This window comes from Streptomyces sp. CB09001, from assembly GCF_003369795.1.
In the GTDB taxonomy this organism is placed as follows: Bacteria; Actinomycetota; Actinomycetes; order Streptomycetales; family Streptomycetaceae; genus Streptomyces.
Genome location: NZ_CP026730.1, coordinates 6,393,244 through 6,450,914 on the forward strand (window position 1 = coordinate 6,393,244; position 57,671 = coordinate 6,450,914).

The window sequence follows — 57,671 nt, forward strand, 5'->3', positions numbered from 1 at the left end:
TGTGCCGGGAGAGGTCGACGTAGACGGAGGCCCAGGGCCCCTGGTGTTCGTAGAGGGGGTGCAGAAACGCGAGATCCATGTGGCTGCCCTCCCGGGTGCCGCTCGGGGGTGGTAGTGCTGCGGGGCGGGTACCCGGGACGCATGAACGAACACGACACGCGGGACGACACCATGACCGGAGTGGACCCGGGCCGCCTGGACGACCAGCAGCTGATGAAAGAGCTGGAGACCATCCACCGCACCCGCCACGACACCCTGCTGTACGGGTCGAACGACGCGCTGCGCGCCCACAACGACCGCATGGCCCGGCTGGAGGGCGAGTGGCTGCGCCGCAACCCGCGGCGCCCGGTGGCCCCGGGGCGCACCCGGGAGGGCGCCCGGGAACGCGGCTGCGGCCAGGCCGCCGCGCCCGGTGGCTGAGCCAGACGGACGGGCCACCGGCGGTCCCTCACCGGTGGCCCGTCCGCCCGTCGCTCCGGTTGCCCGCCTCAGCCGGCCGCCCTGGCGAACTCCGCGAGGTAGGTCTCGCAGAACGCCTCGAGGTCGTCCGGCTTGCGGCTGGTGATCAGGACGTTGTCGCCCGCGTCGCAGACCTTGACCCGTTCGTCGACCCAGGTGGCGCCCGCGTTGCGCAGATCCGTCCGCAGACTGGGCCACGAGGTCATGGTGCGGCCGCGCACCACGTCCGCCTCCACGAGCGTCCACGACGCGTGGCAGATGGCGGCCACCGGCCGGCCCTGCGTGAAGAAGTCCTTGACGAAGGCCACGGCCTTCTCGTCCATTCGCAGGAAGTCCGGGTTGGCCACCCCGCCGGGCAGGACGAGACCGCCGAACGCGTCGGCGGAGGTGTCGCCCACCACCTCGTCGACCGGGAACGTGTCCGCCTTGTCGAGGTGGTCGAAGCCCTGGATCTCGCCGGACTGCGTGGAGACGAGCACGGGCTCGTGCCCCGCGTCCTTCGCCGCCCGCCACGGCTCGGTCAGTTCCACCTGCTCCACGCCCTCGGGCGCGGTCAGAAATGCGATGCGCATGGAGTTTCGGTTTCCCTTCCGGCGCTACGCGCCCCGCGGACCGGACCGGCCGCTCTCGGTGAGGGCCACCGCCAGCTCCTGGACGTTGTCGTAGCGCGCCTTGTGCGGCAGTCGGTCCAGCCCCTCGACGAGGGCGTCCGGCGCGTTGCCGCGGCGCAGTGTGCGGGTCAGTTCCCGCGGTCCCGCGGGGAAGCTGCCCCGGGTCAGGTTCCGGGCCAGCTCGAGCCGCAGGGCCTCCAGGTACGTCGGTCCGCGGCCCGGCGTCACCGGTCCGTACATGACGTCCGGATCGTCCTCGGCGGCCGGCTCCGGGTCGTTCCACTCCTCGCTGCGGGTGGGGTGCCCGGACCTGAGCAGACCCTGCAGTTCATGCTTCATCTCGTCGTCGCGGTGGACGCTCATCCGGTCGCTGCCTCGCTGCATGTCTCCCTCCAGATCCTTAAGGGGTGCCGACCGCGTACCCGGACACCGCGGGCCGACACGGATTCATCCGGACGCGTCCGCTCCGATTTCCGCGGCCCGGGAGCGGATCAGTAATCGAGAAGCGCCCGGCGCCGCGCGCCCTCTAGCGTGTGACCACCGAGGCACTGAGGGCGTCACCTTCACCGAGCCCCCGACAGATGGAGACACGATGAGCAGCGCCAAGAGGCCGGGCACCCAGGGAGCCGGGTCGCACGTCGCCGACAGCCACGACCTGATCCGTGTGCACGGCGCGCGCGAGAACAACCTCAAGGACGTCAGCATCGACCTTCCCAAGCGCCGGCTGACCGTGTTCACCGGCGTCTCCGGCTCGGGCAAGAGCTCGCTGGTGTTCAACACGATCGCCGCCGAGTCGCAGCGGCTGATCAACGAGACCTACAGCGCGTTCGTCCAGGGCTTCATGCCCACGCTCGCCCGCCCCGAGGTGGACGTCCTGGACGGCCTCACCACGGCCATCATCGTGGACCAGCAGCGGATGGGTGCCGACCCCCGCTCGACCGTCGGCACCGCCACCGACGTCAACGCCATGCTGCGCATCCTCTTCAGCCGCCTCGGCGAGCCGCACATCGGCCCGCCCAGCGCGTACTCCTTCAACACCGCCTCGGTCCGGGCCAGCGGCGCGATCACCGTCGAACGGGGCAACAAGAAGGCGGTCAGGGCGACCTTCCAGCGCACCGGCGGCATGTGCACGAACTGCGAGGGGCGAGGCACCGTCTCCGACATCGACCTCACCCAGCTCTACGACGACTCCAAGTCGCTCGCCGAGGGCGCGTTCACCATCCCCGGCTGGAAGTCGGACAGCCAGTGGACCGTGCAGGTGTACGCGCAGTCCGGCTTCGTCGACCCGGACAAGCCGATCCGCGAGTACACCGACAAGGAGCTGCGGGACTTCCTGTACGGCGAGCCGGTCAAGGTGAAGGTCAACGGTGTCAACCTCACCTACGAAGGCCTGATCCCCAAGATCCAGAAGTCCTTCCTGTCCAAGGACAAGGAGGCCATGCAGCCGCACATCAGGGCCTTCGTGGAGCGGGCCGTCACCTTCACCACCTGTCCCGAGTGCGAGGGCACCCGGCTCAGCGAGGGCGCCCGCTCCTCGCGGATCGGGAAGATCAGCATCGCCGACGCCTGCGCGATGGAGATCCGGGACCTCGCCGAGTGGGTCCGTGACCTGGCCGAGCCCTCGGTGGCGCCGCTGCTCACCGCGCTGCGCGACACCCTGGACTCCTTCGTGGAGATCGGCCTCGGCTACCTCTCGCTCGACCGGCCGGCGGGCACCCTGTCCGGCGGCGAGGCACAGCGCGTCAAGATGATCCGCCACCTCGGCTCCTCGCTCACCGACACCACGTACGTCTTCGACGAGCCCACCGTCGGACTGCACCCGCACGACATCCAGCGGATGAACGACCTGCTGCTGCGCCTGCGGGACAAGGGCAACACGGTCCTCGTCGTCGAGCACAAGCCGGAGGCGATCGCGATCGCCGACCACGTGGTCGACCTCGGCCCCGGTGCCGGCTCCGCGGGCGGCACCGTCTGCTTCGAGGGCACCGTCGAGGAACTGCGGGCCGCCGACACCGTCACCGGCCGCCACCTCGGCGACCGGGCCGTCCTCAAGGAGTCGGTCCGCAAGCCCACCGGCGCCCTGGAGATCCGCGACGCGCGGACGCACAACCTCCAGGGCGTCGACGTCGACGTCCCGCTCGGCGTGCTCTGCGTGGTCACCGGCGTGGCGGGCTCCGGCAAGAGCTCGCTGATCCACGGTTCGGTCCCGGCCGGCGCCGACGTGGTGTCGGTCGACCAGAGCCCCATCAAGGGCTCGCGGCGCAGCAACCCCGCGACGTACACCGGACTGCTCGACCCGATCCGCAAGGCCTTCGCCAAGGCCAACGGCGTGAAGCCGGCCCTGTTCAGCGCCAACTCCGAGGGCGCCTGCCCCACCTGCAACGGCGCCGGTGTCATCTACACCGACCTGGCCATGATGGCCGGCGTCGCCACCCCCTGCGAGGACTGCGAGGGCAAGCGGTTCCAGCCCGCCGTGCTGGAGTACCGCTTCGGCGGCCGGGACATCAGCGAGGTGCTCGCGATGTCGGTGGACCGGGCCGAGGAGTTCTTCGGCGCCGGCGAGGCGCGCACCCCGGCCGCCCACAAGATCCTCCAGCGGCTCTCCGACGTCGGCCTCGGCTACCTCACCCTCGGCCAGCCGCTCACCACCCTCTCCGGCGGCGAACGGCAGCGCCTGAAGCTGGCCACCCACATGGGCGAGAAGGGCGGCGTGTACGTCCTCGACGAACCCACCACGGGCCTGCACCTCGCCGACGTCGAGCAGCTGCTCGGGCTGCTCGACCGCCTCGTCGACGCCGGCAAGTCGGTCATCGTCATCGAGCACCACCAGGCCGTCATGGCGCACGCCGACTGGATCATCGACCTCGGCCCCGGCGCCGGTCACGACGGCGGGCGGATCGTCTTCGAGGGCACTCCCGCCGACCTCGTCGCCGACCGCTCCACCCTCACCGGCGAGCACCTCGCCGCCTACGTCGGCGCCTGAGCGTGCCCGCTGCCCACGGCGCCGGAACCGCTACCGGCGGTGTCCGGCGCTGTGGGATCGTGGTCGGGTGACGACGCTGGAGGATCTGGCCCGGCTGCGCCGGGCCCGCGACCTGATGGACCGCGAGTACGCCGAGCCGCTCGACGTGCCGGCGCTGGCGCGCGTCGCCCTCATGTCGGCGGGCCACTTCTCCCGCAGCTTCCGCGCCGCCTACGGCGAGACGCCCTACAGCTACCTGATGACGCGCCGCATCGAGCGCGCGATGGCGCTGCTGCGGCGCGGCGACATGAGCGTCACCGAGGTCTGCTTCGCGGTCGGCTGTACCTCGCTGGGGTCGTTCAGCTCGCGGTTCACCGAACTGGTCGGAGAGAGCCCGAGCGCCTACCGGGACCGCGACCACGCCGACGGGGCCGCCCTCCCGGCCTGCGTCGCCAAGGTCTACACCCGGCCGGTCAGGAACGGCGAGCCGGTCAGGAGCGGGACGCCGGCCGGGAACAGCGAGTCGGTCAGGAACGGAGAAGCGGCGCCCGCGCCGCCGCCCGTAGCGTGACGCGCATGGACATCAGCCTCTCGCAGTGCTTCATAGCCGTCGACGACCACGACAGGGCGCTCGCCTTCTACCGGGACGTGCTCGGCCTGGAGGTCCGGGGCGACGTCGGGTACGAGGGAATGCGCTGGGTGACCCTCGGCTCCCCGGCGCAGCCCGACGTGGACATCGTTCTCGAACCCCCGCTCGCGGACCCCAACGCCTCGGCCGCCGACAGGCAGGCGATGGCCGACCTGCTGGCCAAGGGCCACCTGCGCGGCGTCATCCTCACCACCGACGACGTCGACGCCGCCTTCGAACACGTCCGCGCCGCAGGCGCCGAGGTCCTCCAGGAACCGGTCGACCAGCCCTACGGCGTCCGCGACTGCGCCTTCCGTGACCCGGCCGGCAACATGGTGCGCCTCCACCGCCCGCGCAAGGACTGAGAAAGCCGGGGGTTTGCCGCGGGAGACAGGGGGCATGCGCAAGGTCAGTGCTTCGGACAGGAGGCACGTCCGTGGGAGCGGCGCGACGCCGCCACGGATGCGTCCGTCCGGGCCGGACGCCCTCCCACGGTGACCGCCCGACCAAGGGCCCGTCGTCGTCACGGTCCGCCGCCACGCGAGCCGCAGGTTCCGAACCTCCGGCCGCAATCCGCGGGGCCGCACCGACCGGGCTGCCGCCCGGTGCGACGACGGGACCCCGCGCTCCGAGGGAGTTGCGACGCACCATGCCGATACACGCCAGTGTGAAGCACCCGCACGACGACGCCCCCGACACCGCCGACGCCTTCCGTCGGCTCGCCACCCTTCCCGACGGTCCCGAGCACGACGCGCTGCGCGACCGGATCGTCGAGGCCTGGCTGCCCATGGCCGAACGGCTGGCGGGACGATTCCGCAGCCGCGGCGAGAGCTACGAGGACCTGCGCCAGGTCGCGGCCCTCGGCCTGGTCAAGGCCGTCGACCGGTACGACCCCGAGCGCGGCAACGCCTTCGAGAGCTACGCCGTACCGACCATCACCGGCGAGATCAAGCGCCACTTCCGCGACCACATGTGGACCCTGCACGTGCCGCGCCGGGTCCAGGAACTGCGCAACCGCGTGCGCTTCGCCGGCCAGGACCTGTCCCAGACCATCCCGGGCCGCAGGCCCACCGTCGCCGAGATCGCCGAGCACGCCGACCTGAGCGAGGAGGACGTGCGGATCGGACTCGAGGCACTGGAGAGCTTCACCGCCCTGTCCCTGGACGCCGAACTCCCCGGCAGCGAGGACGGCTACTCGCTGGGCGACGCGCTCGGGGCCCCCGACCCGGCCCTCGACACGGTCGTCGACCGCGAGGCGGTCAAGGGCCGGCTGGCCGCACTGCCCCCGCGCGAGCGCGCCATCCTGTACATGCGCTTCTTCGACGACATGACCCAGAGCCGTATCGCCGAACAGCTCGGCATCTCCCAGATGCACGTCTCCCGCCTGATCACCCGCTGCTGCGACCGGGTGCGGGAGCAGGTCCTGCGGGACCCGGGTCCGCAGGTGTGAAACCTCGGGCTCACCCGCCCGGACGCCCCGTTCGCGCGAACGGAGCACGGTGACGGGCGTGGCGGTGCCGGGCGGGCTGTGATGGCCGAGGGGCGCGAGTGCAGTGCCCCGCAAGCCGTCGCTCGAAGGAGCCCGTCCCATGCGCCGCACCGCCCGCGCCCTGTCCGTCGCCGTGCTGGCCAGTGCCGCCCTCGGTCTCTCCGCGGGGGTCGTCGCAGCCGACCCCGGTGTTCCGCCGCCCCCCTCCGGCGCCGGGGAACCCGTCGTCCCGCCGCCCGCCGACGACGCGGCGGCCGTGCCCCCGCCGTCCGAGGAGGAGGCCCTGCCGCCGTCCGCGGGGCAAGCCGCCGCGCGGGTCAGCCCGGCGGACGCCGGCCCCGGTGACACCGTCACGGTCTCCGTCTCGTGCGGTCCGACCGGCGGGTCCGCGCCCGCGAGCCTCGACGCCACCTCGGCGGCCTTCGCGGAGGGCACCGTCGAGCTGCGCAAGGTGGCGGACGACGCGGGGACGACGTCCGGACCGGCCTACCGCGGCACGGCCCGCATGGCCGCCGCCGAGGACTTCGCGGCCGAACCGCCCGCAGCGGGCGCCGCGCCCCCGGAGGCCGCGACGGACCCGGGAGGCACCACGGACAGCGAGCCCTCGGCGGGGACCGAGGGCTGGTCCGAGACGGACGACACCGCTGAGACCGCCGACGACTGGACCGTCGACGGAGCCTGCCCGGACGCCTCGGGCGGCGAGGGCGGCGACCCCTGGAGCGCGACCATGAGCGTGCCGGAGGAGAGCGGTGCCGGTGCCGCTCAGCCGGCGTGCCGGGAATCCGCCGCCCCGCGCGCGGGGACCTCCGCGCACGGCACGCCCTGCGCGCCCACCAAGCCCCCGTGCCCCGAACCCACCGCACCGCGCGGTGGGGCGGCCACCCAGGGCACGTCCTGCGGCGGTGCGACGGCGGAGCACGGGGTGCGGGCCGGTGCCGGCGGGAGCCTCGGCGACTCGGTGCCCGCCCTCGCCGCCGGGGGCCTCCTGATCGCGGGCGCGTGCGGGGCGGCCGCACACCGGCTGCGCCTGCGCCTGCGCGGGGAGGGCGGGGAGCGCTGACCCGGCGCCGGTCCGGCTGTGACGCACGCGACCGGAGCCGGAGCCATGGCGGGGCGCCACGGTGGGTACTGGGATCAACGAGCGGCGAGTGAAGCACACGACCGTCGGGAACGGGACCCGAAGCGGGCACAGCCCGACGGAGACGAGGACCGACGGAGACGAGGACCGACGGAGACCAGGACCGACGGAGACGAGTCCGACGGAGACGAGGACCCGACAGCGCCCCGGGCTCGACGGAGCAAGGGACTCGACGGCGCCATGGACTCGACGGCGCCATGAGCCCGACGGGACCAGGGCACGACGGGACCAGGGCACGGTACGGACAGGCGGCACGGACCGCGCGGAGGTACGGCATGCGGCGCACGGACCCCGAGGACCTGGCCACGGAACCGGCGGGCCACGACCCCACACGCCACGACCTCACAGGCCACGACCCCACAAGCCGCCCCGGCGCGGGTCCCGGTGCCGTGGGCCACGGACCCGTGCGCTACGGCCCGCACTTCCCCGACGACGGGCTGCCGGTGCTGCCCGAGCTGTCCGCCGTGCTCGCCGCCGCCGCGGGCCGCGCGCGCGGTGAACCGGCGGGCGGCGCCCCCGCCCTCCTGGACGCCGCGAGCGGCTACTGGGACCGGCGCGGCCTGACCACCGACCCCGGGCACCTCGCCGCCGCCCCCGGCGCGGGCGCCCTGCTGCTCGCGCTGACCGCCGCGCTGGGCGGCGACGTCCTGGTGCCCCGCCCCTGCGCCGCCTGGTGGGCGCCGTACGCACGACTGCTGGGCCGACCCGTCTTCCACGTGCCGACGCCCGCCGAGTCCGGCGGCGTACCCGACCCGTACGCCCTGCTGGAGACCGTCCGCCGGGTCCGCGCGGAGGGCGGCGACCCCCGCCTGCTGGTGCTGTCCGTCGCCGACGACCCCACCGGCACCGTCGCGCCGCCCGAGTTGCTGCACGAGACCGTCGAGGCCGCCACCGGCGAGGGACTGCACCTGGTCAGCGACGAGACCTGGCGCGACACCCTGCACGACCCGCACGCCACCGTGCTCCTCAGCCCCGCCGAGATGCTGCCCGAGCGGGTCACCGTCGTCACCGACCTGGCCGGTGCGCTGCTCCCGCCGGCCTGGCCGGCCGCCGTGGCCCGCTTCCCCGCCTCCGCCGCCGGGAACGGCCTGCACGCGCGCGTGCTGGACGTACTCACCGCGCTGGGCGCCCGGGTCGCCGCCCCCGTCGCCGCCGCGGCCGGGTACGCGCTCGGCGAACCCGAGCCGGTCACCGCACGGCGGGCGGCCGCCGTACGCCTGCACGCGCGCGTGGCCGCCGCCGCGCACGCGGCCGTCGTCGCCTCGGGCGCCACCGCCCGCCCCCCGCAGGCAGGGCGCCACCTCTACGCCGACCTCGGCCCGCTGCGCGACGCGCTCGGCGCCGAGGGTGTCGGCGACGCGCAGGAACTGGAGGACTTCCTCACCGCCCGGCTCGGCATGCCCGCCCCCGGCGGCCACCGCTTCGGCGACGATCTGCCCGCCCTGCGCGTCCGGCTCGCCACCGGCCCCCTGCTGGACGCGGGCAGCGACGAGCGGCGGGCCGAATGCCTCCTGTCCCCGGACCCGTTGGAACTGCCGCACGTGCAACGCGCGTTGACCGCTCTGAAGTCGGTCTTCGACGGTCTCCGCGACGCTCAGCGATGGGAGCCCCCTCGATGACGCAGCAGCACCGGTCGACCACGAGCACCCCCGCCTCCGCCGAGGCCGCCGCCGAGGCCGCCGCACACCCGCCGCTCGCCGCACCCCGGCCGCCGGCCGAGCACCGGGTGTGGCCGCGGACCTTCCACGACCGGCTGACCGCACCGCTGCCCGGTCTGAAGGCCTTCGCCAGATTCGCCCGCGAGGGCGCGGTCAGACCCGGCCCGGCCGGACTCGCCGACATCCCCCGGCTGCCCTGCGCCCCCGGCCCGCTGCCCCGGGTGGACGCGCGCACCGTCGCCGTCACCTGGGCCGGACACGCCAGCTGGGTGGTGCGGATCGGCGGCCTCACCGTGCTCACGGACCCGGTCTGGTCCCGCCGGATCCTCGGCACCCCGCCCCGGGTCACCCCCGTCGGCGTCCCCTGGAGCGCCCTGCCGCGCGTCGACGCCGTCGTCATCAGCCACAACCACTACGACCACCTGGACGCCCCCACCCTGCGCCGGCTCCCGCGCGACACACCCGTGCTGGTGCCCGCCGGTCTGGGCCGCTGGTTCCACCGCCGCCGCTTCACCCGGGTCACCGAGCTGGACTGGTGGGAGGCGACCGAGCTGAACGGGGTCCGATTCGACTTCGTCCCGGCCCACCACTGGTCCAAGCGGACCCTCACCGACACCTGCCGCACCCTGTGGGGCGGCTGGGTGCTCACCGACCCCGACGGCCGGCGCGTCTACTTCGCCGGCGACACGGGATACGGCCACTGGTTCGGCCGCATCGGCCGCCGCTACCCCGGCATCGACCTCGCCCTGCTGCCCATCGGCGCCTACGACCCCCGCTGGTGGCTCAGCGACGTGCACTGCGACCCGGAGGAGGCGGTACGGGCCGCCCAGGACGTCGGCGCGCGCCACATGGCGCCGATGCACTGGGGCACGTTCGTCCTGTCCGCGGAACCGGTACTGGAACCCCTCACCCGCGTACGCACCGCCTGGCAGCGGGCGGGCCTGCCCAGGGACCATCTGTGGGACCTGCCGATCGGCGCCTCCCGCGTGCTGGAGTGACGCTCCCCCGACCCCCGACCCCCGACCCCCGCCCCTTCCCCGGTCCCGCCCTCTTCCCCGCCGACCGCCGGAGGCCTACGCCTTCGCCGGGCCCCGGAACCGTCGCCACACCCCCGGCGCCACGCTGACCAGCACGGTCAGTGCGATCGCCGTGGCCACGCCCTCCCACGGCTTGTTGAACAGGGCGCCGCTGAGGATCCCGATCAGCTGGTACGTCACCGCCCAGGCCAGGCAGGCCGGCAGGTTGCCCCGGGCGAAGCGGCGCAGCGGCCACTCGGCCAGGAGGCAGGCCAGCATCACCGGTATCCGGCCCGCCGGCACCAGCCGGGAGAGCACCAGCACCGCCACGTCGTGCTCGGCGAGCTTGTCCTGCGCCTGCTCCAGCCGGTCCTCCGGCGCCCGGGACCGGATCGCCTCCAGCCAGCGCGAGCCGTTCTTCGAGCCCACTCCGCGCCGGCCCAGCCAGTACAGCGCCAGGTCCCCGCAGAACGCGGCCAGCGACGCCGTCGCGAACACCATCAGCATGGCGAACGGCAGCGTCTGGTGCATCGCCACCACCGCCGCCGAACTCACCAGCGCCCCCGTCGGCACCACCGGCACCAGCGCCCCGATCAGGACCAGCAGGAACAGCGACGGGTAGCCGAGCGCCTGCTGGGTCGGCTCCGTCGGTATGTCCAGCGTCGCGGCCGCCAGCCAGCTCACCGCGCGACCTCCACCCGCACACTCTCGCCGTGCCCCAACCGGTGCACCGCCACGCCCGGCGCGCGCAGCGCCGACAGGCGCACGAACTCCTCGCCCGGCGTGTGGAACTCGTGGGGGCGCACGGCGTCCATCCCGATCGGCCAGTACGTGCCGTAGTGCACCGGCACCGCCGTGCGCGGCGCCAGCCGGGCCAGCGCCTCGGCCGCCCGCCCCGCGTCCAGGTGCTCCGCACCCAGGTAGGGGCCCCAGCCGCCCACCGGCAGCAGCGCCACGTCGACCGGACCGACCACCTCCTCCATGCCGTCGAACAGACCGGTGTCCCCGGCGAAGTACGTCCGGCCCTCGCCCTCGACGACGTACCCGAGCGCGGGGGCGCGGTGCCGTCCGACCGGCAGCCGCCGCCCGTCGTGACGCGCGGGGACCGCCCGTATGAGCAGGTCACCGACGGTCGTCTCGTCACCCGGCGCCACCTCGGTCAGCTCCAGGTGCCCGAGCCGGCGCAGCCCCGGCACCGCCCGTCGTGCGCCCCGGGGCACGAGCAGGCGCGTGCCCGGCGCGAGCCGCGCGAGCGACGGCACATGCAGGTGGTCGGCGTGCAGATGGGACACCAGCGCCACATCCGCGCGCCACGCTTCGGGCGGCGGCACCGCGCCCCGCCTGCGGCGCAGATGGGCCAGCCGGCGGACGAACAGGGGATCGGTGAGCACGCGGATGCCCGAATCCTCGACCGTGCAGGTGGCGTGACCCCACCACGTGAGCTCCACCGGCACCCCTTTGCCTCCTTCGCGCGACTCCCCGAAGCCTACGTCCAGGAGTAGGGTCGGCGGCGAAAACGGGAGGTGACGGGAGGTGAGGGGGGACACCATGGGGCCGGTGCGGGTGACGGCGATCGCGAGCCTGACGCCACTGGAGCAGCTGGACGACGACCCCTTCCTGGTCGACTCCCGCAGCCAGCACGCCATGTGCGCCCGCTGGGCCGCGGAGCACGGCTACGTCGTCGCCAGACAGCTGTTGGTGCGGGGTCTGCGGCCCGACCACGACGCCCTGTGGGACGGAGTGCGCCCCGGGCACGACCTGTTCGTGGCGCCCAGCCGCCGGGTGCTGGAGAGCGCGCTGTCCTCCGTCGACGACTTCAGCGCGGAGTGCGCGCGGCGCGGCGTCCGCGTCGAGACCGTCGGTCACGCGGAACCGTCCTACGACGCCCGGATGAAGGCGTGTGTGCACCGCCGGCTGTCGATGCCGACGGCCGGGTACGACGGCCGCTGACCGGCAGCGCGGGGTGTGAAGCGGACCCGGGGGGACAAACGGGCACTCCGGGGCGTTGTGGCAGGGTGGGGAAGGCCCGCACGGACGACGGGCCGGGGACGTGAGGTGTGCGGGACGTGAGTGGAGGCCGTTGGCGCCGGGTCGCCAGTCAGGTCGGGCGGAGTGTCACGGTGTGGGCCGTGTCCACGCTCACCATGCTCGTGCTCGCCGGGATCCTGCCGGACTTCCGGCTCCAGTCGCCCGACGGGGACAGCGCGACCGACATCGCCATGACCGCCGCGGTCGGCGCCGGTGCCTTCGGCCTGCTCTCCGCCCTGGTCTGGCCGCTCATGGTCCGCCTGCTGCTCCTGGTGCCGGCGCTCGTCCTCGGCCTGCTGGTCTTCTTCCTCAACGGCGGGCTACTGCTCCTCGCGATCGACGTGAACCCGGCCGGACGCGGCGGCGTCGCCCCCGAGACGGCGGTCGTGGTGGCCGCCGTCATGTCCGCCGTCGCCTCCGCCACCGGCGGCGCCCTGGCCGTGCGCGACGACGACGCCTACCGGCGCCGCCTCTACCGCCTCGCCGACCGCCGCCGCAGATCGGGACCGCCCTGCCCGGCCGGTCCCGGCACCGTCTTCCTGCAACTGGACGGCGTCGGCCACGACGTCCTGCTCGGTGCCGTCGACCGCGGCGCCATGCCCACCGTCGCCCGCTGGCTCGGCCGCGACGGCGCCTCGGCGACCCACCGGCTCGCCGAGTGGCGCACCGACTGGTCCAGCCAGACCGGCGCCAGCCAGCTCGGCATCCTGCACGGCAGCAACCACGACATCCCCGCGTTCCGCTGGTACGAGAAGGACAGCGGCGAGGTCATGGTCTGCAACCGCCCGACCAGCGCCGCCGAACTCCAGTACCGCGCCGTGCGGCGCACCGGCGACGGCGGACTGCTCAGCCTCGACGGCGCCAGCCGCGGCAACCTGTTCGGCGGCGGCGCCGACGAACAGGCCCTCGTGCTGTCCATAGCCACCCGCCGCCGCAGCCGCGAGACCCGCTCCAGATCCGGCTACTTCGCCTACTTCTCCGACCCGGCCAACGCCGTGCGCACCGCGATGTCCTTCGTCGCCGAGGTGTGCCGGGAGATCGGCCAGTCCACCCGCGCCCGCGTCCACAAGGTCCGCCCGCGCGTCTCCCGCGGCGGCCTCTACCCCTTCGTGCGCGCCTTCGCGACCGTCGTCGAACGTGACGTCGTCGTCGCCGCCGTGATGGGCGACATGCTCGCGGGCCGTACCGCCGTCTACGCCGACCTGGTGGCCTACGACGAGGTCGCCCACCACTCCGGGCCGGGCAGCCGGGACGCCGCCAAGGTCCTCGGCCGGCTGGACCGGGCCCTCGCCCTGATCGAGAACGTCGCCGAGCACGCCCCGCGCCCCTACCGGATCGTGCTCCTGTCCGACCACGGCCAGAGCCCCGGCGAGACCTTCCGCGCCCGCTACGGCCTGACCCTCGCCGACCTGGTGCGGGCCGGCTGCGGGCTGCCCGTGCCGCGCAGCGCCCGGCGCACCCGCAGCGGCGCCGAGGCACGCAACACCGTACGGGCGGCCCTGCACCGCCCCGTCGAGGAGGGCGCCGAGCAGCAGCGGCCCGCCGACACCCCCACCGGGCGCCGCTCCGAGCCGATCGTGCTGGCCTCCGGCAACCTCGGCCTGGTCTCCTTCCCGGATGTGCCGCACCGGATGACCCGCGAGGAGATCGACGCCCGCCACCCCGCCCTGCTGCCGACCCTCGCCAACCACCCCGGCATCGGCTTCCTGCTGGTGCGCAGCGAGGAACACGGCGGTGTCGTGCTCGGCGCGCGCGGCGCCGAGGTGTCCCTGGACCGGCTCGACCAGGACCCCGGGCCGCTCGCCCCCTTCGGTCCCGGCGCCGCCGACGCCGTCCGCCGCACGCACTCCTTCCCGCACACCGCCGACATCATGGTCAACTCCTTCCACGAGCCGGCCGACGGCGAGGTCCTCGCCTTCGAGGAGCAGATCGGCTCGCACGGCGGACTGGGCGGCGCCCAGTCGCGCGCCTTCCTGCTGTCGCCGGTCGTCCTGTCCGCACCGGTCGCCGAGGACGCGGAGATCGTCGGCGCCGAACACGTCCACCGGGTACTGCGCCGCTGGCTGCGCGAGTCGAACGGTCCGCAGGTGCCCGTGGACTCGGTGGACGATTCACGGCCGGACATCGCGGGCGGCGCACCTTTTCCCGTCGCAGAGGGGTTCGTACGGGACAAAAGCGCCTGATTTGGAACGAGGCGGGACCGTGTCCGACCATGGGCGCGTCCGGCGATCCCGGGCCCCGTTCCACGAGAGGCGCACCACCCCATGCACGTCACCGGGACCGTTCCCCCACCGGCTCCGGAACCGCGGGAGACCCCCGCGGCCCCCGACCACACCGCTCCCGCCGACCCCACCCCCGGCAACGGCAGGCACGCCCGCCGCTTCGGGCTGCCCGTCGCCACCGCCCTGGTCATGGGCAACATCATCGGCGGCGGCATCTTCCTGCTCCCGGCCTCCGTCGCCCCCTTCGGCACCATCAGCCTGCTGGCCTTCGGCGTCCTGACCGTCGGCGCCATCGCGCTCGCGCTGGTCTTCGGCCGCCTCGCCGCCCGCGACCCGCGCACCGGCGGCCCCTACGTCTACGCCCGTGAGGCCTTCGGCGACTTCGCCGGGTTCCTCGCCGCCTGGGCGTACTGGATCACCACCTGGGTGTCCAACGCGGCGCTCGCCGTCGCCGCCGTCGGCTACCTCGACGTCCTGATCCCGGTGAACGACCACCGCTGGACCGCGTGCCTGGCCGCCCTCGTCATCCAGTGGCTGCCCGCGCTCGCCAACTTCGCCGGCGCCCGCTGGGTGGGTGCCGTCCAGCTGGTCTCCACCGTGCTGAAGTTCGCGCCGCTGCTGCTCGTCGCCGTCGGCGGACTGTTCTTCTTCGACCCGGACAACCTCGGCCCGTTCAACGCGAGCGGCTCCAGCGGTATCGGCGCGGTCTCCGCCGCCGCCGCGATCCTGCTCTTCTCCTACCTCGGCGTGGAGTCCGCCGCCGTCAGCGCCGGCGAGGTCGAGGACCCCCGCCGCACGGTCGGCCGGGCCACCGTCATCGGCACCGCGGGCGCCGCCCTGGTCTACCTCCTCGGCACCCTCTCGGTCTTCGGCACCGTCGCCCACGACCGCCTGGTCACCTCGGACGCCCCTTTCTCGGACGCCGTGAACGCCATGTTCGGCGGCGCCTGGGGCGGGTGGGCCGTCGCGCTGGCCGCCCTGGTCTCGATGACCGGCTGCCTCAACGGCTGGACCCTGCTCAGCGCCCAGACCCCGTACGCGGCGGCCAGGGACGGACTCTTCCCGGCCGCGTTCGCGCGCAGGCGGCGCGGGGTGCCCACCGTGGGCGTCGGCGTCACCGTCGTCCTCGCCTCCCTGCTCACCGTCTACAACTACACGTCCGGCTCGGCGAAGGTCTTCGAGGTCCTGGTGCTCGTCACCACCTTCACCGCCACCGTGCCCTACCTGCTGGCCACCGCCGCCCAGCTCTTCCACCTGGTCTCCGGACAGGGCGAGAAGGTCGACCGGGTGCGACTGGTGCGGGACGGCGTGGTCGCGTCGGTCGCGGCGGCCTTCTCCCTGTGGCTGGTCGCGGGCGCCGGCTACGCGGCGGTCTACCAGGGCGTGCTGTTCCTCTTCGCGGGCGTGCTCGTGTACGCGGTGCTGGCGGCCCGCAGGCGGCGTGCGGAGGGCCCCGCCGCACCGTAATTCGGCTGCGCGGGGGCACAGGGGGCAAGCACACTGGGCCGGTCACCTCCCGACCCGACCCGACCCTCCCCGAGGAGCCCCTGCGTGCAGGCAGCCGTCACCGTCACTCCCGCCCGCCTCCCGGAACTGCTGCTCGGCCTCGCCACCGTGCGGCCGGTCTTCCTGTGGGGCGCACCCGGCATCGGCAAGTCCTCCCTGGTGAGGAACTTCGCCGACTCGCTGGGCCTGGAGTGCGTGAGCCTGCTCGGCACCCAGCTCGCGCCGGAGGACCTGATCGGCGTCCCGCAGATCCGGGACGGCCGCTCGGTGTTCTGCCCGCCGGAGTCCATCGCCCGCGACGAGCCGTACTGCCTCTTCCTGGACGAGCTGAACGCGGCCACCCCGGACGTGCAGAAGGCGTTCTACTCCCTGATCCTCGACCGCCGCATCGGGAACTACGAACTCCCCAAGGGCTCCATCGTCATCGGCGCCGGAAACCGCGCCACCGACAACGCGCTGGCCCGCCCCATCGCCTCCGCGCTGGTCAACCGCCTCGCCCACGTCCACCTGGACGCCTCCGCCAAGGACTGGCTCGTCTGGGCCGGTGAGAACGGCATCCACCCGTGGATCACCGACCACCTCACCGACCGCCCCGACCACCTGTGGTCCAAGCCGCCCAAGACCGAGGAGCCGTTCTCCACCCCGCGGTCCTGGCACATGCTCTCCGACGCCCTGCACTCCTTCGGCCAGGACCTCGACGAGGAGACCCTGAAGGTCCTCGCGCACGGCACCCTCACCCCGGCCCACGCGACCGCCTTCTGCGGCTACGTCAAGATCGTCCGCAGCCGCTTCGGCATCGAGGCGATCCTCAAGGGCGAGGCCCGCTGGCCCAGCGGCCTCCAGGACCGCGACCTGCTCTACTACCTCGCCGAGTCCTTCCGCGGCCGCCTGGTCAAGGAACTGCCCGCGAGCAAGGAGCACATGTCGGCGAACGGCCGCCAGACCGCCTACCGGGCCAAGTCGCTGCTCGTGCAGCTCGCCGAGATCTCCGTCGAGGTCGCCCAGAGCGTCATCGCCTCCGACGCCGACGGCAACCCGCTGCTGCCCGCCTGGTTCCTGGTCGAGGCCGCCCGCGACATGCCCCGGCTGGTCGAGGCCCGCCGATGAGCCGCACCCGCAGGCAGAAGCAGCAGCAGAAGAAGGACCCGGCCGCCGAGGACTGCGCCAAGGGCGTCCAGCTGGTGCGGGCCAATCCGGCGCTCGCGGCCATGGACGTCAAGCTCTGCCGGGAGGAGGAGTGCCGGGTCGCGCCCCGCCAGGGTCTGGCCCGTGTCGACTCCGACGGCAGGGTCCACCTGAACCCCACCCGCCACGCCGAGCCCGCCGACTGGGCCTGGGCCCTCGCCCACGCCCTGATCCACCTCGGCTTCGGCCACGTCCCCGCGGCCCATGGCGAGCGCGTCCAGCCCGACCGGTACGACCTCGCCGCCCGCTGCACCGTCGTCAACCGCTTCCTGGGGACCTTCCCGGTCGGCCGCACCCCGGACCACCTGCCGCCGTCCTACCCCGACGGCGACGAGGAGCGCATCGCCGCCGCCTGGCGCCGCGAGGGCGGCATCCCCGCCGCGTACGAGCACTGCGGCACCGCGGGCGGCGACCCCGACCAGCTGCTCGTCCCCTGGGACGCCTGGAACCCGCAGGTCCCCGACTGGCAACTGGCCTTCGCCCACGCCCTCACCCGTACCATGTCCACCGCCCTCGACCTCGCGGGCGGCCGTCGGGACGCCATGCTCGGCGGCCCCACCCGCCTGCACCCCTGGCAGCGGGCCCTCAGCTGGTTCGTCTCCTCCTACCCCCTCCTCGGCGGCATCGCCTCCGGCATCACCCTCGTCGCCGACGCCGAACTGGCCCGCGCCCACGGCATCTCCGTCGCCGCCGTCGACGCCGAGGCGGGCGAGATCTACGTCAACCCCCTGCGCCGCTACGACGACGAGGAGTGGCGCTTCATCCTCGCCCACGAGATGCTGCACGCCGCCCTGCGCCACGGCGACCGCTGCGGCACCCGCGACCCGTTCCTGTTCAACGTCGCCTGCGACTACGTCATCAACGGCTGGCTCGTCGAGATGCAGGTCGGCACCATGCCCGAGGGCCTGCTGCACGACCCGGAGCTGGCCGGGCTCTCCGCGGAGGAGGTCTACGACCGCATCGCCGGCGACCTGCGCCGCATGCGCCGCCTGTCCACCCCGCGCGGCAAGGGCGTCGGCGACGTCCTCGGCGGCCCGCTGGGCCCACCCCGCGACCACGTCGACCTCGACGGCTTCTACCGCCGTGGCCTGACCCAGGGACTCGACCTGCACCAGCAGCGGGAACGCGGCTTCCTGCCCGCCGGCCTGGTGCAGGAGATCCGCGTCCTCGGCCACCCGCCGCTGCCCTGGGACGCCCGCCTCGCCCGCTGGTTCGACGAGTTCGTGCCCCGCCCCGAGCCCGTACGGTCCTACGCCCGCCCCTCGCGGCGCCAGGCGGCCACCCCCGACATCCCGCGCGCCGGACGGTACTTCCCCCCGGAGGAGATCGCCCGCTGCACCTTCGGCGTCGTCCTGGACACCTCCGGCTCCATGGACCGCACGCTGCTCGGCAAGGCGCTCGGAGCGATCGCCTCCTACGCCGAGGCCCGCGACGTGCCCGCCGCCCGGGTCGTGTTCTGCGACGCCGCACCGCACGACGCCGGGTACCTCCCGGTGACGGACATCGCCGGGCGGGTGCGGGTGCACGGCCGGGGCGGCACCGTGCTCCAGCCCGGCATCGACCTGCTGCTGCGCGCCGAGGACTTCCCGCCCACCGCGCCGGTCCTGGTCGTGACCGACGGCTGGTGCGACGTCCTGCGGGTGCGGCGCGAGCACGCCTACCTGATCCCGCAGGGCGCGCGGCTGCCGTTCACGGCCCGAGGGCCGGTCTTCCGGGTGAGCTGAGCCGGAGTGTGATCGGATGGGGGGTGGGAGCCCGGCCGCCGGTCTCCCACCGCCCAGCTACAGCAAGAGAATTCGAGAGGAACCGCCGTGGCAACCACGCGCTCCGCACACACCGTCTGGGAAGGCAACCTGCTCGAGGGCAACGGTGTCGTCACCTTCGACTCGTCCGGCATCGGCGAGCAGCCGGTGTCGTGGCCGTCGCGCGCCGAGAAGGCCAACGGGAAGACCAGCCCCGAAGAGCTGATCGCCGCCGCCCACTCCAGCTGCTTCTCCATGGCGCTGTCGAACGGCCTGGCCGGCGCCGGCACCCCGCCCACCAAGCTCACCACCTCCGCCGACGTCACCTTCCAGCCCGGCGAGGGCATCACCGGTATCCACCTCACCGTGGAGGGCACCGTCCCCGGCCTCGACAACGACGCGTTCGTCGCCGCCGCCGAGGACGCCAAGAAGAACTGCCCGGTCAGCCAGGCCCTGACCGGCACGACCATCACCCTGTCGGCCAAGCTGGCCTGACCTCGACACCCCGCGCCCTCCAGCACGTTCACGTCCCGTGCCGGAGGGCGCGGGCGGCCCGGTGCGGCCGGGAGTCAGCGCCCGCCGGTCAGCAGCAACGGGCTGGGAAGGCCCGTCGCTCCCTCCTCGTAGCCGACGGCGGTGACGCCCCGCGGGGTCCAGGCCACGGAGGTCAGGTACCGGCTGCCGTCCGTACCGCCCGGCGGCACGGACGGCTGTGACCACCGGCCGTGGCGCAGCCGCATCACGTACGGTGTGCCGTCCGGCTGCTCCCCGGCGACCGCCACACCGGCGGGCGCGAGGGTCAGGTCGTTCACGCGACCGGCGTCGGCGGGCGTCGGCACCTGCTTCCAGGAGCGGCCGTCCCAGTGCGCGAGCAGCGCGTGCCCCGGGTCCTCGTCGTCGGCCAGCTTCCGGCCCGCCGCCCAGACGTCGTTCGGCCCGCGGGCCTCCAGGTCGATCAGTTCGCCGTTGACCCCGTCGTAGGGGACCGGTACGCGGGACCAGGAAGTGCCGTCGTAGTGCAGCATCGCGGGCCGGTCGTCGGAGGTGTGGCCGGAGACCCACACGTCGTCGTCGGCGAGGGCGGTGACGGAGTACGTCCACAGCGAGGTGGCGTCCGGCACGGGCACGAGGTGCCACGCCTCGCCGTCCCAGTGCTGGAGCATCGCCTCCGCGTGCGTCTCCTGGATCGTCCCTCCGGGCTTGTCCGGGTCGGGCACCTCGCTGTCGACGACGATGAGCCAGCCGGCCGCCCACACGTCGTCAAAGGCCCGTGCCGACACGTCCAGCAGTCCCGCACCGGCGAGCCGGATCCCCTCCGGCGCCGGCGCGTCGACCACCCGCCACCCGGTGCCGTCCCAGTGCTGGGTGAGGAAGGCCCCGCGCGACTCCTCGTACAGGCCGACCGCCCAGGCGTCCTCCTGGGACACGGCGTCGATCGCGCTGATCTGGTTGGAGCGGTCGGCGAACGCCGGCATCGGGATCTCCCGCCAGGACCTCTCGTCGTCGTCGCGGGCCAGCAGCAGCGGCGTCCTGGGCTGGACCTTGCCCTCCTGGCGGACCTTGACCCCGTAGGCCCAGGTGGTGTCGCCGTCCACCCTGGTGACGCCGGTCAGCGCCGCGTGGCCCACGCCCGTCAGGTCCGCGGCGGACCATCGGGCACCGGCGTGCGCCGTGGCGGCCGGTACGGTGACCGCGGCCAGGGCCAGGACCGCGACGGCGGTTCTCGTTCGTACGCGTATTCCGCTCATGGTGGGATCTCCCGCTGTGTTCTCGTGTCGGACGTCCGTACTCCCTCTCAATGCGGTGGCCGGAGCGGGACGTTGCGGCGTCCGCCGCCTTTTCCGCCCCGGATTCGGCCGGCCGAGCCGCAACCGGAGGGGCGGGCCACCGCACTTGAACGGTGAGACCGTCCGCGGGGGCGGCTGGGGAAAGGGGAGTGGGGTGGATCACGGTGAGGACGCGCTGCACGCCTTCGTCCGGGACAGACGCCTGGCGCTCTTCAGGAGCGCCTACCTGATGTGCGGCAACCGCCACGAGGCGGAGGACCTGGTGCAGACCACCTTGGTCAAGGTGGTGCTCGGCCGGCGGCGCCTGCAGAAGCTGGACAACATCGAGGCGTACGCCCGCAAGACGCTGTTCAACACCTTCATCGAGGGCAGACGCCGGTTCTGGCGGCGCGAGCACGCGTACGGGGAGGTGCCCGAACGGGCCGCTCCCGAGTCCGACTCGGAGACCGGGATGGTGGTCCGGGAGGCGCTGGCCCGCATCACACCGCGGCAGCGGGCCGTGCTGGTGCTGCGCTACTGGGAGGACCAGAGCGTCGAGGCGACCGCCGCGGTGCTCGGAATGCGGGAGAACACGGTGAAGAGCCACACGGCCCGCGGGCTGGCGGCTCTCCGGGCCGAGATGGGGAAGGAACTCGTATGAGCGACGCCATGGACGACGACGTGCGCGACCTGCTCGCCCGCGCCGTGGAGGGGGCCGGCGGTCCCTCGTTCGGCACGGCGGCGGTGTTCGCAGCGGCGGCCGGAGTGCGCCGCAGGCGCCGCGCGGCGGTCGCCGGCGGGGCGCTGGCCGTCCTGGCCGGCGCGCTGTTCACCGTGTCCGCCGTCCCCTCGGGCGGGGCGGACCGGGCGTCCGCCACCGGCGCCCCTTCCACCGCAGCTCCGGCGCACACCGAGCTGACCGGTGGCTCCGGGCGGGAGCGGCGGCTCGCGGGGCTGCTGCCGGCCGGTGCCGGAGAGGCCGAGGAGATCTCCCTGGCCGTGCTGCTGAAGGACGCGGATCTGGACGCCGCCACCAGCGGGGAGTCCCACGGCGCTCTGGACGGCTGGTACGCCGTCCGCCGGGGAGACGGCGTCGGCTACCTCGGGGTCGCCCTGCACGACCGGAAGTACCTGGAGGCCAAGTTCCCCGACGGATTGGACCCCGCCCACGACCTCTGTGCGCCGAGCGGGACCGAGCCCCCGCGCACCGACTGCGTGCGCGAGGAACTGACCGGCGGCCGGGTGCTGACCATCTGGCGGCAGCCGCGGGAGCGGAACGAGGACGGCCCGGAGTGGGGCGAGGAACTCACCGGCCGGCTCGTCCTCCCCGACGGCCGGGCCCTGTTCGTCCGCGACAGCGCCGGATACCGCGGCCACGGACGGCTCGGCCCCCTGCTGCGGACCCCGCCCCTGACCCGTGAGCAGCTCCGCGCGCTGATGCTGCGCCCGGAACTCACGACGGGGAGGTAGCCGCGCGGGTCAGGAGCCCGCGCGCTCCCAGCCCCGCCGGTCCGGGCGCGGCCCCAGCTGCCTGGGGTCGCGCGACCGGTAGACCACGTACGGGCGGGTCAGGTACTGCAGGGGCGCGCTGAACATGTGCACCAGGCGGGTGTAGGGCACCAGGGCGATCAGCACCATCCCGACCACCGCGTGCACGTGGTACAGCACCGGGACGCCGGCCATCAGCTCCGTCTTCGGGTTCAGCGTGAACAGGCTGCGCGACCAGGGCGCGATGGTGCTCCGGTAGTCGTAGCCGTTGCCCGAGGTGTCGGACAGCTTGGCGATCATGCCCAGGAGCAGGGCGCCGAGCAGGAAGACGTACATGAGCTTGTCGTTGGCCGTGGTGGCCCGGAAGACGGGGGCGTTGGTGCGGCGCCGGTAGATCAGGATGCCGATCCCGGCGACCGCGAGAACGCCGGAGAACGTGCCGCCGTAGAGCGAGAACAGGTGGTACGCGTGCTCGCTGATGCCGATCGACTGCGTCCAGGACGCCGGGATGAACAGGCCGATCAGATGGCCGGCGAGCACGAACAGGATGCCGTAGTGGAAGACCGGCGAGGCGATGTTCAGCAGCTTCGACTCGTAGACCTGCGAGGAGCGGGTCGTCCAGCCGAAGCGGTCGTAGCGGTGCCGCCAGACGAGGCCCGCGATCAGCAGCGCGAAGGCGGCGTAGGGCAGCACGCCCCACAGGAAGACGTTCATCGGCGGGCTCCGGAGGGTGCGGGCGGCAGGGTGGCGCACACGGCGTCCAGGACGCACGCGTAGGGCGTGCCGAAGGCGGTGAGCCGGGCGCGCAGCTGGTCCAGGGCGTCGCGGTGCTCGGTGAGCATCCCCATGTTCCCGGTGCGGGAGACGAACTCCAGGACCGCGGGCAGGAAGTCCGGCAGCTCCTCGCCGGTGAACTCCAGGCCGTGGGCGCGGTACAGCTCCTTGAAGCGGACCAGGGACATCCCTCGGTTGCGGGTGTCGCCGTCGGTCCACCAGCTCAGGTACAGGCTGTGCCGGTTCTTGAAGTCGAAGACCTCGACGTAGTGCGCCTGGAGTTCACTCTGCCCGGTCGCCGCCGCGTGGTCGGTGAAGCCGCGCAGTTGCGGCGCCGCCTCGCGCAGCAGCGGCAGCCGGGCGCGGAAGTCGTCGTCGGGATACGTCAGACAGAGCGCCGCCGCCTGGTACAGCACCTCGAAGCCGGGCATCGGTTCAGACCTCCCTCTCGTCGTCCGCGGTCTGCCGCCTGCGCAGGATGTGGAAGTTCTCCACAGGCACCAGCGGCAGCCGTTTGCGTCCCGAGTCCTGGCCGAACGGCCCGTCGCCGCCCATGCCGGGGCCGCCGTCGGTGTCCAGGCTGCACGTGTCCGGCAGGGCGGACGCCTCCAGCCGGTGCGCGTCCCCGACGGCCGCCGTCGGGATCACGTACCGCTCCTCGTACTTGGCGATCGCCAGCAGCCGGTACATCTCCTCGACCTCCTCGGGGCGCATGCCGACGCCCGCGCAGACGGCCGGGTCGGGGTCCTCGCCGAGGTTGACCGACCGCATGTGGGCCCGCATCGCGGCGAGCTTCTCCAGCGACGCCCGCACCGGCCCGGTGTCTCCCGCGGTGAACAGCTCGGCCAGGTACTCCAGCGGGATGCGCAGCGTGTCGATCGCGCCGAACAGGTTGTCAGCGTCCTCGCCGTCGTGCCCGGTCTCCGTCAGCGCGTCCACCACCGGCGACAGCGGCGGGATGTACCAGACCATCGGCATCGTGCGGTATTCGGGATGCAGGGGCAGCGCGACCCTGTACCTGCTGACCAGCGCGTGCACAGGGGAGCGGCGGGCCGCCTCGATCCAGTCGAACGGGATCCCCGCCTCCTCTGCGGCCCGCCGCACCTCCGGGTCCTCCGGGTCGAGGAAGACGCCCAACTGCGCCTCGTACAGGTCGTGTTCGTCCGGTGTCTCGGCGGCCTCGGTCACCTTGTCGGCGTCGTAGAGGACCACGCCCAGGTACCTGAGCCGGCCCACGCAGGTCTCCGAGCAGACCGTGGGCTGACCGGCCTCGATGCGCGGGTAGCAGAAGGTGCACTTCTCCGCCTTGCCGGTGCGGTGGTTGAAGTACACCTTCTTGTACGGGCATCCGGTCACGCACATCCGCCAGCCCCGGCAGCGGTCCTGGTCGACCAGGACGATGCCGTCCTCCGAGCGCTTGTACATCGCCCCCGACGGGCACGACGCCACACACGACGGGTTCAGGCAGTGCTCGCAGATGCGCGGCAGGTAGAACATGAAGGTCTCTTCGTACGCGAACCGCACCTTCTCCGATGCCTGTTGACGCGTGCGCTCCACCATCGGGTCCAGGTCGCCGTAGGCGGGGGCGCCGCCCAGGCTGTCGTCCCAGTTCGAGGACCAGCCGATCTTCATCGGCTTGCCGTCGAGCTGCGAGACCGGCCGCGCGACGGGGTAGTCGGTGCCGAGGGGGGCGTCGGTGAGGTTCTTGTAGTCGTACGTCCAGGGCTCGTAGTAGTCCTTGATCTCCGGGAGCCGCGGGTTGGAGAAGATCCCGGCGAGCTTCTTGAACCGGCCGCCCGCCTTCAGTCTCAGCGCGCCGCGCCGGTTCAGCTCCCAGCCGCCCCGCCACTTCTCCTGGTCCTCGTAGCGGCGCGGATAGCCCTGTCCCGGGCGGGTCTCGACGTTGTTGAACCAGACGTACTCCATGCCCCGCCGGTTGGTCCACGCCTGCTTGCAGGTCACCGAACAGGTGTGGCAGCCGATGCACTTGTCGAGGTTCATGACCATCGCGACCTGGGCCATCGGGCGCATCAGTACTCGACCTCCTGGGAGCGGCGCCGGATCACCGTCACCTCGTCGCGCTGGTTGCCCGTCGGGCCCAGGTAGTTGAACGCCCAGGACAACTGGGCGTAGCCGCCGATGAGATGGGTCGGCTTGAGGAGCAGACGGGTGAGCGAGTTGTGGACGCCGCCGCGTTTCCCGGTCGTCTCCGTGAGCGGGACGTTGACCGTGCGTTCCTGGGCGTGGTGCATGAAGACCGTGCCGGGCGGCATGCGGTGCGAGACGATCGCGCGGGCCACCACCACGCCGTTGCGGTTGACCGCCTCGATCCAGTCGTCGTCGGCGACCCCGATCGCCGCCGCGTCCTCGGCGGACATCCAGATGGTCTGACCGCCCCGGGACAGCGCCAGCATGAACAGGTTGTCCTGGTACTCGGAGTGGATGGACCACTTGTTGTGCGGGGTGAGGTAGCGGACCGTCACCTCGCGGTGCCCGTCCGGACCGAGTCGCGGCTCGCCGAACAGCCGGTGCATGTCCAGCGGCGGCCGGTACACGGGCAGCGCCTCGCCCAGCTCGTGCATCCAGTCGTGGTCGACGAAGAAGTGCTGCCGCCCGGTGAGGGTGTGCCACGGCTTGAGGTGCTCGGTGTTGAGCGTGAACGCCGTGTAGCGCCGCCCGCCCGCCTCGCTGCCCGACCACTCCGGAGAGGTGATCACCGGTACCGGTGCCGCCTGGGTGTCGGCGTAGGTGATCCGCTTGCCCTCGTGCTCGGCCGCCAGGTGGGCCATCTCCTGCCCGGTCTTCGCCTCCAGGGTGTGGAAACCCTGGGTGGCCAGGCGGCCGTTGGTGGTGCCGGACAGCGACAGGATGGTGTTGGCCGCCTTCACCGCCGTGTCCAGCGCCGGGCGCCCGTCGGCCGGGCCGCCGCGCACCGTGCCGTTCAGGTCCCGCAGCCGCGCCACCTCCTCGTCCGGCCGCAGCGTGATGCCCTTGGCGGGCAGCCCCTTGGCCTCCACCAGCGGACCCAGCGCCGCGAACTTCGCCCCCACCGCCGTGTAGTCGCGCTCCACGACGACGAGGCTCGGCATCGTCTTCCCGGGCTCCGGCTCGCACTCCCCGCGCCGCCAGTCCCGTACGACACCGCCCGGCTGGGCGATCTCCCCGGGGGTGTCGTGCTGGAGCGGCGCCGCCACCAGGTCCTTGCGGACCCCGAGGTGGCCCTCGGCCAGCTCGCTCAGCTTCTCCGCGAGGACCTTGAAGGTGTCGAAGTCGGTGCGCGCCTGCCACGGCGGGTTCACCGCCGGGGAGAAGGCGTGCACGTAGGGGTGCATGTCCGTGCTGGACAGGTCGTGCTTCTCGTACCAGGTCGCGGCGGGCAGCACCACGTCGGACAGCAGTGTGGACGAGGTGTGCCGGAAGTCCAGCGACAGCAGCAGGTCGAGCTTGCCCTCGGGCGCCTCCTCGTGCCAGACCACGTCCCGGGGCCGCTCGCCGGGCGCGGCCTCCTCGGCGCGCAGCGAGGACTGGGTGCCCAGCAGGTGCTTGGTGAAGTACTCGGCGCCCTTGCCGGACGAACCGAGCAGGTTGGCCCGCCACAGGGTCACGATCCGCGGCCAGTTCCCGGGTGCGTCCGGGTCCTCGCCCGCGAACTTGAGCGTTCCCGCCCGCAGTTCGGCCACCGCGTTCGCCACCGGGTCGCCGAAGCTCTCGCCCAGCTCCAGCGGGTTGCGGTCGAAGGTCGGGTACGAGGGCATCCAGCCCGTGCGCGCCGACAGGGCGAGACAGTCCGCGCCCGCCATCCCGGCCAGCCGGCCCTCGCCCAGCGGCGAGGCGAGGACGTCGGCGCGGAACCGGTCGTAGCGCCACTGGTCGGTGTGCAGGTACCAGTACCCGGTGCCGATCGCCTGGCGCGGCGGGCGCGACCAGTCCGACGCGGCGGCCAGCGACGCCCAGCCGGTCACCGGGCGGCACTTCTCCTGGCCCACGTAGTGCGCCCAGCCGCCCCCGTTGCGGCCCTGGCAGCCGGTGAGCTGGAGCAGGGCCAGGAAGCCCCGGTAGATCGTCTCGGAGTGGAACCAGTGGTTGGTGCCCGCGCCCATCAGGATCATGCAGCGCCCCTTGGAGCGTTCGGCGGTGCGCGCGAACTCCCGGGCGATGCGGACACAGGCCGCCGCCGGGACCGAGGTGTGCGTCTCCTGCCAGGCCGGGGTGGCGGGCGCTTCGGCGTCCTCGTACGACGCCGGCCAGTCGCCCGGCAGCTCCGGCCGGGCCACGCCGTACTGGGCGAGGAGCAGGTCGAAGACGGTCGTCACCAGCGGTCCCGTCGCCCCGCCGAGGCGCGTCGCCGGCACCCCGCGGCGCAGGACGTCGCCGCGTCCCTGCCCGTGTGTGCCGCCCTCGGTGTCGAAGCGAGGGAGGAGCACTTCCACGCCCGAGGCCATCTCGTGGCCGTGCAGGCTCAGCCGGGGGTGCACGTCGCCCAGGTCCAGGTTCCACTTCCCCCGGTCGGCGTCGTTCCAGCGGAAACCCAGCGAGCCGTTCGGGACCACCGCGCGGCCCGTCGCCTCGTCCAGCACGACCGTCTTCCAGCGGGCGTCGTCGCCGCCCTGCCCCAGGTCGGCGGCGCGCAGGAACTTGTCCGGCACGTACGCCCCGTCCCGCTCGGTCAGCGTCACCAGGAACGGCAGGTCGGTGAAGCGCCGCACGTAGTCGTCGAAGAACGGGGTGACGCGGTCGACGAAGAACTCCTTGAGCACCACGTGCCCCATCGCCATCGCCAGCGCGGCGTCCGTCCCGGGGTGCGGGTGCAGCCACTGGTCGGCGAACTTGGTGTTGTCCGCGTAGTCGGGCGAGACCACGACCACCTTCTGCCCCCGGTAGCGGGCCTCCGCCATCCAGTGCGCGTCCGGCGTGCGGGTCACCGGCACGTTCGTACCCCACATGATCAGGTACGCCGCGTCCCACCAGTCGCCCGACTCCGGCACGTCCGTCTGGTCGCCGAAGACCTGCGGGGACGCCACGGGCAGGTCGGCGTACCAGTCGTAGAACGACAGCATCGGGGCGCCGATCAGCGAGTGGAAGCGGGCGCCCGCGGCATGGGACACCATCGACATCGCGGGGATGGGGGAGAAGCCCGCGATGCGGTCGGGGCCGTGGGCGCGGATCGTGTGCACGTGCGCGGCGGCGATCATCTCGACCGCCTCGTCCCAGCTCGCCCGCACCAGGCCGCCCTTGCCGCGCGCCCGCTGGTAGCGGGCGCGGCGCTCCGGGTCGCCCTGGACGTCGGCCCACGCCAGTACCGGGTCCGCCAGCCGGGCCTTCGCCTCCCGGTACATCTCCAGGAGCACCCCGCGCACGTACGGGTAGCGCACCCGGGTGGGGGAGTAGGTGTACCAGGAGAACGCCGCGCCCCGGGGGCAGCCGCGGGGCTCGTACTCGGGGCGGTCGGGACCGACCGACGGATAGTCCGTGGCCTGGGTCTCCCAGGTGATGATGCCGTCCTTGACGTACACGTTCCACCGGCACGAACCCGTGCAGTTCACGCCGTGCGTCGACGTCACGACCTTGTCGTGGCTCCAGCGGTCCCGGTAGAAGGCGTCCGACTCCCGCCCGCCGACCAGCCCGATGCTGTGCAGGTCGGGTGCGGCGGTGCCCGGCCGGAAGAACCGTCCCGCGCGCAGCAGCGCCGCGCCCGGCTCGGTGGGCGGTGTCCGCGTGTCGGTCACGTGCGCTCCCTTGCTCTCCCGGTCCCGGGTGCTCGCCAGGCCCTGGTTCACGAACCTAGGGCCGGGCGCGGGAGCGCACCTGTTCGCGGCGCCCGTACGGGTCAGGGGGCGGGCCGCCGGACGGCCGTGGCGGGGTGTGCGCGCACCGTCGGGTCAGGGCTTGCGGGCCACCCCCGCGTACACCGGCACGATGCCCTCCGTCTGGGCCGCCACGTCCTCCGGGTCCGGCCGCCAGCCGGTGACCGGGATGATGCCGGGGCCCAGCAGCTCCAGACCGTCGAAGAAGCGCGCGAACTCGGGGAGGGAGCGCGGGTGGAAGGGCGTGCCGCCGCGGGCGAACAGCTCCGCGGCCCTCCCCACCGCCTCCGGGTTCAGATCGGGCGTGACCTGCGAGAGGACCAGGTGGCTGCCCGGTGCGAGCACGTCCTTGTACCGCTTGAGCAGGCCGTGCGCGTCGTCGCCGTCGGCCGCGTCGCCGAGGTAGTGGGTCAGGGCCACCAGCGACAGGGCGACGGGCCGGCCGAAGTCCAGGCACTCGCCCGCCAGCCGCAGGATCAGGTCCGGGTCCCGGACGTCCGCGTGGACGTACTCGGTGGCGCCCTCCGCCGAGCCGTGCAGCAGCGCCTCGGCGTGCCTGAGGACGATCGGGTCGTTGTCGGCGTAGACGACCCGCGACTCGGGGGCCACCGCCTGCGCCACCTGGTGCAGGTTCGGCTCGGTGGGGATGCCGGTGCCTATGTCAAGGAACTGGCGGATCCCGGCCTCGGCGAGGGTACGCACCGCCCGGTGCATGAACCGCCGGTTCGCGCGTGCCCCGCGCACCGCCGTGCTGTCCGCCGCGAGGATCCGGCGGGCCAGCTCCTCGTCCACCGGGTAGTTGTCCTTGCCGCCCAGCCACCAGTCGTAGACCCGGGCCGGGTGCGGCCTGCTGGTGTCGAGGGGCGCGGGCTCGGATCCGGTCATGCGGTGTCGTCTCCTCAGGGGCCGGGTGGCAGGTCGTCGCCGGTCAGAAGTTCTCGCGGTACTCGCGCAGGATCTTCTCGGTGCGCTGGGTCGAGGCGGCGCGCGCCGTCATGTGGTCCAGGACCTCCAGGTGCGCCGAGACCTCGGTGCGGGAGTCCAGGTACAGGGCGCCCGTCAGGTACTCGGTGAAGACCATGTCGGGCAGCTCCGGCTCCGCGAAGCGGAACAGGGTGAACGGCGCGTACGTCCCGGGGTGCGGCCCGTCCTCGAACTCGGCGACCTGGAGCGTCACCCGGTCCCGCGCGGCGAACTCCAGCAGCTTGTCCAGCTGCTCGCGCATCACCCGGCCGTGGATGCTCACCGGCCGCTTCAGCACCGTCTCGTCCATCACCACCCACAGGTGGGGCGGGTCCGGGCGGTCCAGGAGCCGCTGTCGCTCCATGCGCAGGGACACGTGCCGCTCCACCGCGTCCGCGCCCGCGTTGCCGATCGTCCCGGCCTCCAGGACCGAGCGCGCGTAGTCCTCGGTCTGCAGCAGCCCGGGCACGAAGTGCGGCTCGTAGGACCGGACGATCCGCGCGGCGCCCTCCAGGCTCACGTACAGGCTGAACCAGTCCGGCAGCACGTCGTGGTACCGCTGCCACCAGCCCGGCTGGTTCGCGTCCTCGGCGAGCGCGACGAAGGCCGCGACCTCGTCGGAGCCGACTCCGTACGCCGTCAGCAGTATCTGGACGTACGGTATTTTCAGCGCGACCTCGGCCATTTCCATGCGCCGCACGGTCGCCGGGGCCACGCGGAGCACCTTGGCGGCCTCCTCGCGCTTGAGTCCCGCCGTCTCCCGCAGTTCCTGCAGCCGTCTGCCGAGGACCACCTGGCCCACGGTGGGTGCGGCCCGCCGCTCGCTCACGCCACGCCTCCCCAACGCGCCCAAGTCTCATCGCAGTCTGTCATGTTCCTCTGTCAGTCTCACAGGGGTGTTCGTGGATCTTTCTCGGACCGGACGCCAAACCCGGCGGGTGCCGGACGCATTACCCGGCGGGTAATCGACCGGGCCCGTGCGGGGCGGGATCGTGGAGCCACCGGGTTCCGGTCCGGCGCACTCCGGCCCGGAACCCGGCCCACCCCAGCATGTCCGACCCGACGGAGGGTGACTCGTCATGTCCACGCACCAGCTTGCCGCACTCGCCCGTACGGCCGAGCCCCGGCTGATGCTCCGCCGCTTCCTGGCCCTCGACGCGGTGGTGACCGGCGCCAACGCGCTCGCCTACCTCGCGCTCTCCGGCCCGCTCGGCCGCTGGTTCGGCGCCGGCTCCGGCCTGCTTCTCGCCCTCGGCGCCTTCCTCGCGGTGTACGCCGGGTGCGTGGGCCTGCTGGCCGCCCGCCTCCGGCCTCCCGCGCTCGCGGTCCGGGCCGTCGTCGAGGCCAACCTGGCCTGGGCGGCCGTCAGCCTCGTCGCGCTCGCGCTCTGGCTCACGCCCACCACGGCCGGAGCGGTGTGGACGGTGCTCCAGGCCGTCGTCGTGACCGGGTTCGCGCTGCTCCAGTACGCGGCCCTGAGACAGGGTCAGGGAAGCAGTGTGTGAAGGTACTTGACCGTCGCCGGGTCGGCCGGGAGCAGCGTCTCGATGGCCAGCTCGGCGACCGTCACGTCCATCGGGGTGTTGAAGGTGGAGATGGACGAGATGAACGACAGGACGTTTCCCTGGTGCTCGATCTGCATCGGCAGCGCGAAGTACGGCACCGGTTCCTCCGGCTCGCCGCCCGGCGCGGTCTCCGGCACCGGGTACGCCGCCACCTCGTCGTACAGCTCCCGCAGCGGCTGCGAGCGGTGCAGGGCGATCTGCCGTCCCATCTGCTCCAGCAAGTGGCCGCGCCACTCGCGCAGGTTGCGGATGCGCGGCGCCAGTCCCTCCGGGTGCAGCGTCAGCCGGATGGCGTTCAGCGGCGGTGCGAGCAGGTGCTCCGCGACGCCGTCCATCAGCATCGTGATCCCCCGATTGGCCGCCAGCACCCGGTACGTCCCGTCGACGACCAGCGCCGGATACGGCTCGTAGCCCCGGATCAGCCGTTCCATGCCCTCGCGCAGGGCGCCGAGCGCGGGGTCGTCCAGCGGGGTCTCCGGGTAGCGCGGGGCGTAACCGGCCGCGAGCAGCAGCGCGTTGCGCTCGCGCACGGGGACGTCCAGGTGCTCGGCGAGGCGCAGCACCATCTCCTCGCTCGGCCGGGAGCGGCCCGTCTCGACGAAGCTGATGTGGCGGGCGGAGGAGTCGGCGCGCAGCGCCAGCTCCAGCTGGCTGACCCGGCGCCGCTCCCGCCAGGCCCGCAGCAGGGGGCCCACGCCCCGGTCGGTGGCGGGGGCGGTACCGGACATGAGTGCGGTCATGCCCAGCACGGTAGTCGACGCCGGGCCGCGCCGGAGCGGCCGCGCTGTGGCACGCTGGAGCCGATCCGTCCGTCGAGCAGCACCAGCGAAGGAGCGCAGCACATGCCCGTCGAACCGCTGTCGTCGCAGGAGGTCGAGGAGCGCCTGGCCGGGCTGCCCGGCTGGTCGATCGACGCCGGCCGCCTCACCCGCTCCTACCGGCTCGGCTCGCACTTCGCGGCGGCCGCGATGGTCGTCCACGTCGCCCAGGTGCAGGAGGAGCTCGACCACCACTCCGACCTGACCCTCGGCTACAACACGGTCGCCCTCGCCGTGCACACCCACAGCGCGGGCGGCGCCGTCACCGAGAAGGACATCGAGCTCGCCCGCAGGGTGGAGGACCTGGCCGCCGGTCACGGGGCACACTGACGGTGTGCTCGACTACGACAAGGAAGCGGAGCGGTACGACGAGTCCCGCGGCGGCGAGCCCCGGGCCGCGGCGGCCGCGCGGGCCGTACTGAGCCTGCTGCCGCGGCAGGCCCGCCGCCTGCTCGACGTGGGGTGTGGCACCGGCATCGTCACCCGGCGGATCGCGGCCGGACGCGACGGCCTCCGGGTGACCGGCGTCGACCTCGTCCCCGCCATGGCCCGCCGTGCCGACGCCCGGCTGCCCGGGGCCGTCGCGCTGGCCGACAGCCGCCGACTGCCCTTTGCGGGCGGGGAGTTCGACGCCGTCACCAGCGTCTGGCTGCTGCACCTCGCGGGCGGCGCCCGGAACACACGGGCGATCGTCGGCGAGTGCGCCCGCGTGCTGCGGCCCGGCGGGGTGTACGTGACCACGGTGGACAAAGGCGCCTCGCACAACGTGGGCAGCGACATCGACGCCGTGCTCGCCGCCCGCCCGCCCAGCACCGCGCACGACGCCGCCCACCTGGTCGAGGAGTACGCCCGCGAGCACGGGCTGCTCCCCGTGGGTATGGCCCGCTTCACCGGCCACGGCCAGGGCCGCAGCCCCCGCCGGACGGTGGCGGACCTGCGGCGCGGCTGGTTCGTCACGCTGCCGCCGGGCGCGCCGCTCGCGGAGGAGTTCGCGGCGCGGCTGGCGGCCCTGCCTCACCAGGACCGGCCCCGGCCCGACCCGGTCTTCACGCTCGCGGCGTTCCGGAAGCCGTAGGGCGAGGGCGGCAACCCGGCGGCGCCGGGCGGCGACTGGGAGACGGAATCCATCCGCCCTCCAGGAGGTTCGTCACGTGAGGCACCCCCACACCCGCCCCTGCGCGCCCCACACGCACCGCAGACGCCGTCTCGCCCCGGCCGCGGCCCTCATCGCCGCCGGGCTCCTCGGCGCCGGCCTGACCACCCTGGCCCCCGACACCGCCGAGGCCGCCACCGCGCGCCAGGTGGAGGCCCTGGACCGGGGCGTCGTCAGCGTCCACACCGGCGACGGCAACCTGGTCGGCTGGCGCTGGCTGGGCACCGACCCGGACAACGTCGCGTTCAACGTCTACCGGGCCGGCACGAAGGTCAACTCCAGTCCCATCACTGGCTCCACCACCTACTTCCACGCCGGCGCCCCCTCGCACGCCGACTACACCGTCCGCGCGGTCGTGAACGGCACCGAGCAGGGCGACTCCGTCCACGCCATCCAGTTCCGCGCCGGCTACAAGGACGTACCGATCAGCCCGCCCTCCGGCGGCACCACCCCCGACGGCGTCTCCTACACCTACGAGGCCAACGACGCCTCCGTCGGCGACCTCGACGGCGACGGCGCCCTCGACCTCGTCCTCAAGTGGCAGCCGACCAACGCCAAGGACAACTCCCAGTCCGGCTACACCGGCAACACGATCGTCGACGGCATACGCCTCGACGGCACCCGCCTGTGGCGCGTCGACCTGGGCCGCAACATCCGCTCCGGCGCCCACTACACCCAGTTCCAGGTGTACGACTACGACGGCGACGGCCAGGCCGAGGTCGCCATGAAGACCGCGGACGGCACCAGGGACGGCACCGGCGCGGTCATCGGCAGCTCGTCCGCCGACTACCGCAACTCCGGCGGCTACGTCCTGTCGGGCCCCGAATACCTCACCATGTTCAACGGCCGGACCGGCAGGGCCATGGGCACCGTCGACTACGTCCCCGCCCGCGGCTCGGTCTCCTCCTGGGGCGACTCCTACGGCAACCGCGTCGACCGCTTCCTGGCCGGCACGGCGTACCTGGACGGCTCCCGCCCCTCCGTGATCATGGCGCGCGGATACTACACCCGCACGGTGATCGCGGCCTGGGACTGGCGCGACGGCCGGTTCACCCGCCGCTGGACCTTCGACACCAACTCCTCCACCAACAGCGGCAAGGGCTACGACGGCCAGGGCAACCACCAGCTCTCCGTCGCGGACGTCGACGGCGACGGCAGGGACGAGATCGTCTACGGCGCGATGGCCGTCGACGACAACGGCTACGCCCTGTGGACCACCCGCAACGGCCACGGCGACGCCATGCACGTCGGCGACCTCGACCCGTCCCGTGCGGGTCTGGAGGAGTTCAAGGTCGACGAGGACGGCTCGAAGCCCTCCTCCTGGATGGCCGACGCCCGCACCGGCCAGATCCTCTGGTCCACCGGCGCGAGCGGCGACAACGGCCGTGGCGTCTCCGGGGACATCTGGGCGGGCAGCGCGGGCGCCGAGTCCTGGTCGTCCGCCGAGAGCGGCATCCGCAACCCCAGGGGCACGGTGGTGAACGGCCGCAAGCCCTCCAGCGCCAACTTCCTGTCCTGGTGGGACGGAGACACCGTCCGCGAACTCCTCGACGGCACCCGTATCGACAAGTACGGCACGTCCGGCGACACCCGCCTGCTCACCGGCTCCGGCGTCGCGTCGAACAACGGCACCAAGGCCACCCCGGTCCTCGCCGGAGACATCCTCGGCGACTGGCGCGAGGAGGTCGTCTGGCGCACGTCGAACAACACGGCCCTGCGCATCTACTCCACCCCGTACGACACGGACACCCGCATCACGACCCTCCTCCACGACACCCAGTACCGCACCGCCCTGGCCTGGCAGAACACGGCCTACAACCAGCCCCCGCACCCGAGCTTCTTCATAGGCAACGGCATGCCGACGGCTCCGCGCCCGTCGGTCTACACGCCCTGACCCTCACGCGGCCTCGTCCACCGGTGGGGGCTTCCCGCCGGTGACCACCGTCCTGACCCACCTCTGCGTCAGCCGCGTCCGGGAGGCGAGCACCTCCACCGGTACGCCCCGCCGGTACGCGGCGCGCAGAGCGGCGTCCCGGCAGTGCTGGAGCCGCCTCTTCGCGGCCTTGCCCGTGACCGTCCGGTCCAGCAGCACCGCCAGCCCGAGCAGCAGCCGCCCCGCCGGACCCTCCCACCTTCGCGCCATGCGACGCCCCCTGTCCTCGCCGACCACTCCCACTGACACAACGGTCGAAGAAGCGCAGCTGGGCCACAAGGGCGCGAAACGGGCGCACTGGTCACGGAGCCGGGAGGGCGCGCCGCCGGACGCGCCCTCCCGGACGTTCATGTTCGTTCGCAGACCTGGTCGCCCAGCGCGAACGAGGACGGCTCCGCGTTGGTCCCCGACCAGCTTGCCGTGAAGCCGAAGGTCACCGAGGCGCCGGGGGCCACGCCGGTGTTCCAGGCGACGTTGCTCGCCGTCACCGTGGCGCCGGACCGGGTGTGTTCGGCGTTCCACATCTGGGTCACCCTCTGGTCGCCGGGGAACGACCAGTCGAGGGACCAGCCGTTCCATCCCGACGTGCCGGTGTTGGTGAGCCGTACGTCCGCCTGGAAGCCGCCCGACCACTGGTTCGTGACCGTGTACTCCACCTCGCAGGCTCCGGTGGGCGTCGGGTCGGGTCCCGGCCCCGGATCGGTGCCGCTGTCTCCTCCTGCCGTGTCGCCGTAGACGACACCCCGGCCGTTGGTCGCCACGTACACCCGGCCGTAGACCCGCGGGTCGCCGGTGATGGCGGCGCCGGTCCAGCCCCACTGGTGGGCGTCGTCGTTGACGCGGGTCCAGGTCGCGCCCTCGTCCGTGGAGCGGAAGATGCCGCGCACGCCGCCGATCTCCGCGCTGGTGAACAGGGTCTGGTAGGAGGCGTCCGGGGCCGCCTTGCCGAAGCCGACGGTGTCCGCCGCGTCGACACCGGGCAGCTCGGCGAAGGTCTCTCCGCCGTCCGTCGAGTGCCACAGACCGTACGGGCCGTCCGTCGCACCGCCCGCCAGCCAGACGTCGCCCTCCCCGCCCGGCAGCGCCTTGAAGCGGACGCTGTCACCGGCGGGCAGGCCGGTCGCCGCCGAGGCCGTGAAGGTCGCGCCGCCGTCCGTACTGACGTAGAACTTCCCGGACTTGAAGCCGTAGAAGGTCGCGGGGTCCACCCGGTCGGACTCGACGACAGCGCCCGCCGGGATGCCGGTCGACGCCTGCCAGGACGTACCGAATCCGGTCGTGTACTGCACGCCCGTGCCCTCCGGGCTCCACACGAAGCGGCTGCCGTCCGCGCCCGCCGCGACCGTGCCGCCGCCGCTGACCCCCGACGGGTCGGTGCCCCCGAACCAGTTGGCACCGTTGTCCGTGGAGAACGCGATGTGGGGGCCCGCGTCGAGGTTGCCCGACCGGACGACGACGTCCGGGTTCTCCTCCGCGAAGTCCAGACTCGTCGTGGAGGTGAAGTTCGGCGAGGTGTACATCATCGACGGGACCTCGGTCAGGCCGGTGTGCCGGAAGCCGCCGACGTCACCCAGGGCGCTCAGCAGCGGGGCACCCGACGGAGGGGAGGCCAGGTCGTTGACCGCCGTCTCCTCCAGGCCGCGCACCATCGGTTCGACGGCGAACGTGCCGCCCTCGTCGTCCCAGTTCGTCAGGTTCTCCGTGCCGTAGATCGTGGCGCCCGTGCCGTACATCATCCGGTCCGAGTCGAACGGGTCGATCTCCAGCGCCTCCGTCATCCAGCCCAGCTTCGGGGTCTGCTCGGGCGGTGTCGGGTTCGCGCCCCAGGTGAGCCACGGGGACGAGGACACGTCCATCGTGTAGCGGTTCTCGCGGTCCGGGTAGGCGGTGTAGCTCCACGCCTGGGACCACGTCGCGCCGCTGTCCGTCGAGCGGAAGATCTGTGTGTCCGGCCACCACGAGCTGTACGCGGTCGCCATCACCGTCCCCGGGTGCTGACGGTCGACGGTCAGGCCGCTGAAGCCGTAGTAGGTGTCCGCCTCCGCGGCCGGGCTGATGTCCGTCCAGGTACCGGTCGCCGTCGCGTACCGGTACAGCCGGCCCTTGCCGCCGTCGTACGGGCCGCCCGTGTCGCTGTAGGCGAGGTACAGGTAGCCGTTCTCGGCGTCCAGCACGCCCTTGTGGGCCAGGTAGCCCGTGGGCTGGCCGGCGAGCCGCTCCCAGGTCGCGCCCGCGTCGGTCGAGCGGTAGACCGCGTTCTCCTTGTCCGCGACCCCGACGTAGACGGTTCCCGTCGCCGTGCCCGCGCCGCCGCCCGTGGACTCGTCGAAGGTGACCCAGGTGATGCCCTGGTTGTCGGAGGCGTAGCCGGACGTGTCGCTCGGGTCCTGTGCGTAGTTCCCGGGGTTCGGGAAGGCCGTCACCTCGGACCAGGTGACGCCCGCGTCGGTGGACCGCCACAGGCCGTGGCCGCTGGGCGCGCCCAGGTACAGCACGTCGTTGTCGTGCGGGTCGACGGCCAGGCGCTCGCCCATGCCGCGGCCCGGCATGTTGCCGCCCAGCTGGAACGGCAGGTCCGTCTTCTCCCAGCTCGCGCCCCGGTCGGCGGAGCGCAGCACCGCTCCGTTCGTCGGGTCCCAGTCGTTGGTGTACGTGCCGACCGCCGCGTACACCCGGTCGGGCTCGACCGCGTCGGAGGCGACACTGACCACGCCCGTGTGCCCCCAGTCGTCCCAGCCGACGTGGTCCAGGAGCGGCGTCCAGGTGTGGGACTCCTCCTGCCAGCGGTAGGCGCCGCCGATGTCGGTGCGGGCGTAGGCCAGGTCCCTCTCGGCCCGGTTGAAGACGATGCCGGGGACGAAGCCGCCCCCGTCGATGCGGGCGTTCCTCCAGGTGTAGCTGTCGGCGGAGGCGGCCGTCCGCGGCGCTGGATCGGCGGCCAGCGCCGCGGGCGGGCTGCCCGCCAGGAGGCCGGCCGCGAGGGCCGGCAATACGGTCAGGATCCGGGTTCTTCGCACGGTGGGGAACCGTCCTTCCGTCAGGAACAGAACACATGCGAGGACCGGGCGACCCCAGGCGTGGGCTGGGGTCGCCCGGTCAGGTGGTCTCGTCGTCCGGTGACGAGACCGTGCACGCGGAGCCGTCAAGCGCTACCGGGGGAAGAGACGGTGCCCGGCGCCCCGTCAGGGGCGCGGGGAACTGCACGACCAGCCACACACGGCCGGCAGCCGAAAACGAACCGCCCAACCCGCGGAGCGCTTCGCGGGGGCTATTCCAGTAGCTCCGCGTACGAACCCATGGCGAGGGCTATGTCCGCCTGGGCCCAGAACCGGTGGTACGTGAACGTGGGCGCGGCACCGCCCTGGAGATAGCTCTCGATCTTCGACCACGCCGGGTCGTCCTGGTAGAAGGACCGGATCGAGGCGAAGGTCGACGACGCGTCGACCGTGTCGCCGTTCGGCATGGTGCCGCTCCAGCCGCTCGGGACGTAGATCCCGTCGTCGAACCGGTTGTAGTCGGCGCGGGTCTCCGGGACGGCGATGCCGAGCGCGTCCTGGTTGTTCTCCCACATGCCGTCGAGCAGCGCCTTGGCGGTCGAGGCCGCCTCCGTGTCGCCCGAGCGGTCGGCGTAGTACGTCAGGGTCTTGGCGTACGCCGCCGCCACGCCGACGTCGTTGGTGTAGTCCGCCACCGTGACGTGCAGGTCGCCGTTGTCACCCGGGGTCGAGGCGTTCCAGGTGTCGGGCTGCCCCGCCCACTGGAGCGTCGACGGGATCCGGAAGGTGCCGTCCGGGTTGACGGTCGTCTCCGACAGCGCCCAGTCGACCCACTTGTCCAGGACAGCCTTGGCGTCGGCGTCACCACTCTGCTGGTAGTACTCGGCGACCCGCTCCATGGACCACGCCTGGAAGCCGAACCACTGGTTGGACGGCGGGTCGTGGTACACCGGCTTCTCGTCGTAGTACATGCCGTAGAAGGTCGGCGTACCGGCCGGCGGCGTCGCGTAGCGTCCCGCCCAGCTGTTGGTCGCGCCGCCCGCGATGGCACCCTCGTCGGACTGCAGCCAGCGGTAGAACTCCACCTGCCGGTCCAGGGACTTGGCCCAGTCGGACTGGCCCGTCGCCGACTTCGGCTTCAGGTCGGCGTCGGTGCTCAGCGCGTACGCGGCCAGCGGGTTCTGGTAGCCGCCGTGGGTGTGGCTGGAGCCGATGCGCCAGGCCCAGCCCGCCGAGGTGTCCACCGCGCCGCCCCAGGCGTAGTACCAGGACAGCAGGTACATCGAGGAGTCCTTGCCGGTGCCCGCCGGGCAGGCCGACGGTCCGACGCAGTCGCCGATCTTCTTGAAGTACTTGTCGAACATGGCGTAGCGCAGGTAGTCGCCCATCTTCGCGGCCTTGTCCAGGGTCGCGGAGATCTCGTCGCTCTTGCCCTGCTCCCCGGCCCAGATGTCCGCCCAGTACGCGGCCTGCACGGCGCGCGCGTCGGCGTCCGGGGCGTTGGTGAACTTCCACTGCTTGGCGTAGGAGGCGTCACCGGTGAACAGGTCCAGGTAGCCGTTCTTCCCGCCGTACTTGAAGGCGTCGCAGGTCGGCTGCGGCACCGTCTCCCACACCGACTCCTGCGCGCCGCGCTGGAAGGTGTTGATGTAGGAGGGCCCGGTGTCCGAGGGGCCCGCCTCGCAGTTGCCGGGCGAGTTGCCGTAGCCGTAGGTGTTGTCGACGTCCTGGAGCCAGTGCATGCCGTACACGTCGTCCGTGCCGTACGCCGACTTCAGCTCACCGGCGATCGGGTCCGCGCCCACCGAGACGGTGCCGTCCAGCGGCGCCGGGTACTCGTTCGGCGTGTCCAGCTCGGGCGCGTAGGTCGCCGGCTTCGAGGCGTTGTAGGAGGAGTTGGTCGGCTGGTCGGCGTGAGTGGGGATCATGTACGTCTCCATGATCTCCCAGGCGTTGTTGAACTTCGACCAGTCGCCGGTCACCTTGCCGTACATGGCCTGGAGCCACAGCAGGTAGCTGTACGCCTCCGACGTCGTCTCGTGGCCGTGGTCCGGCGCCTCGACGATGAGGGTCTCCACCGAGTGGTACGGGATGCCCTCCGGTGAGAAGTAGCCGTTCGCCGGGTCGGTGATCTTGCCGTACAGCTCCAGGAAGCGGGCGTCGTAGTCCTTCGCCGCCGCCAGTTCGGTCACGGTGACCGTGGCCTTGCCGTGGCCCGGAGCCGTCGACTCGAAGACCGCCGAACCGCTGCCGGAGGCGTCCGCCGAGACGGTCACCGACTGGGCGGTGTCCCAGTTGGACGGGGTGAAGGTGAGGCTCGCGCCGCCGGTGAGCGTCAGGCCCATGTTGCCGCTCGCGCGGGTGGTGGTGACGGTCACGTTCGCGGTCGGCTGTTCCGAGAGCTTGACCTCGTAGGTCCCCGACTCGCCCTGCTGGACGCCCAGTTGGCCCGGAGAGGCGACCACGGTCGGTCCCGCGGCCACCGTGACGCCGACCGGGGTCGAGTCCGCGGAGGCACCCATGCTGTCGTAGGCCTTCGCCACCAGAGAATGACTGCCCACGGTCAAGCCGGAGGCGGAGTACGTGTAGGGCGAGCTGGTGTCGGTGCCCAGCAGGGTGGCGTCGTCGTAGAACTCCACCTTGCTGATCGTGGCGCCGTCGGCGGCGGCCGCCGTGGCCGCCAGCGGCACCGCCTCGCCCCGCGAGTACACGGCGCCCGCCTCCGGGCTGGTCAGCACGGTGATCGGCGGCTGGTGGGCCCCGGTGCAGGAGGTGCCGTTGATCGCGAAGTCGGCCGGCGCGGCGTTGCTGCCGCTGTACGTGAACTGTCCGCCGGTGGAGACGGCGGCCCCGGCGGCGATCCGCGCGTTGTACGAGGCGCTCTGCACGGTGACGTTCCGACCGGACTGGGACCAGGTGCCGTTCCAGCCGTTCGTGAGCTTCTGGTTGCCCGCGTAGGAGTAGGTCAGCGTCCAGCCGTCGATGGCGTCGGTGCCGTGGTTGGTCAGCGTCAGCTCCGCGGTGAAGCCGGCACCCCAGTCGTTGGTCTTGTAGTCCACGCTGCACTGAAGTGCGGCCGCCTGGGCCGGAGTCGAACCTGTGCCCAGCATCGTGAGGGGGAGCGCGAGTGCCGCCAGCGCGGCGGTCCACCAGCGCCGCGCGGTGCGGCGGCGTCTGGGTCTGTGTCCTGAGTGCATGGTGCTGGTTCCTCCTTGCGGCTCGGGGAGGGGTGGGGGAGGAGCAACAAGCCTTGAACCAGTGGGAGCGCTCCCATAGTGGAGAGGGTGCCTGGTGCGGTCAAGATGTGTGAACAGTCGAAAAGATTCGACGGGGTCGACGGGGAGAAAGTCGGTAACTCCTCTGTTCTTTACCGTCACTTGGCGCTACCTTCGCTGGCACCAGTGGGAGCGGTTCCACCAGTCGACGCGTCCGTCACGGCGCGCCCGAACTGCAAGGAGTCGCTCATGCGCCACCCCCCGCTCCACCCCCCGCGTTCAGGACTTTTAGCCGTTGCCGCAGCCGTGGCCGCTACGTGTCCGACGCCTCGCCGGCCCGTGCGCCGGATCGCTCATCCCTCGGGCGGTTCCACCATGCCCGCGGGTCGTTCCTGACCTCCGATCACGACGGCACCCCCATGCCGATCGGCAGCGGGCCGCGCCGACCCGGGCGCGTCCCCGGACGACAGCAGCACCCCCACGAAAGAAGGAACCCGCACTCATGACCCGTACCAGAACCGCGATGCTCGCCGCCCTCACCCTGGTCGCCGGCGCCTCCGGCACGGCACTGGCCGCCCACTCCGCGAGCGCCGGAGCCGCGGCCGCCGCCTGCACCGTCGACTACCAGGTGCAGAACGACTGGGGAAGCGGATTCACCGCTGCCGTGACCGTCACCAACAACGGTGCCGCCACGTCCAACTGGTCGCTGGGATGGACCTACGCAGGCAGTCAGAAGGTCACCAACAGCTGGAACGCGAAGGTCACTCAGAGCGGTGCCGCCGTCACCGCGGCCAACGAGTCCTACAACGGCACCCTGTCCACGGGCGGTTCGGCGAGCTTCGGCTTCCAGGGCACCTACAGCGGCAGCAACGCGATCCCGGCCACCTTCACCCTCAACGGCGTGACCTGCAACGTCGACGGCGGGACCGACCCCACCGACCCGCCCACCGATCCGACCGACCCGCCGACCGACCCCACCGGCCCGGGCGACCGGGTGGACAACCCCTATGACGGCGCCCAGGTCTACGTGAACCCCGAGTGGTCCGCCCACGCCGCCGCCGAACCGGGCGGGGACCGCATCGCCGACGAGCCGACCGGTGTGTGGCTCGACCGGATCGCGGCCATCGAGGGCGCCAACGGCGGCATGGGCCTGCGCGACCACCTGGACGCGGCGCTGGAGCAGAAGGGCTCCGGCGAGATGGTCGTCCAGCTGGTCATCTACAACCTGCCGGGACGCGACTGCTCCGCCCTCGCCTCCAACGGCGAGCTGGGCCCCACCGAGATCGACCGGTACAAGACCGAGTACATCGACCCGATCGCCGAGATCCTCTCCGACTCGAAGTACGCGGGCCTCCGGATCGTCACCACGGTCGAGATCGACTCGCTGCCCAACCTGATCACCAACGTCTCCGGGCGGCCGACCGTCACGGAGAACTGCGACGTGATGAAGGCCAACGGCAACTACCAGAAGGGCGTCGGCTACGCCCTGAACAAGCTCGCCGACGCCGGCAACGTCTACAACTACGTCGACGCCGGCCACCACGGCTGGCTCGGCTGGGACAGCAACTTCGGCCCCTCGGCCGAGATCTTCAAGACCGCCGCCACCACCGAGGGGGCGACCCTCGACGACGTGCACGGCTTCATCGTCAACACCGCCAACTACAGCGCCCTGAAGGAGGAGAACTTCAAGATCACGGACTCGGTGAACGGGACCTCCGTGCGCCAGTCCGACTGGGTCGACTGGAACCAGTACACCGACGAGCTGTCCTACGCCCAGGCCATGCGGGACAAGCTGGTCTCGCTCGGTTTCGACCAGAACCTCGGCATGCTGATCGACACCTCCCGCAACGGCTGGGGCGGCGCCGACCGGCCCACCGGACCGGGCGCGACGACCGACGTGAACACCTACGTGGACGGCGGGCGCTACGACCGCCGCATCCACCCCGGCAACTGGTGCAACCAGTCCGAAGCCGGCCTCGGCGAGCGCCCGCAGGCCAGCCCCGCCGCCGGGATCGACGCGTACGTGTGGATGAAGCCCCCGGGCGAGTCCGACGGCTCCAGCAAGCTGATCGAGAACCCGGACGGCAAGGGCTTCGACCGGATGTGCGACCCCACCTACACGGGCAACGAGCGCAACGGCAACAGCATGTCGGGCGCCCTGCCCGACGCCCCGATCTCCGGGGCCTGGTTCTCCGCGCAGTTCCAGGAGCTCATGAAGAACGCCTACCCGCCCCTGTCGTGAGCGGATTCCCGCACGCGTGACGCGGGTGAGCCGTCGGGGTCCGGTCCTTGCGGGCCGGGCCCCGGCGGCCTCCTCTTTTTTGCGGGAGCGGCAACATCGGTTGCCCCGGCCCGGCGAGTCGTCGCACCCTGGCGATACGCGAACGGGAGGCTGACCGGCATGGCGCACGACCACCAGCACGACACACACGGCCCCGCCCACCAGCAGGGACAGGGACACGAGCACGGGAACGGGAACGGGCACACGCACGACCACGCCGACATCGACTGGTCCGAGATGGCCCCGCACCTGGAGGCGCAGGCCGAGCTGTACACACCGCTGTACCGGCAGGCCCTGTCCTGGCTGGCAGGGCAGGTCACGGAGCCCGGTCTGATCGTCGACGTCGGCAGCGGACCCGGCGTCGTCTCGTCCCTGTTCGCCGACACCTTCCCCGACGCCCGCGTGGTCGCCGCGGACGGCGCCGGACCGCTCCTGGACCGGGCCCGCGCCCGCGCCGAGCGGCTCGGGTTCGGCGACCGCTTCGGCACCCTCGCCGGGGACCTGCCCGGCGCACTGGCCGAGCTGGACTACCCCGCCGACCTGATGTGGGCCAGCCAGAGCCTGCACCACCTCCCCGACCAGCGCGCCGCCCTCGCCGCTCTCGGCGGGCACCTCGCGCCCGGGGGCACCCTGGCGATCCTGGAGGGCGGACTGCCCGCCCGGTTCCTGCCCCGTGACATCGGGACCGGGCGCCCCGGGCTCCAGGCCAGGATCCGCGCCGTGGAGGAGGACGCGTTCGCCGAGATGCGCGCGGACCTGCCGGACTCCGTGGCCGAGGCCGAGGACTGGCCCGCGATGCTGACGGCCGCCGGACTGAAGCACACCGGCACCCGCAGCTTCCTGCTCGACCTGCCCGCGCCCCTCTCCGACGCGGCCCGCGACTACGTCACCACGTCACTGTCCCGGCTGCGCGAGCGGATCGGCGAGCGCCTCGACGCCGAGGACCGCACCACCCTGGACCGGCTGCTCGACCCCGCCGACGAGGCGGGCGTGCACCGCCGCCAGGACCTGTTCGTACTCGTGGCGCACACCGTCTACACGGCGGTACGGCCGGTCTGAGACCGGCCCTTGACTTCGAGAGCGCTCCAAGTGATGGACTCCCCGCTGTCCGTGAGGGAAGCAGGAACAGACACAGGGGGAGTCATGACCGACACACCGGTCACGCTGATCACCGGCGGCGGCAGCGGCATCGGAGCCGCCGTCGCCCGGCGGCTGCTCGACGCGGGGCAGCGGGTGGCCGTCACCGGGCGCGGGGAGGCGAGGCTGCGGGCGTTCAGCGCGGAACTCGGTGACCCCGAGGGCCTGCTGACGATCCGGGGCAGCGCCGCCGAGCACACACAGGTGGCCTCCGCCGTCGAGGCCACGCTCAAGGAGTTCGGCCGTCTCGACACGGTCGTCGCCAACGCCGGTTTCGCCACCCACGACTCGGTCGCCGAGGGCGACCCCGCGGGCTGGACCGAGATGGTGCTGACCAACGTACTGGGCCCGGCCCTGCTGATCAGGGCGTCCATCGACGCGCTCAAGGAGAGCCGCGGACGGATCGTGCTGGTGGGCAGCGTCGCCGGCTTCGTGAACACGCCGGGCAACATCTACGGCGCCACGAAGTGGGCCGTGACCGGCCTCGCCGAGAACACGCGGCGCGAGGTGACGCAGTGGGGCGTGGGCGTGACCCTGATCGCGCCCGGCCGGGTGGAGACCCCGTTCTGGGACGGCACCGGCGGCCTGCCGCCCGGCGAGCTGCTCACCGCCGACCAGATCGCCGACTCCGTCGTCTGGGCCATGACCCAGCCCGCCGGGGTCGACGTCAACACCGTGGTCGTACGGCCGCTGGGGCAGCCCAACTGACCCGCACGGGACACGGGAGGGGCCCGGCCGCACGCGCGGCCGGGCCCCTCCCGTGTGTGGCACCGCTCAGGAGTTGACGTCCGCCGGATCCGAGCCCAGCCGCCGGTCCTCGTTGAGCGCGCTGATCGCCGCGAGGTCCTCGGTGTCCAGGCTGAAGCCGAACACGTCGAGGTTCTCCTTGATCCGGGACGGCGTCACGGACTTCGGGATCACCACGTTGCCCAGCTGGAGGTGCCAGCGCAGCACGACCTGGGCCGGGGTCCGCCCGTGCTTCTGGGCGATCGCGACGATCGCCGGGATGTCCAGGATGCCCTTGCCGGAGCCGAGCGGGGACCAGGCCTCGGTGGCGATACCCTGCTCCGCGTGCACCTCGCGCGCGGCGTGCTGCTGGAGGTGGGGGTGCAGCTCGATCTGGTTGACGGCCGGGATCACCGACGTCTCGGCGGTCAGCCGCTCCAGGTGCTCCGGCAGGAAGTTGGACACGCCGACGGCGCGGACCCGGCCGTCGGCCAGGAGCTTCTCGAACGCCTTGTAGGTGTCGACGTACTTCTCCCTGGCCGGCATGGGCCAGTGGATGAGGTAGAGGTCGAGGTATTCCAGGCCGAGCTTCGCCATCGAGGTGTCGAAGGCGCGGAGGGTGGAGTCGTACCCCTGGTCGCTGTTCCAGAGCTTGGTGGTGACGAAGAGGTCCTCGCGGGCCAGACCGGAGGCGGCGATCGCCCGGCCGGTGCCCTCTTCATTGCCGTAGATCGCCGCTGTGTCGATGCTGCGGTACCCGGCCTCCAGGGCCAGGGCGACGGCGGTCTGCGCCTCGTCGTCCGGCACCTGCCAGACGCCGAAGCCCAGCTGGGGCATCTCGACGCCGTTGTTCAGGATGATCGGGGGGACCTTGCTGCTCACGAGCTCTTGATCCTTCGGTTGTGGTCAGGTGGTACCTACATCGTCAACGATCACGAGCCCGAACGCATTCCTGACCGTGGAACTCACGCTGTGTAAAGGGCCTCGACCTCGGTGCCGTAGGCGTTCTCGATGGCCTTGCGCTTCAGCTTCAGGGAGGGGGTCAGCAGCCCGTGCTCCTCGGTGAACGGCTGGGCGAGGATGCGGAAGGTGCGGATCGACTCGGCCTGGGACACCAGCGTGTTGGCCGCGACGACCGCGCGCCGCACCTCCGTCTCCAGGTCGGCGTCGTGCACCAGGTCGGCCGGGGACATCCGCGGTTTGTTGCGCATCGTCAGCCAGTGCTCGACCGCCTCCTGGTCCAGTGTGATGAGGGCGGCGACGTAGGGGCGGTCGTTGCCGACGACGATGCACTGGTTGACCAGCGGATGGTCGCGCACCCGCTCCTCGAGGAGTCCCGGGGACACGCTCTTGCCGCCGGAGGTCACCAGGATCTCCTTCTTGCGGCCGGTGATGGTGAGGTAGCCGTCCTCGTCCAGGGCACCGAGGTCGCCGGTGGCCAGCCAGCCGTCGTGCACGGTCTCGTCGGTGGCCTTGGGGTTGTTCAGGTAGCCCTCGAAGACATTGTCGCCGTTGAGCCAGATCTCGCCGTCGTCCGCGATGTGCACCGTGACGCCCGGCACCGGCTGACCCACGGTGCCGTAGCGGGTACGCTCGGGCGGGTTGGCGGTGGCGGCCGCCGTGGACTCGGTCAGACCGTAGCCCTCGTAGATCTGGACGCCGGCCCCGGCGAAGAACAGCCCGAGGCGCCGGTCCATCGCCGAGCCGCCCGACATGGCGTTGCGGATGCGTCCGCCCATCGCGGCCCGGACCTTGGCGTAGACGAGCTTGTCGAAGAGCTGGTGCTGCATGCGCAGGCCCGCCGACGGACCGGGGCCGTCGCCCCAGGCCTTCGCCTCCACCGCCTCCGCGTACCTCACGGCCACGTCGACGGCCTTCTCGAAGGGACCGGCCTTCCCCTCCTTCTCCGCCTTGCGCCGCGCCGCGTTGAACACCTTCTCGAAGATGTACGGCACGGCCAGGATGAAGGTCGGCCGGAAGGCGGCCAGGTCGGGCAGGAGGGCCGCGGCGTTGAGCTGCGGCTGGTGGCCGAAGCGGACCCGGCCGCGGATCGCCGCGACCTCCACCATCCGCCCGAAGACGTGCGCGAGCGGCAGGAAGAGCAGCGTCGCCACCTCGTCGCCCCGTTTGGAGTGGAACACCGGCTCCCAGCGCGCGATGACGGTGTCCGCCTCGTACATGAAGTTGCCGTGGGTCAGCACGCAGCCCTTGGGGCGGCCGGTGGTGCCCGAGGTGTAGATGACGGTGGCGACCGACTCCGGCGTGACCGCCTTGCGGTGCCGGTGGACCACCTCGTCGTCGAGGTGCGCGCCCGCGTCGTACAGGTCCTGCACGGCTCCGGAATCCAGCTGCCACAGGCCGCGCAGGTGCGGCAGCCGGTCGATGACGGTGGCTATGGTCATCGCGTGGTCCTCGTGCTCCACGACCGCGGCCGTCACCTCGGCGTCGTAGAGCATCCACATGCACTGCTCGGCCGAGGAGGTCGGGTAGATCGGCACCACCTGGGCGCCGATCGTCCACAGGGCGAAGTCGAACAGGGTCCACTCGTAGCGGGTGCGGGACATGATGGCGACCCGGTCGCCGAAGCGGATGCCCTGGGCCAGCAGCCCCTTGGCGAGGGCCAGCACCTCGTCGCGGAAGGCGCCGGCGGTGACGTCCCGCCACTGCCCGGCCTCGTCCTTGCGGCCGAGCGCGATGTGCCGCGGATCGTCCAGGGCATGCTCGAAGACGACGTCGGCCAGACCGCCCACCGGTGGTGCCAACGTCAACGGAGGACTGGTGAACTCGCGCAAACCCCGCTCCCCGCTTTTCGATCCCCGCTTTTCGATGACGCCCCCCGCACAGCGCGGTGAAAGCTACCCCACCCGGCGCGGGGACGGGAGGGGCGCCAAAATCGAACAGGGCTCATGTTCGCGCTGGTCAGCGAGAGAAAATGCGCTCACATGGGGAAGGGTCGGACAGTTTTCTGACGATTGAGCAAGGTTCGGTGCCGTAATCTCCACCGAATCTGTACGACCCACTTACCGTCGGTACGGGGGTGCCGGAACGGCCTCCTCCTCTTTCAGCGCGGGCGACGCGGAATTCGTCACACCGGCATTCCGGCCCCCGCGTTCGGCCCTGACCAGGGCGAGCACCAGCACCCCGGCGACGGCCGCGACCGCGCCCGCGGCCACCGCCGCCGCGTTCAGTCCGGAGGCGAACGAGGCCCGCAGCGCGTGCTCGCCGAACACGCCCCGCAGGGCGCCCGCCGCACCGCCCGCCAGACCGTGCGCCGCGTCGTGCGGAAGCGTGTCCTGCATGCGTGAGGTCAGCACCGTGCCGAACACGGCGATGCCGAGCGCGTACCCGAGCTGGCGGAAGGTGTTGACCGCACCCCCGGCCATGCCGGACCGCTCCGCCGGGACCGCGGCCAGCGCCGCGCCCGCGATGCCGGGCGACACCAGGCCCGTTCCGACGCCCACCAGGAGCAGCCCCGGCACCAGGGCGGACGCGCTGGAGCCCGCGTCCAGGAACGCCATGCAGAACTGCCCCGCCGCGATCAGCAGCAGCCCGCCCCCGATGGTCAGCCGCGCCGGCACCCCGTGCAGCAGCCGCCCGCCCGCCGCGGCCACCACGAACGACGCCAGCGACAGCCACACGAACACCAGGCCGCCCCGCACCGGGCTCATCCCCAGCATCGTCTGCAGCCATATGGAGGTGTACGCCATCACCCCGAACGCCGCCGCGTTGAAGGCCAGCCCGCCCAGCATCACGCCCGAGAACGCGGGGCGCAGGAACAGCCGGGGGTCGAGCAGCGGATCGGCGGCCCGGCGCTCCACGGCGACGAACGCGCCCAGCGCCACCACCGCGAGCACGAAGGAGGCGAGCGTGCCGCCCTCCGTCCACCCGTGCGACCCGGCCCGCACCGCCCCGTACGTCACCGCCCCGGCGAACGCCGCGAACGTGGCCGTACCCGCCCAGTCCACGCGGCGCCCGGCCGCCCCGCGCGACTCCGGCACCACGCGCAGCGTCAGCCAGACCGCCGCCACGCTCACCGGCAGGTTCACCCAGAAGATCCAGCGCCAGCCCGGACCGTCGGTGAGCAGCCCGCCCAGCACCGGACCCACGGCCGCCGCCGCCCCGCTGACCGCGCCCCACACCCCCAGCGCCATCGACCGCCGGCGCCCCTGGTAGACCGAGCCGAGCAGCGGCAGCGTGGTCGCGAACATCGCCGCCGCGCCCAGCCCCTGCAGTCCGCGCGCGGCGACCAGCATGCCCGGGCCGGTGGCCAGCCCGCACAGCAGCGACGCCACCGCGAACAGCACCACGCCCGCCACGTGCACCCGGCGCCGTCCCAGCACGTCGGCCGCGGCCCCCAGCCCCAGCAGCAGCGCGGCCAGCGCCAGCGCGTAGCCGTCCATCACCCACTGCAGATCGCTCAGCGACGCGTGCAGCCCCCTGGCCATGTCCGGCAGCGCGACGACCGCGATCGTCACGTCGAGCAGCAGCATGAACGTCCCCAGGCACACCGCCGTGAGCGGCCCCCATGTACGCATGTTCCGTCTTCCTTCCCGTGTCGTACGTGATGTCCGTGCCCTCGTACGATGGTGCTCACTCGGCGGATCGCATTGGTTCACGGCGGCCCCGGGGCGGAATCCGACAGGAGTGGCCGACATGCGGATGGAATCCGACACCTTCGACGAACTCGACCTGCGTGTGCTGGGCGCGCTGGAGGTGAACGGCCGCGCCTCCTTCAGCCGCATCGGGGCGGTACTCGGCGTCTCCGACCAGACCGTCGCCCGCCGCTACCGCAGGCTGTGCGCCGAGGGCGGGCTGCGGGTGGTCGCCGTCCGGGACGCCGAACGGCTCGGCCAGGACCACTGGACGCTTCGGCTGCGCTGCGTCCCCGACAGCGCGCCGGCCATCGCGGACGCCCTCGCCAAGCGCCCCGACACCAACTGGATCGGGCTGGCCGCAGGGGGCACGGAGATCATCTTCGGCACCCGGCCGCGCAGCCCCGGCGACCGGGACGACCTGCTCCTCGGCAGGCTGCCGCGCACCCCGAGTGTGCTGGAGATCCACGCCCACCAGATCCTGCACCGCTTCTACGGCGGACCCAGCGGCTGGCTGCGCAAGTTCGGCGTCCTCAGTGACGACCAGGTCGCGGCGCTGCGGCCGGAGACCGGCCCGCCCCCGCCGGGGCCGGCCCGTATCGACCCCGAGGACGAGCCGCTGCTCGACGTCCTGGAACGCGACGGGCGCGCCGGACACCCCGAACTCCGGCGCGCCACCGGCCGCTCCGAGTCCGCGGTCAAGCGCCACCTGGCCGCACTGCTCGGCTCCGGCGCCGTGTACATCGACGTGGAGTACCACTCGGAGATCCTCGGATACCCGACCGCCGCCGTCCTGTGGCTCACCACCAGCCCGGCCGCGCTGCACCGGGTCGGCGAGGCGCTCGCCGCACACGACGAGATCGCCCATGCCGCCGCCACCGCGGGCCTGTCCAACATCGTCGCCACCGCGGTCGTCCGCAACACCGCCGACCTCTACGCCTACCTCAGCGGCCCGCTCGGCCGCCTGGAGGGCGTCCAGCACGTGGAGGCGTCGCCCTTCCTGCGCCGGGTCAAGCAGCTCACCTATCCGAGGCCCGTCCGCTGAGCCCGGTGCAGCCGGTCGCCGCCCGCCAGGATGGCCGCGGCCAGCGCCTCGGCCGCGCCCTGCGCCGCGGGACCGCGCCGGCCGTGCACCAGCACGAAGTCGACGCCGCCCAGCTCGGGCAGCCCGGCCCGGTCCGGGACTCGCACCAGCCCGGGCGGGACGAGGCCGCGCGAGTGCGCCATCACGCCGAGGCCCGCCCGGGCGGCGGCGATCAGGCCGTTGAGACTGCCGCTGGTGCACGCGATGTGCCACGCGCGGCCCTGCCGCTGCAGGGCGTCCAGGGCGAGCGCACGCGTGATGCCGGGCGGCGGGTAGACGATGAGCGGCACCGGGCGGTCCGGTTCCAGGCGCAGCCGCTCCGCGCCGATCCACACCAGCCGGTCGCTCCACACCGGCTCGCCGCGCGGGTCCTCGGGCCGCCGCTTGGCCAGCACCAGGTCCAGCTCTCCGGCCGCCAGCTGCTCGTGCAGCGTGCCGGACAGCTCCACCGTCAGCTCCAGGTCGACCTCCGGGTGGTCGTGCCGGAAGGCCTCCAGGATCTCCGGCAGCCGGGTCAGCACGAAGTCCTCGGAGGCCCCGAACCGCAGCCGCCCGCGCAGCCGGGTGCCCGTGAAGAAGGCCGCCGCCTGCTCGTGCACCTCCAGGATCCGGCGCGCGAACCCGAGCATCGCCTCCCCGTCCTCCGTCAGCTCCACGGAGTGGGTGTCCCGGCTGAACAGCTGCCTACCGGTGGCGTCCTCCAGCCGCCGCACGTGCTGGCTCACCGTCGACTGACGCAGCCCGAGCCGCCGGGCGGCCTGCGTGAAGCTCAGCGTCTGGGCCACCGACAGGAACGTACGCAGGTGGGAGGGGTCGTACATGCCGCCAGCCTAGCGGTGGTCATCGGTGATCGTGATGACAGTCAGAGCGGTAAGCCGGATTCCCGATCGCCGAATCGGGGAGCACGATGGAGCGGGGACCCGTGACCCCGTCGAACGAGCAGTACGACTGAGCAGCGAGCAAGTGGAGCACCGTGAAACGCCTGCGTTGGCCGCGTTGGATGCCGATCGACCCGTACATCCTGCTGCTGCTCGGCATGGTGGGCCTCGCGGCGCTGCTGCCGGCCCGCGGTGCGGGCGCCGACGTCGCCTCCGGCACCTCCACCGCCGCGATCGCCTTCCTCTTCTTCCTCTACGGCGCCCGGCTGTCCACCCGTGAGGCGATGGACGGCGTACGGCACTGGCGGCTCCACGTCACCGTGCTGGCCTGCACCTTCGTCGTCTTCCCGCTGCTCGGCCTCGCCTCGCGCGGTCTGGTCCCGGTGTTCCTGACCGATCCCCTCTACCAGGGCCTGCTCTTCCTCACCCTGGTCCCGTCGACCATCCAGTCCTCGATCGCCTTCACCTCCATCGCCCGCGGCAACGTGCCCGCCGCCATCTGCGCCGGGTCCTTCTCGTCACTGGTCGGCATCGTCGTCACACCGCTGCTGGCCGCAGCCCTGCTGGGCGGCAGCGGGGGTGGGTTCTCCGCCGACTCGGTGGTGGAGATCGTGCTGCAACTGCTGCTGCCGTTCGTGGCCGGACAGTTGCTGCGCCGGTGGATCGGCGGCTTCGTCGCCCGGCACAAGAAGGTGCTCGGGCTCGTCGACCGCGGCTCCATCCTCCTGGTCGTCTACACGGCGTTCAGCGAGGGCATGGTCCAGGGAGTCTGGCACCAGGTGAGCCCGGCGCGGCTGGCCGGGCTGCTGGCCGTTCAGGCGGTGCTGCTGGCCGTGATGCTGGCGCTGACCTGGTACGGGGCGAAGGGGCTCGGCTTCGGGCGGGAGGACCGGATCGCGATCCAGTTCGCCGGGTCCAAGAAGTCGCTCGCCGCCGGACTGCCCATGGCGAGCGTGCTGTTCGGCGCCCAGGCCTCGCTGGCGGTACTGCCGCTGATGCTCTTCCACCAGATGCAGCTGATGGTGTGCGCGGTCATCGCCAAGCGGCGGTCGCGCGACCCGGAGGCGCCCCCGTCCGGGGCGTCGGCCGCCCCGGTGCGCACCGCGGTCGGCACCGGCGGCCGTTCCGCCTGAGGCCTCCGCACCCGCGCGGTGCCGGTCAGCCGCCGGTGCCCGCGCCGTCCACCTGGTCCAGGGGCAGGTGCAGGACGGTGCTCGCGGTGGCGGCGGGCGGGTCACCGGCGGCGATCTCCGCGTCCGTCAGGGCCCGGTCCCACACCCGTACGTCGTCGACGGCGCCGGTGAAGCGGGCCCGGCCGTCCATCCGTTCGCCGACGTGCACCCCGAACGGGGAGTTCCGGCTGACCGAGCCCGGCACGTCCGCCGCGTCCGCCGTCGCCGAACCGTCGACGAACAGCGTGAGGCGCCCACCGCCGCGGCGCAGCGTCAGACGGTGCCACCGCCCGTCGTCGTACGCGCGGTCCGTGCGTACCCACGCCGAGCGCGGCGCCGCCGTGCCGTCGCGCGCGGTGATCAGCCCCTGCACCCGCCCGGCGCCGGGCTCGGCGCGCAGCCACACCTGGGGCTGGCTCGTGCCGATGCCGCCCAGCCACAGCAGCGGCTGCTCCCCGTCGGCCGCCGAGTACCGGAACCACAGCGACGCGGTGAAGTCCCCCTCCCCGAGCGCCAGCCGTCCGTCGTAGGGCAGGCGTACGGCGTCGTCGGCGCCGTCGAACGCGAGCGCGCCGCCCAGCGCGCCGTCCGTCGTCCCGGCGCCGCCGAGTACGGCCGCGGGCGTGGCACCGGGCGCGAGGTCGGGGGTGGTGGGGTCGGCGGGGCGGCGCGGCGCGAGCCAGTCCTGGGTGAAGCGGGTGAAGCGGATCTCGTCGCGGGCGTCGGTCTTCCCGCCCTCGTACAGCAGGCCCACGGTGCCGTCGTCGACGGCCACCAGGTCCGAGTAGCCCGACCAGTCCCGGGTGACGACCGTGCCGCGGTCCACGCTGTCCCAGGTCGCGCCGCCGTCCCAGGAGGAGCGGACCGTCATCGTCCGGCGGCGGTCGGGGTCGGCGGGCGCCGACAGCAGGGTGCGGTCGCCGAGGCGCAGCACCGCGCCCTGCACCTGCGGGGCGTACAGGCCGGGCAGGGCCCGGAAGGGTGCCGTGAAGGTGTCCCCGCCGTCGCGGCTGAGGGCCTGGGTGCGGTGGCCGAGGTCGGTGCCGTTCTCCTCCCGGCCGCTGACCAGGAGGGCGCCGTCGGCACGTTCGGTGAGGGTCAGTTCGGAGGGCTTCTGCCGGAAGGTGCCGTCGGCGGCGACGGGCCAGCTGTCGGTGGCGCCGGTCCTCCAGTGCTCGCCGCCGTCGTCGCTGACCACGAGGGCCGCGTGGTTGGCGGTGACCCTCCCCCAGCCTCCGGCCGGGGGAACCCCCATCTCGCTTCGCTCGCCGTCCCAGGTCTCGGCGTTGACGCCGACGACGAGCCGGCCGGGGTGGGCGCCGCCGGTGAGCTGGACGCCGTGCACGGGGCCGGTGGCGTACCAGGAGTTCCAGTCGGGCGGCAGGATCTCGGCGCTCAGGTCGCGGGGCGCGGACCAGGTGCGGCCGTCGTCGTCGCTGTGCTGGAGGTGCGGCGTGCGGGCGCAGGGCACCGCGCAGTTGGCGCCGTCCGTGCGCCCCGCGTTGTAGGTCTCCAGCAGCAGGACGCGGCCGGTCGCGCGGTCGACGACCGGGGCCGGGTTGCCGTGGGTGTCGCCGCCGCCGTCGTTGACGACCTGGAGCGGGCCCCAGGTGCGTCCGCCGTCGGTGGAGCGTTTGAGGACGATGTCGATGTCACCGGCGTCCGCGCAGTCGAGGACCCGGCCCTCGGCGAAGGCGAGCAGCGTGCCGTCCGTCGTGCGCATGATCGCCGGGATGCGGAAGCAGGCGTATCCGCCGGGGGCGCGGGCCGCGTCGAAGAGGACCTCCTCCTCGAAACCGGGGGTGCGGTCGCCCGGTTGCCCGAGCGCGGGGAGCGGGGACAGGGCGAGCGTGCACGCCGCGGTGAGGGCGAGCCAGAAGGAGCGGGGAGGTCGAGGCGGCATGGCGCGGTCTGCCCTTCGGGCGGCTGCGGCTGCGGCTGGGGGAGGCCGGCGAAGGTGGGGCACTTCGCCCGGACATCAGTACAAGACCGGTGCCGGGTCCGCGGGGACCGCGCCACCGCCCGCGTGTCGGCTCCTCGGGCGACGAGCACGTCCTTCCCCACGCGTGCGGCCGGCGGCCGACGGTTCGAGGCGGGGCCCCCGGGGCGCAGGGGGCGCTCCCCGCCGGCAGGGGCCCCGCCGCCGTGCCGCGGGGAGGGAGGTCAGCCCTGGGCGGCCGCGGCCCGCAGGGCGACCCGGTCCTCACCCGCGTACACGTTCATGGAGCTGCCGCGCAGGAAGCCCACCAGTGTCAGTCCGGTCTCGGCGGCCAGGTCCACGGCCAGCGAGGACGGCGCCGACACCGCCGCCAGCACCGGGATGCCCGCCATCACGGCCTTCTGCGCCAGCTCGAAGGAGGCCCGGCCCGACACCAGCAGCACGGAACGGGACAGCGGCAGGTCGCCGTTCTGCAGGGCACGCCCCACCAGCTTGTCGACCGCGTTGTGCCGGCCCACGTCCTCCCGCACGTCCACCAGTTCGCCGTCCTCGGTGAACAGCGCCGCCGCGTGCAGCCCGCCGGTCCGGTCGAATACCCGCTGGGAGGCGCGCAGCCGGTCGGGCAGGCCGGCCAGCAGTTCCGGGGTGACGCGGACCGGGGGAGTGTCGGCGATGGGCCAGCGGGCCGTCGTGCGCACCGCGTCCAGGCTCGCCTTGCCGCACAGCCCGCAGGACGAGGTGGTGTAGACGTTCCGCTCCAGGGTGATGTCCGGGACGCGCACACCCGGGGCGGTCCGCACGTCGACCACGTTGTAGGTGTTGGAGCCGTCCACCGTGGCGCCCGCGCAGTACACGATGTTCTGCAGGTCGGCCTGCTCGGCGAGCACCCCCTCGCTCACCAGGAAACCCGCCGCCAGCGCGAAGTCGTCGCCGGGCGTGCGCATGGTGATGGCGAGGGGCTTGCCGTTGAGCCGGATCTCCAGCGGTTCCTCGGCGACGAGCGTGTCCGGGCGGGCGGAGACCGCTCCGTCCCTGATGCGGATGACCTTGCGTCGTTCCGTGACTCGTCCCATGTTCGTGCCCCTTGCGCCGGTCGGTGTGCCGGTCAGTCCCGGTTCTGTACGTGCTGGTAGCCGAAGCGGCCCTTGATGCACAGGTTGCCGTGGGTCACCGGATTGTCGTGCGGAGAGGTGACCTTTACGATCTCATTGTCCTGCACGTGGAGCGTGAGATTGCAGCCCACACCGCAGTACGCGCACACCGTCGTCGTCTCACTCTGCCGCTCCTCGTCCCAGGTGCCCGCCGCGCGCATGTCGAACTCGGACTTGAAGGACAGGGCCCCCGTGGGGCACACCTCGATGCAGTTGCCGCAGTACACGCACGCGGAATCGGTCAGCGGGCCGTCGTGCTCGACCGAGATCCGGGCGGCGAAGCCGCGGCCGGAGACGGAGATGGCGAAGCTGTTCTGCCACTGGTCGCCGCAGGCGTCCACACACTTGTAGCAGAGGATGCACTTGCCGTAGTCGCGCACGTAGAGGTCGTTGTCGACACGCGGTTCCTCGTCGACGCGGGCCGCGTCCGGGCCGAAGCGGTCGGGCTTCGCCTCGTACTCCTTGATCCACTGAGCGACCGAGGGGGTCGTGGAGAGGTCGACCGAGGAGGCGAGGAGTTCGAGGACGACCTTGCGGCTGTGCCGGGCGCGCTCGGTGTCCGTACGCACCACCATGCCCGGCTCCGCCCGCCGCGAGCAGGCGGGCGCGAGGGTCCTGGCGCCCTCGACGTCCACCACGCAGACCCGGCAGGCGTTCTTCGGCGTGAGCGTGTCGCCCTCGCACAGGGTCGGGACGTCCTTCCCGGCGGCCCGGCAGGCGTCCAGGATGGTGGACCCTTCGGGGACCCGGGCCTCCTGCCCGTCGAGGGTGAACTCCACCAGGCGGCGCGGCACTCCGAGCGGTATCGCGGTCATTCGTACGCCCCCAGACGGTCGATGGCGGATTCCACGGCGTTCCACGCGGTCTGCCCCAGACCGCAGATCGAGGCGTCCCGCATCGCGCGGCCGACCTCGCGCAGGAGGGTGATGTCACCGGCGGCGTCGGCGCCCGTGCGGTCGGCGATCCGGTGCAGTGCCTCCTCCTGGCGAACGGTGCCCACCCGGCACGGCACACACTGCCCGCACGACTCGTCGCGGAAGAACTCGGCGATGCGCAGGAGGAGGCGGGGCAGCGGGACCGTGTCGTCGAAGGCCATGACGACGCCGGAACCGAGGGTCGTGCCCGCCTCGCGGGTGCCTTCGAAGGTGAGCGGGATGTCCAGCTCGTCGGGACGGACGAAGCCGCCCGCGGCGCCGCCGAGCAGGACGGCGCGGAGGTTGTCGCGGACCCCGGCGAGGGTGAGGAGCTCCCCGAGCGTCGCACCGAAGGGGAGTTCGTAGACGCCGGGTCGGGCCACGGTGCCGGACACGCAGAACAGCTTGGGGCCGGTGGATGTCGGGGTGCCGATCGCGGCGTACGCCTCGGCGCCCATGGTCAGGATCGGCAGGACGTTGACCAGCGTCTCGACGTTGTTCTCCACCGTGGGTCTGCCGAACAGGCCCTTCTCGACCGGGAACGGCGGCTTGGAGCGGGGCTCGCCGCGGTAGCCCTCGATGGAGTTGAACAGGGCCGTCTCCTCGCCGCAGATGTACGCGCCGGCGCCGCGCCGGATCTCGATGTCGAAGGCGTAGCCCTGGCCGAGGACGTCGTCG

Annotated in this window: 49 protein-coding genes (2 of these 49 only partly in view); 25 read left to right on the forward strand and 24 right to left on the reverse strand. The window is 72.8% G+C overall.

Annotation, left to right across the window (positions count from 1 at the left end; genetic code table 11):
- Positions 1-79, reverse strand: partial view of a Vms1/Ankzf1 family peptidyl-tRNA hydrolase gene (locus C4J65_RS29605; RefSeq protein ID WP_115745161.1) — the beginning only. 1,043 nt of this gene lie to the left of the window's left edge; 79 of the gene's 1,122 nt are visible here — the first part of the coding sequence; the start codon lies at positions 77-79; its stop codon lies beyond the left edge, outside the window.
- 62 nt (positions 80-141) lie between these two features.
- On the opposite strand from C4J65_RS29605, the gene C4J65_RS29610 reads away from it, so the two are divergent.
- Entirely contained in the window at positions 142-420 is a 279-nt protein-coding gene (locus tag C4J65_RS29610; RefSeq protein WP_011030977.1) for a DUF6158 family protein, read from the forward strand.
- Positions 421-488: 68 nt separating this feature from the next.
- On the opposite strand, the gene C4J65_RS29615 is transcribed toward C4J65_RS29610, so the two are convergent.
- Positions 489-1,031, reverse strand: coding sequence for a type 1 glutamine amidotransferase domain-containing protein (locus C4J65_RS29615; protein ID WP_115745162.1), 543 nt, complete (start codon positions 1,029-1,031; stop codon positions 489-491).
- A gap of 24 nt (positions 1,032-1,055) precedes the next feature.
- Positions 1,056-1,454: a DUF2795 domain-containing protein gene (locus tag C4J65_RS29620; protein ID WP_115745163.1), complete on the reverse strand. Its 399-nt coding sequence runs from the start codon at positions 1,452-1,454 to the stop codon at positions 1,056-1,058.
- Positions 1,455-1,662: 208 nt separating this feature from the next.
- Between C4J65_RS29620 and C4J65_RS29625 the strand changes: the two genes are divergently transcribed.
- The 7 genes from C4J65_RS29625 (at position 1,663) to C4J65_RS29660 (ending at position 9,943) form a co-directional block, all read left to right on the forward strand.
- Complete coding sequence (locus C4J65_RS29625; protein WP_115745164.1) at positions 1,663-4,053, forward strand: excinuclease ABC subunit UvrA; 2,391 nt, start codon at positions 1,663-1,665, stop codon at positions 4,051-4,053.
- Between the two features lie 67 nt (positions 4,054-4,120).
- Entirely contained in the window at positions 4,121-4,603 is a 483-nt protein-coding gene (locus C4J65_RS29630; RefSeq protein ID WP_115745165.1) for a helix-turn-helix transcriptional regulator, read from the forward strand.
- Positions 4,604-4,608: 5 nt separating this feature from the next.
- A complete protein-coding gene (locus tag C4J65_RS29635) occupies positions 4,609-5,025 on the forward strand; it encodes a VOC family protein (RefSeq protein WP_115746690.1) in 417 nt (138 codons plus the stop codon).
- A 284-nt stretch (positions 5,026-5,309) separates the two neighbouring features.
- The gene (locus C4J65_RS29640) at positions 5,310-6,110 is read left to right on the forward strand and encodes an RNA polymerase sigma factor SigF (RefSeq protein WP_115745166.1); all 801 of its coding nucleotides are present in this window, start codon (positions 5,310-5,312) and stop codon (positions 6,108-6,110) included.
- Positions 6,111-6,249: 139 nt separating this feature from the next.
- Positions 6,250-7,209: a hypothetical protein gene (locus tag C4J65_RS29645; RefSeq protein ID WP_115745167.1), complete on the forward strand. Its 960-nt coding sequence runs from the start codon at positions 6,250-6,252 to the stop codon at positions 7,207-7,209.
- A 353-nt stretch (positions 7,210-7,562) separates the two neighbouring features.
- A complete protein-coding gene (locus C4J65_RS29655; protein WP_240330549.1) occupies positions 7,563-8,906 on the forward strand; it encodes an aminotransferase class I/II-fold pyridoxal phosphate-dependent enzyme in 1,344 nt (447 codons plus the stop codon).
- Complete coding sequence (locus C4J65_RS29660) at positions 8,903-9,943, forward strand: MBL fold metallo-hydrolase (RefSeq protein ID WP_115745170.1); 1,041 nt, start codon at positions 8,903-8,905, stop codon at positions 9,941-9,943. Before C4J65_RS29655 ends, C4J65_RS29660 begins: the two co-directional genes overlap by 4 nt.
- Positions 9,944-10,018: 75 nt before the next feature.
- Here the strand turns inward: C4J65_RS29660 and C4J65_RS29665 are convergent, their stop codons facing one another.
- Entirely contained in the window at positions 10,019-10,645 is a 627-nt protein-coding gene (locus C4J65_RS29665) for a VTT domain-containing protein (protein WP_115745171.1), read from the reverse strand.
- On the reverse strand, positions 10,642-11,415 hold the full coding sequence (locus C4J65_RS29670) for an MBL fold metallo-hydrolase (RefSeq protein ID WP_162833411.1): 774 nt from the start codon (positions 11,413-11,415) through the stop codon (positions 10,642-10,644). The genes C4J65_RS29665 and C4J65_RS29670 overlap by 4 nt, the downstream gene beginning before the upstream one ends.
- Positions 11,416-11,509: 94 nt before the next feature.
- Here C4J65_RS29670 and C4J65_RS29675 point away from each other — a divergent pair, with 94 nt between their 5' ends.
- From C4J65_RS29675 to C4J65_RS29700, 6 genes are all read left to right on the forward strand, one after another.
- A complete protein-coding gene (locus C4J65_RS29675) occupies positions 11,510-11,911 on the forward strand; it encodes a hypothetical protein (RefSeq protein ID WP_115745172.1) in 402 nt (133 codons plus the stop codon).
- A 116-nt stretch (positions 11,912-12,027) separates the two neighbouring features.
- A complete protein-coding gene (locus tag C4J65_RS29680; protein ID WP_275898171.1) occupies positions 12,028-14,172 on the forward strand; it encodes a phage holin family protein in 2,145 nt (714 codons plus the stop codon).
- A gap of 81 nt (positions 14,173-14,253) precedes the next feature.
- A complete protein-coding gene (locus C4J65_RS29685) occupies positions 14,254-15,678 on the forward strand; it encodes an amino acid permease (RefSeq protein WP_115745174.1) in 1,425 nt (474 codons plus the stop codon).
- Positions 15,679-15,762: 84 nt separating this feature from the next.
- Positions 15,763-16,824, forward strand: a complete 1,062-nt coding sequence (locus C4J65_RS29690; RefSeq protein ID WP_115745175.1) for a MoxR family ATPase — start codon at positions 15,763-15,765, stop codon at positions 16,822-16,824.
- Positions 16,821-18,626 carry a hypothetical protein gene (locus C4J65_RS29695; protein ID WP_115745176.1) on the forward strand — a complete coding sequence of 602 codons (1,806 nt, stop codon included), beginning with the start codon at positions 16,821-16,823 and terminating at the stop codon, positions 18,624-18,626. Before C4J65_RS29690 ends, C4J65_RS29695 begins: the two co-directional genes overlap by 4 nt.
- 87 nt (positions 18,627-18,713) lie before the next feature.
- Positions 18,714-19,139 carry an OsmC family protein gene (locus tag C4J65_RS29700; protein ID WP_115745177.1) on the forward strand — a complete coding sequence of 142 codons (426 nt, stop codon included), beginning with the start codon at positions 18,714-18,716 and terminating at the stop codon, positions 19,137-19,139.
- 74 nt (positions 19,140-19,213) lie between these two features.
- Here the strand turns inward: C4J65_RS29700 and C4J65_RS29705 are convergent, their stop codons facing one another.
- The gene (locus C4J65_RS29705; protein ID WP_115745178.1) at positions 19,214-20,392 is read right to left on the reverse strand and encodes a hypothetical protein; all 1,179 of its coding nucleotides are present in this window, start codon (positions 20,390-20,392) and stop codon (positions 19,214-19,216) included.
- Positions 20,393-20,585: 193 nt separating this feature from the next.
- Between C4J65_RS29705 and C4J65_RS29710 the strand changes: the two genes are divergently transcribed.
- Both C4J65_RS29710 and C4J65_RS29715 read left to right on the forward strand, forming a co-directional pair.
- Entirely contained in the window at positions 20,586-21,071 is a 486-nt protein-coding gene (locus tag C4J65_RS29710; protein WP_115745179.1) for a SigE family RNA polymerase sigma factor, read from the forward strand.
- Positions 21,068-21,880: a hypothetical protein gene (locus C4J65_RS29715; protein WP_240330550.1), complete on the forward strand. Its 813-nt coding sequence runs from the start codon at positions 21,068-21,070 to the stop codon at positions 21,878-21,880. The genes C4J65_RS29710 and C4J65_RS29715 overlap by 4 nt, the downstream gene beginning before the upstream one ends.
- Before the next feature lie 9 nt (positions 21,881-21,889).
- On the opposite strand, the gene narI is transcribed toward C4J65_RS29715, so the two are convergent.
- From narI to C4J65_RS29745, 6 genes are all read right to left on the reverse strand, one after another.
- Positions 21,890-22,612: a respiratory nitrate reductase subunit gamma gene (gene narI, locus C4J65_RS29720; RefSeq protein WP_115745180.1), complete on the reverse strand. Its 723-nt coding sequence runs from the start codon at positions 22,610-22,612 to the stop codon at positions 21,890-21,892.
- Positions 22,609-23,103, reverse strand: a complete 495-nt coding sequence (gene narJ / locus C4J65_RS29725) for a nitrate reductase molybdenum cofactor assembly chaperone (RefSeq protein ID WP_115745181.1) — start codon at positions 23,101-23,103, stop codon at positions 22,609-22,611. The genes narI and narJ overlap by 4 nt, the downstream gene beginning before the upstream one ends.
- Before the next feature lie 4 nt (positions 23,104-23,107).
- A complete protein-coding gene (narH, locus tag C4J65_RS29730; protein ID WP_115745182.1) occupies positions 23,108-24,703 on the reverse strand; it encodes a nitrate reductase subunit beta in 1,596 nt (531 codons plus the stop codon).
- Positions 24,703-28,398 (reverse strand): nitrate reductase subunit alpha, encoded by a 3,696-nt coding sequence (locus C4J65_RS29735; protein ID WP_115746693.1) that lies wholly within the window; start codon positions 28,396-28,398, stop codon positions 24,703-24,705. The genes narH and C4J65_RS29735 overlap by 1 nt, the downstream gene beginning before the upstream one ends.
- Positions 28,399-28,551: 153 nt before the next feature.
- Complete coding sequence (locus C4J65_RS29740; protein ID WP_115745183.1) at positions 28,552-29,361, reverse strand: SAM-dependent methyltransferase; 810 nt, start codon at positions 29,359-29,361, stop codon at positions 28,552-28,554.
- A gap of 43 nt (positions 29,362-29,404) precedes the next feature.
- Positions 29,405-30,268: a helix-turn-helix transcriptional regulator gene (locus tag C4J65_RS29745; RefSeq protein ID WP_115745184.1), complete on the reverse strand. Its 864-nt coding sequence runs from the start codon at positions 30,266-30,268 to the stop codon at positions 29,405-29,407.
- A 250-nt stretch (positions 30,269-30,518) separates the two neighbouring features.
- On the opposite strand from C4J65_RS29745, the gene C4J65_RS29750 reads away from it, so the two are divergent.
- The gene (locus C4J65_RS29750; protein WP_115745185.1) at positions 30,519-30,944 is read left to right on the forward strand and encodes a hypothetical protein; all 426 of its coding nucleotides are present in this window, start codon (positions 30,519-30,521) and stop codon (positions 30,942-30,944) included.
- On the opposite strand, the gene C4J65_RS29755 is transcribed toward C4J65_RS29750, so the two are convergent.
- On the reverse strand, positions 30,926-31,744 hold the full coding sequence (locus C4J65_RS29755; protein WP_115746694.1) for a helix-turn-helix transcriptional regulator: 819 nt from the start codon (positions 31,742-31,744) through the stop codon (positions 30,926-30,928). The genes C4J65_RS29750 and C4J65_RS29755 overlap by 19 nt on opposite strands.
- Positions 31,745-31,846: 102 nt before the next feature.
- On the opposite strand from C4J65_RS29755, the gene C4J65_RS29760 reads away from it, so the two are divergent.
- From C4J65_RS29760 to C4J65_RS29770, 3 genes are all read left to right on the forward strand, one after another.
- On the forward strand, positions 31,847-32,152 hold the full coding sequence (locus C4J65_RS29760) for a 4a-hydroxytetrahydrobiopterin dehydratase (protein WP_115745186.1): 306 nt from the start codon (positions 31,847-31,849) through the stop codon (positions 32,150-32,152).
- A gap of 4 nt (positions 32,153-32,156) precedes the next feature.
- Entirely contained in the window at positions 32,157-32,897 is a 741-nt protein-coding gene (locus tag C4J65_RS29765; protein WP_115745187.1) for a class I SAM-dependent methyltransferase, read from the forward strand.
- Positions 32,898-32,973: 76 nt separating this feature from the next.
- The gene (locus C4J65_RS29770) at positions 32,974-34,869 is read left to right on the forward strand and encodes a rhamnogalacturonan lyase (RefSeq protein ID WP_115745188.1); all 1,896 of its coding nucleotides are present in this window, start codon (positions 32,974-32,976) and stop codon (positions 34,867-34,869) included.
- Between the two features lie 3 nt (positions 34,870-34,872).
- On the opposite strand, the gene C4J65_RS29775 is transcribed toward C4J65_RS29770, so the two are convergent.
- The 3 genes from C4J65_RS29775 to C4J65_RS29785 form a co-directional block, all read right to left on the reverse strand.
- Complete coding sequence (locus tag C4J65_RS29775) at positions 34,873-35,118, reverse strand: hypothetical protein (protein ID WP_102931508.1); 246 nt, start codon at positions 35,116-35,118, stop codon at positions 34,873-34,875.
- A gap of 137 nt (positions 35,119-35,255) precedes the next feature.
- Entirely contained in the window at positions 35,256-37,925 is a 2,670-nt protein-coding gene (locus C4J65_RS29780; RefSeq protein ID WP_115745189.1) for a cellulose binding domain-containing protein, read from the reverse strand.
- Between the two features lie 251 nt (positions 37,926-38,176).
- The gene (locus tag C4J65_RS29785) at positions 38,177-41,101 is read right to left on the reverse strand and encodes a glycoside hydrolase family 48 protein (RefSeq protein WP_115745190.1); all 2,925 of its coding nucleotides are present in this window, start codon (positions 41,099-41,101) and stop codon (positions 38,177-38,179) included.
- Positions 41,102-41,621: 520 nt separating this feature from the next.
- Between C4J65_RS29785 and C4J65_RS29795 the strand changes: the two genes are divergently transcribed.
- The 3 genes from C4J65_RS29795 to C4J65_RS29805 all read left to right on the forward strand — a co-directional run bounded on the left by C4J65_RS29795 (position 41,622) and on the right by C4J65_RS29805 (position 45,245).
- On the forward strand, positions 41,622-43,361 hold the full coding sequence (locus tag C4J65_RS29795; RefSeq protein ID WP_115745192.1) for a cellulose 1,4-beta-cellobiosidase: 1,740 nt from the start codon (positions 41,622-41,624) through the stop codon (positions 43,359-43,361).
- 159 nt (positions 43,362-43,520) lie between these two features.
- Entirely contained in the window at positions 43,521-44,459 is a 939-nt protein-coding gene (locus tag C4J65_RS29800) for a class I SAM-dependent methyltransferase (protein WP_115745193.1), read from the forward strand.
- An 84-nt stretch (positions 44,460-44,543) separates the two neighbouring features.
- The gene (locus tag C4J65_RS29805) at positions 44,544-45,245 is read left to right on the forward strand and encodes an SDR family oxidoreductase (RefSeq protein ID WP_115745194.1); all 702 of its coding nucleotides are present in this window, start codon (positions 44,544-44,546) and stop codon (positions 45,243-45,245) included.
- Between the two features lie 66 nt (positions 45,246-45,311).
- On the opposite strand, the gene C4J65_RS29810 is transcribed toward C4J65_RS29805, so the two are convergent.
- The 3 genes from C4J65_RS29810 to C4J65_RS29820 form a co-directional block, all read right to left on the reverse strand.
- Positions 45,312-46,145, reverse strand: a complete 834-nt coding sequence (locus tag C4J65_RS29810) for an aldo/keto reductase (protein WP_115745195.1) — start codon at positions 46,143-46,145, stop codon at positions 45,312-45,314.
- Between the two features lie 83 nt (positions 46,146-46,228).
- Positions 46,229-48,055 carry an AMP-dependent synthetase/ligase gene (locus C4J65_RS29815; protein ID WP_115745196.1) on the reverse strand — a complete coding sequence of 609 codons (1,827 nt, stop codon included), beginning with the start codon at positions 48,053-48,055 and terminating at the stop codon, positions 46,229-46,231.
- 228 nt (positions 48,056-48,283) lie between these two features.
- Positions 48,284-49,798: an MFS transporter gene (locus tag C4J65_RS29820; protein ID WP_115745197.1), complete on the reverse strand. Its 1,515-nt coding sequence runs from the start codon at positions 49,796-49,798 to the stop codon at positions 48,284-48,286.
- A gap of 118 nt (positions 49,799-49,916) precedes the next feature.
- Between C4J65_RS29820 and C4J65_RS29825 the strand changes: the two genes are divergently transcribed.
- Positions 49,917-50,900, forward strand: coding sequence for an AsnC family transcriptional regulator (locus C4J65_RS29825; RefSeq protein ID WP_115745198.1), 984 nt, complete (start codon positions 49,917-49,919; stop codon positions 50,898-50,900).
- Here C4J65_RS29825 and C4J65_RS29830 read toward each other — a convergent pair.
- A complete protein-coding gene (locus tag C4J65_RS29830; protein WP_115745199.1) occupies positions 50,879-51,760 on the reverse strand; it encodes a LysR substrate-binding domain-containing protein in 882 nt (293 codons plus the stop codon). The genes C4J65_RS29825 and C4J65_RS29830 overlap by 22 nt on opposite strands.
- A 152-nt stretch (positions 51,761-51,912) precedes the next feature.
- Here C4J65_RS29830 and C4J65_RS29835 point away from each other — a divergent pair, with 152 nt between their 5' ends.
- A complete protein-coding gene (locus tag C4J65_RS29835; protein ID WP_115745200.1) occupies positions 51,913-52,950 on the forward strand; it encodes a bile acid:sodium symporter family protein in 1,038 nt (345 codons plus the stop codon).
- Positions 52,951-52,975: 25 nt separating this feature from the next.
- Here the strand turns inward: C4J65_RS29835 and C4J65_RS29840 are convergent, their stop codons facing one another.
- The 4 genes from C4J65_RS29840 to C4J65_RS29855 form a co-directional block, all read right to left on the reverse strand.
- On the reverse strand, positions 52,976-54,892 hold the full coding sequence (locus tag C4J65_RS29840; protein ID WP_115745201.1) for an exo-alpha-sialidase: 1,917 nt from the start codon (positions 54,890-54,892) through the stop codon (positions 52,976-52,978).
- Between the two features lie 260 nt (positions 54,893-55,152).
- On the reverse strand, positions 55,153-56,001 hold the full coding sequence (gene fdhD / locus C4J65_RS29845; protein ID WP_115745202.1) for a formate dehydrogenase accessory sulfurtransferase FdhD: 849 nt from the start codon (positions 55,999-56,001) through the stop codon (positions 55,153-55,155).
- 32 nt (positions 56,002-56,033) lie between these two features.
- Entirely contained in the window at positions 56,034-56,894 is an 861-nt protein-coding gene (locus tag C4J65_RS29850; protein WP_115745203.1) for a 2Fe-2S iron-sulfur cluster-binding protein, read from the reverse strand.
- Positions 56,891-57,671, reverse strand: partial view of an NAD(P)H-dependent oxidoreductase subunit E gene (locus C4J65_RS29855; protein ID WP_162833412.1) — the 3' end only. It continues 1,169 nt past the right edge of the window; the window shows 781 of its 1,950 coding nt (coding positions 1,170-1,950); its start codon lies beyond the right edge, outside the window; it ends in the stop codon at positions 56,891-56,893. The genes C4J65_RS29850 and C4J65_RS29855 overlap by 4 nt, the downstream gene beginning before the upstream one ends.

Coding starts and splice junctions, on each gene's coding strand:
- C4J65_RS29830 (WP_115745199.1), bottom strand. CDS start 51,760: ATGTACGACCCCTCCCACCTGCGTACGTTCCTGTCGGTGGCCCAGACG.
- C4J65_RS29675 (WP_115745172.1), top strand. CDS start 11,510: ATGGGGCCGGTGCGGGTGACGGCGATCGCGAGCCTGACGCCACTGGAG.
- narJ (WP_115745181.1), bottom strand. CDS start 23,103: ATGCCCGGCTTCGAGGTGCTGTACCAGGCGGCGGCGCTCTGTCTGACG.
- C4J65_RS29750 (WP_115745185.1), top strand. CDS start 30,519: ATGTCCACGCACCAGCTTGCCGCACTCGCCCGTACGGCCGAGCCCCGG.
- narH (WP_115745182.1), bottom strand. CDS start 24,703: ATGCGCCCGATGGCCCAGGTCGCGATGGTCATGAACCTCGACAAGTGC.
- C4J65_RS29635 (WP_115746690.1), top strand. CDS start 4,609: ATGGACATCAGCCTCTCGCAGTGCTTCATAGCCGTCGACGACCACGAC.
- fdhD (WP_115745202.1), bottom strand. CDS start 56,001: ATGGGACGAGTCACGGAACGACGCAAGGTCATCCGCATCAGGGACGGA.
- C4J65_RS29610 (WP_011030977.1), top strand. CDS start 142: ATGAACGAACACGACACGCGGGACGACACCATGACCGGAGTGGACCCG.
- C4J65_RS29685 (WP_115745174.1), top strand. CDS start 14,254: ATGCACGTCACCGGGACCGTTCCCCCACCGGCTCCGGAACCGCGGGAG.
- C4J65_RS29645 (WP_115745167.1), top strand. CDS start 6,250: ATGCGCCGCACCGCCCGCGCCCTGTCCGTCGCCGTGCTGGCCAGTGCC.
- C4J65_RS29660 (WP_115745170.1), top strand. CDS start 8,903: ATGACGCAGCAGCACCGGTCGACCACGAGCACCCCCGCCTCCGCCGAG.
- C4J65_RS29620 (WP_115745163.1), bottom strand. CDS start 1,454: ATGCAGCGAGGCAGCGACCGGATGAGCGTCCACCGCGACGACGAGATG.
- C4J65_RS29820 (WP_115745197.1), bottom strand. CDS start 49,798: ATGCGTACATGGGGGCCGCTCACGGCGGTGTGCCTGGGGACGTTCATG.
- C4J65_RS29825 (WP_115745198.1), top strand. CDS start 49,917: ATGCGGATGGAATCCGACACCTTCGACGAACTCGACCTGCGTGTGCTG.
- narI (WP_115745180.1), bottom strand. CDS start 22,612: ATGAACGTCTTCCTGTGGGGCGTGCTGCCCTACGCCGCCTTCGCGCTG.
- C4J65_RS29800 (WP_115745193.1), top strand. CDS start 43,521: ATGGCGCACGACCACCAGCACGACACACACGGCCCCGCCCACCAGCAG.
- C4J65_RS29715 (WP_240330550.1), top strand. CDS start 21,068: ATGAGCGACGCCATGGACGACGACGTGCGCGACCTGCTCGCCCGCGCC.
- C4J65_RS29695 (WP_115745176.1), top strand. CDS start 16,821: ATGAGCCGCACCCGCAGGCAGAAGCAGCAGCAGAAGAAGGACCCGGCC.
- C4J65_RS29805 (WP_115745194.1), top strand. CDS start 44,544: ATGACCGACACACCGGTCACGCTGATCACCGGCGGCGGCAGCGGCATC.
- C4J65_RS29625 (WP_115745164.1), top strand. CDS start 1,663: ATGAGCAGCGCCAAGAGGCCGGGCACCCAGGGAGCCGGGTCGCACGTC.
- C4J65_RS29705 (WP_115745178.1), bottom strand. CDS start 20,392: ATGAGCGGAATACGCGTACGAACGAGAACCGCCGTCGCGGTCCTGGCC.
- C4J65_RS29760 (WP_115745186.1), top strand. CDS start 31,847: ATGCCCGTCGAACCGCTGTCGTCGCAGGAGGTCGAGGAGCGCCTGGCC.
- C4J65_RS29655 (WP_240330549.1), top strand. CDS start 7,563: ATGCGGCGCACGGACCCCGAGGACCTGGCCACGGAACCGGCGGGCCAC.
- C4J65_RS29840 (WP_115745201.1), bottom strand. CDS start 54,892: ATGCCGCCTCGACCTCCCCGCTCCTTCTGGCTCGCCCTCACCGCGGCG.
- C4J65_RS29775 (WP_102931508.1), bottom strand. CDS start 35,118: ATGGCGCGAAGGTGGGAGGGTCCGGCGGGGCGGCTGCTGCTCGGGCTG.
- C4J65_RS29740 (WP_115745183.1), bottom strand. CDS start 29,361: ATGACCGGATCCGAGCCCGCGCCCCTCGACACCAGCAGGCCGCACCCG.
- C4J65_RS29785 (WP_115745190.1), bottom strand. CDS start 41,101: ATGCACTCAGGACACAGACCCAGACGCCGCCGCACCGCGCGGCGCTGG.
- C4J65_RS29850 (WP_115745203.1), bottom strand. CDS start 56,894: ATGACCGCGATACCGCTCGGAGTGCCGCGCCGCCTGGTGGAGTTCACC.
- C4J65_RS29795 (WP_115745192.1), top strand. CDS start 41,622: ATGACCCGTACCAGAACCGCGATGCTCGCCGCCCTCACCCTGGTCGCC.
- C4J65_RS29755 (WP_115746694.1), bottom strand. CDS start 31,744: ATGACCGCACTCATGTCCGGTACCGCCCCCGCCACCGACCGGGGCGTG.
- C4J65_RS29640 (WP_115745166.1), top strand. CDS start 5,310: ATGCCGATACACGCCAGTGTGAAGCACCCGCACGACGACGCCCCCGAC.
- C4J65_RS29615 (WP_115745162.1), bottom strand. CDS start 1,031: ATGCGCATCGCATTTCTGACCGCGCCCGAGGGCGTGGAGCAGGTGGAA.